This is a genomic window from Chitinophaga sp. S165 (assembly GCF_003182155.1).
Lineage (GTDB): Bacteria > Bacteroidota > Bacteroidia > Chitinophagales > Chitinophagaceae > Chitinophaga.
In genome coordinates this window covers 403,700-461,370 of the sequence record NZ_QGTG01000006.1, presented here as the reverse complement: position 1 = coordinate 461,370, position 57,671 = coordinate 403,700, and the positions used below count along the sequence as shown (strand labels likewise).

General features: G+C 46.0%; 38 protein-coding genes (1 of these 38 cut by a window edge). 14 read left to right on the top strand and 24 right to left on the bottom strand.

From position 1 onward, the window contains the following. Both C7475_RS23205 and C7475_RS23200 read right to left on the bottom strand, forming a co-directional pair. Positions 1 to 1,275: the 5' portion of a serine protease gene (locus tag C7475_RS23205; protein WP_110055788.1), read on the bottom strand. It extends 702 nt beyond the left edge of the window; only the first 1,275 of its 1,977 coding nucleotides appear in the window; the start codon lies at positions 1,273 to 1,275; its stop codon lies beyond the left edge, outside the window. A gap of 13 nt (positions 1,276 to 1,288) precedes the next feature. Then, positions 1,289 to 2,470: a serine protease gene (locus tag C7475_RS23200; protein WP_110055787.1), complete on the bottom strand. Its 1,182-nt coding sequence runs from the start codon at positions 2,468 to 2,470 to the stop codon at positions 1,289 to 1,291. 260 nt (positions 2,471 to 2,730) lie between these two features. Between C7475_RS23200 and C7475_RS23195 the strand changes: the two genes are divergently transcribed. The 4 genes from C7475_RS23195 to C7475_RS23180 all read left to right on the top strand — a co-directional run bounded on the left by C7475_RS23195 (position 2,731) and on the right by C7475_RS23180 (position 9,600). Next, the gene (locus C7475_RS23195; protein WP_110055806.1) at positions 2,731 to 3,582 is read left to right on the top strand and encodes an AraC family transcriptional regulator; all 852 of its coding nucleotides are present in this window, start codon (positions 2,731 to 2,733) and stop codon (positions 3,580 to 3,582) included. 159 nt (positions 3,583 to 3,741) lie between these two features. Then, on the top strand, positions 3,742 to 4,872 hold the full coding sequence (locus tag C7475_RS23190) for an efflux RND transporter periplasmic adaptor subunit (protein WP_110055786.1): 1,131 nt from the start codon (positions 3,742 to 3,744) through the stop codon (positions 4,870 to 4,872). Between the two features lie 119 nt (positions 4,873 to 4,991). Then, positions 4,992 to 8,171, top strand: coding sequence for an efflux RND transporter permease subunit (locus tag C7475_RS23185; RefSeq protein WP_110055785.1), 3,180 nt, complete (start codon positions 4,992 to 4,994; stop codon positions 8,169 to 8,171). Between the two features lie 25 nt (positions 8,172 to 8,196). Next, positions 8,197 to 9,600: a TolC family protein gene (locus tag C7475_RS23180; RefSeq protein ID WP_110055784.1), complete on the top strand. Its 1,404-nt coding sequence runs from the start codon at positions 8,197 to 8,199 to the stop codon at positions 9,598 to 9,600. Between the two features lie 126 nt (positions 9,601 to 9,726). Here the strand turns inward: C7475_RS23180 and C7475_RS23175 are convergent, their stop codons facing one another. After that, a complete protein-coding gene (locus C7475_RS23175; RefSeq protein WP_110055783.1) occupies positions 9,727 to 10,290 on the bottom strand; it encodes a hypothetical protein in 564 nt (187 codons plus the stop codon). A gap of 203 nt (positions 10,291 to 10,493) precedes the next feature. Then, a complete protein-coding gene (locus tag C7475_RS33325; RefSeq protein ID WP_233259937.1) occupies positions 10,494 to 10,592 on the bottom strand; it encodes a RagB/SusD family nutrient uptake outer membrane protein in 99 nt (32 codons plus the stop codon). Positions 10,593 to 10,897: 305 nt separating this feature from the next. On the opposite strand from C7475_RS33325, the gene C7475_RS23165 reads away from it, so the two are divergent. The 4 genes from C7475_RS23165 (at position 10,898) to C7475_RS23150 (ending at position 15,133) form a co-directional block, all read left to right on the top strand. Then, positions 10,898 to 11,365 carry a hypothetical protein gene (locus C7475_RS23165; RefSeq protein WP_110055781.1) on the top strand — a complete coding sequence of 156 codons (468 nt, stop codon included), beginning with the start codon at positions 10,898 to 10,900 and terminating at the stop codon, positions 11,363 to 11,365. Positions 11,366 to 11,593: 228 nt separating this feature from the next. Beyond that, complete coding sequence (locus tag C7475_RS23160) at positions 11,594 to 11,818, top strand: hypothetical protein (RefSeq protein WP_110055780.1); 225 nt, start codon at positions 11,594 to 11,596, stop codon at positions 11,816 to 11,818. A 163-nt stretch (positions 11,819 to 11,981) separates the two neighbouring features. Beyond that, a complete protein-coding gene (locus C7475_RS23155) occupies positions 11,982 to 13,760 on the top strand; it encodes a metallophosphoesterase (protein WP_110055779.1) in 1,779 nt (592 codons plus the stop codon). 362 nt (positions 13,761 to 14,122) lie between these two features. Then, on the top strand, positions 14,123 to 15,133 hold the full coding sequence (locus C7475_RS23150; RefSeq protein WP_110055778.1) for a hypothetical protein: 1,011 nt from the start codon (positions 14,123 to 14,125) through the stop codon (positions 15,131 to 15,133). A gap of 207 nt (positions 15,134 to 15,340) precedes the next feature. On the opposite strand, the gene C7475_RS23145 is transcribed toward C7475_RS23150, so the two are convergent. Further along, entirely contained in the window at positions 15,341 to 17,884 is a 2,544-nt protein-coding gene (locus tag C7475_RS23145; protein ID WP_110055777.1) for an FG-GAP-like repeat-containing protein, read from the bottom strand. 236 nt (positions 17,885 to 18,120) lie between these two features. On the opposite strand from C7475_RS23145, the gene C7475_RS23140 reads away from it, so the two are divergent. Then, a complete protein-coding gene (locus C7475_RS23140) occupies positions 18,121 to 18,387 on the top strand; it encodes a hypothetical protein (protein ID WP_110055776.1) in 267 nt (88 codons plus the stop codon). A gap of 9 nt (positions 18,388 to 18,396) precedes the next feature. Continuing rightward, positions 18,397 to 19,008, top strand: a complete 612-nt coding sequence (locus tag C7475_RS23135) for a class I SAM-dependent methyltransferase (protein WP_110055775.1) — start codon at positions 18,397 to 18,399, stop codon at positions 19,006 to 19,008. Positions 19,009 to 19,071: 63 nt separating this feature from the next. On the opposite strand, the gene C7475_RS23130 is transcribed toward C7475_RS23135, so the two are convergent. The 4 genes from C7475_RS23130 to C7475_RS23115 form a co-directional block, all read right to left on the bottom strand. Beyond that, positions 19,072 to 19,815, bottom strand: coding sequence for a hypothetical protein (locus tag C7475_RS23130; RefSeq protein WP_146217627.1), 744 nt, complete (start codon positions 19,813 to 19,815; stop codon positions 19,072 to 19,074). A 108-nt stretch (positions 19,816 to 19,923) separates the two neighbouring features. Beyond that, positions 19,924 to 20,946, bottom strand: a complete 1,023-nt coding sequence (locus C7475_RS23125) for a putative phage abortive infection protein (protein ID WP_110055773.1) — start codon at positions 20,944 to 20,946, stop codon at positions 19,924 to 19,926. A gap of 181 nt (positions 20,947 to 21,127) precedes the next feature. Next, positions 21,128 to 21,736 (bottom strand): SUKH-4 family immunity protein, encoded by a 609-nt coding sequence (locus C7475_RS23120; RefSeq protein WP_110055772.1) that lies wholly within the window; start codon positions 21,734 to 21,736, stop codon positions 21,128 to 21,130. A gap of 77 nt (positions 21,737 to 21,813) precedes the next feature. Then, the gene (locus C7475_RS23115) at positions 21,814 to 22,698 is read right to left on the bottom strand and encodes a hypothetical protein (RefSeq protein ID WP_146217626.1); all 885 of its coding nucleotides are present in this window, start codon (positions 22,696 to 22,698) and stop codon (positions 21,814 to 21,816) included. A gap of 100 nt (positions 22,699 to 22,798) precedes the next feature. On the opposite strand from C7475_RS23115, the gene C7475_RS23110 reads away from it, so the two are divergent. Beyond that, entirely contained in the window at positions 22,799 to 23,527 is a 729-nt protein-coding gene (locus C7475_RS23110) for a hypothetical protein (protein WP_110055770.1), read from the top strand. Between the two features lie 526 nt (positions 23,528 to 24,053). Here C7475_RS23110 and C7475_RS23105 read toward each other — a convergent pair. Together C7475_RS23105 and C7475_RS23100 are read right to left on the bottom strand one after the other, a co-directional pair. Then, the gene (locus C7475_RS23105) at positions 24,054 to 24,617 is read right to left on the bottom strand and encodes a DUF1016 N-terminal domain-containing protein (RefSeq protein WP_110055769.1); all 564 of its coding nucleotides are present in this window, start codon (positions 24,615 to 24,617) and stop codon (positions 24,054 to 24,056) included. 322 nt (positions 24,618 to 24,939) lie between these two features. Next, positions 24,940 to 27,906 (bottom strand): DUF5060 domain-containing protein, encoded by a 2,967-nt coding sequence (locus C7475_RS23100; protein ID WP_110055768.1) that lies wholly within the window; start codon positions 27,904 to 27,906, stop codon positions 24,940 to 24,942. Between the two features lie 396 nt (positions 27,907 to 28,302). Here C7475_RS23100 and C7475_RS23095 point away from each other — a divergent pair, with 396 nt between their 5' ends. The 3 genes from C7475_RS23095 (at position 28,303) to C7475_RS23085 (ending at position 31,434) form a co-directional block, all read left to right on the top strand. Further along, entirely contained in the window at positions 28,303 to 29,631 is a 1,329-nt protein-coding gene (locus C7475_RS23095; protein ID WP_110055767.1) for a hypothetical protein, read from the top strand. A gap of 311 nt (positions 29,632 to 29,942) precedes the next feature. Further along, entirely contained in the window at positions 29,943 to 30,431 is a 489-nt protein-coding gene (locus C7475_RS23090) for a cupin domain-containing protein (RefSeq protein ID WP_110055766.1), read from the top strand. A 463-nt stretch (positions 30,432 to 30,894) separates the two neighbouring features. Next, on the top strand, positions 30,895 to 31,434 hold the full coding sequence (locus C7475_RS23085) for a hypothetical protein (protein WP_110055765.1): 540 nt from the start codon (positions 30,895 to 30,897) through the stop codon (positions 31,432 to 31,434). 115 nt (positions 31,435 to 31,549) lie between these two features. Here the strand turns inward: C7475_RS23085 and C7475_RS23080 are convergent, their stop codons facing one another. The 13 genes from C7475_RS23080 to C7475_RS23020 all read right to left on the bottom strand — a co-directional run bounded on the left by C7475_RS23080 (position 31,550) and on the right by C7475_RS23020 (position 57,628). Continuing rightward, positions 31,550 to 34,606, bottom strand: a complete 3,057-nt coding sequence (locus C7475_RS23080; RefSeq protein WP_110055764.1) for a TonB-dependent receptor — start codon at positions 34,604 to 34,606, stop codon at positions 31,550 to 31,552. Positions 34,607 to 34,638: 32 nt separating this feature from the next. After that, complete coding sequence (locus C7475_RS23075; RefSeq protein ID WP_110055763.1) at positions 34,639 to 36,345, bottom strand: RagB/SusD family nutrient uptake outer membrane protein; 1,707 nt, start codon at positions 36,343 to 36,345, stop codon at positions 34,639 to 34,641. Positions 36,346 to 36,355: 10 nt separating this feature from the next. Then, positions 36,356 to 39,430 (bottom strand): SusC/RagA family TonB-linked outer membrane protein, encoded by a 3,075-nt coding sequence (locus C7475_RS23070; protein WP_110055762.1) that lies wholly within the window; start codon positions 39,428 to 39,430, stop codon positions 36,356 to 36,358. Positions 39,431 to 39,451: 21 nt separating this feature from the next. Beyond that, positions 39,452 to 40,417, bottom strand: coding sequence for a DUF4961 domain-containing protein (locus C7475_RS23065; protein ID WP_110055761.1), 966 nt, complete (start codon positions 40,415 to 40,417; stop codon positions 39,452 to 39,454). Between the two features lie 21 nt (positions 40,418 to 40,438). Beyond that, entirely contained in the window at positions 40,439 to 40,870 is a 432-nt protein-coding gene (locus tag C7475_RS23060; RefSeq protein WP_110055760.1) for a DUF5004 domain-containing protein, read from the bottom strand. A gap of 11 nt (positions 40,871 to 40,881) precedes the next feature. Beyond that, positions 40,882 to 42,648, bottom strand: a complete 1,767-nt coding sequence (locus tag C7475_RS23055) for a RagB/SusD family nutrient uptake outer membrane protein (RefSeq protein ID WP_233259936.1) — start codon at positions 42,646 to 42,648, stop codon at positions 40,882 to 40,884. A gap of 140 nt (positions 42,649 to 42,788) precedes the next feature. Next, positions 42,789 to 45,476 carry a PQQ-dependent sugar dehydrogenase gene (locus C7475_RS23050; protein ID WP_110055759.1) on the bottom strand — a complete coding sequence of 896 codons (2,688 nt, stop codon included), beginning with the start codon at positions 45,474 to 45,476 and terminating at the stop codon, positions 42,789 to 42,791. 92 nt (positions 45,477 to 45,568) lie between these two features. Further along, the gene (locus tag C7475_RS23045; RefSeq protein ID WP_233259935.1) at positions 45,569 to 47,881 is read right to left on the bottom strand and encodes a GH92 family glycosyl hydrolase; all 2,313 of its coding nucleotides are present in this window, start codon (positions 47,879 to 47,881) and stop codon (positions 45,569 to 45,571) included. Positions 47,882 to 47,886: 5 nt separating this feature from the next. Beyond that, positions 47,887 to 49,257, bottom strand: coding sequence for an SGNH/GDSL hydrolase family protein (locus C7475_RS23040; RefSeq protein WP_110055757.1), 1,371 nt, complete (start codon positions 49,255 to 49,257; stop codon positions 47,887 to 47,889). 13 nt (positions 49,258 to 49,270) lie between these two features. Beyond that, positions 49,271 to 51,766 carry a glycoside hydrolase family 38 C-terminal domain-containing protein gene (locus C7475_RS23035; RefSeq protein ID WP_233259934.1) on the bottom strand — a complete coding sequence of 832 codons (2,496 nt, stop codon included), beginning with the start codon at positions 51,764 to 51,766 and terminating at the stop codon, positions 49,271 to 49,273. 4 nt (positions 51,767 to 51,770) lie between these two features. Further along, on the bottom strand, positions 51,771 to 53,252 hold the full coding sequence (locus C7475_RS23030; protein ID WP_110055755.1) for a RagB/SusD family nutrient uptake outer membrane protein: 1,482 nt from the start codon (positions 53,250 to 53,252) through the stop codon (positions 51,771 to 51,773). 17 nt (positions 53,253 to 53,269) lie between these two features. Next, positions 53,270 to 56,611, bottom strand: coding sequence for a TonB-dependent receptor (locus C7475_RS23025; protein ID WP_110055754.1), 3,342 nt, complete (start codon positions 56,609 to 56,611; stop codon positions 53,270 to 53,272). A gap of 30 nt (positions 56,612 to 56,641) precedes the next feature. After that, positions 56,642 to 57,628, bottom strand: a complete 987-nt coding sequence (locus tag C7475_RS23020) for a FecR family protein (protein WP_110055753.1) — start codon at positions 57,626 to 57,628, stop codon at positions 56,642 to 56,644. Positions 57,629 to 57,671: the final 43 nt, after the last annotated feature.

The following is a 57,671-nucleotide window of genomic DNA, read 5'->3' as shown; positions in this document are numbered from 1 at the left end:
AATGACCGGCGCAAACCCGTGGGATTCATCCAGCTGCCATAACGTAAAATCTGAAGGTTCAGGTTGTGGTAGCTGAATATTCCTGCGTCTGACATCTTCTTTGATACGTTCAATAGGAATCCCTGTATTAACGACTATAGTATCATCATTAGTCATTTTCCATTTCCCCTGATGAATGCCGAATAGCCGGAATTCCTCATTAAAACAAGGGCCTCCTGATGAACCGGGCAGCGAATTAGAAAAATGGAGGAACCTGCACTCCGGTACTACCCCATCAATACGCTCATCGGATATTACATTGGCATCAAAACGCATTGGGAAACCGGCAGGATGTTGAAAAAGGATAATACTTTTCTGCGGCTCTGGCACCTTAACAGTGCTATCCAGGCTTTCAAACGGCCTGTCGAGCGTTACTACCTTTTCCAACCTTATCAGTATATAATCGAGGTGCTCTCTAAGTGTAGAGGGTTCTAAGGGAGCATTATCTACTAACTCAGACACATGACAGCTATTATGTGCAACATTCCAGTCCTTATGCGCTTTATACGTTACGCCTCCCCTGTTACGTATTCCGGCTCCCAGATATATACGCACATCATCGAATACTACTGTAAGCCTGTCGTGGCTGTCTTTTTGCGGGACACCGCTTTGGAGATCAAAAAGTTTCTTAACGACGTGCCATGCTGTAATAACAATATTATGTCCGACCAACAGACATGTACCTTCGGCCTGCTCATCGATGCAAACTTTGCCGGTAGACTTCATGTTTCGTATGATACCTTTGGCAAAAATATCCGGTTCACTAAATCCCTTACGTAAATTAGTCATCGCTTCAAATAAAATCCGTGGCCTGTCAACGGCTACCGGTTCTTTTGCTACCGTCTCGTTTGCTATCTGTTCGTTTGCTGCTGGCCGGGGCGTTACTGCCGCCCCGTTGGCTAATGATCCGTTGGTTGCTGACCCGTTGGTTGCAGGTTTAATTGTTGCCGGTTGGGAAGCTGCTGCCTGTTTACTATTTTCATTAATGTGGTACATCGTCAACGACCCATTTTCTTTCCCCTTTGCGATCAGCATATTCGCAAATCCACGCAGGAACCCTTTGGCGGCAGCGTACATTAACGCCTTCTCAAAGTCCTGCCGATCATTCCCTGTACGTCCGATAACATTAAAGTCTTTCTTCACCGGGACATCTTCGAAGATCTGGATATCCATGAAAAGTTCGGCAAATTCGGAACGTGTGGCCTTGATGGCGTTCAAAATCTCATCTATATTCATGGTCGAGTTTATTTTAACCTAACACAGCCTGTGACGCTTCCAGGCAATCTGCTAATGTTCTCCCTGTGCGGGCGTCTTTGGCAGAAAGAGTCTCTGCCAGTATGTGCGCGTAGTTTTGTCTGGTCGTACCGGATGAACCACCATAATGTAATCCGGCGGCCAATAATCCATCATTTTTGTGTACAACAACAGACCCGGAATTACCGAACAAGGTTGTTGCATCGTGTGCCATTGTCCATTTCTCGCTTACTCCCTTTGCGGGAATAATGAACCCCGGGGCAATACGCTTACAACCGAAAGTTGTCTTGAACAATTTGTCCAACAGCGTAAAGTCATACAATCCTACGGGGGGCTTTCCGGGGTAGCCGATAATAAATACCTGATCCTGCAGGTGCACCCATTGGGCCGATGTATTCACTTTCAAATAATCTCCGGGATAATCGTTGGCGGCAGTGGGTTCTAACTCAATTACCACCAGGTCAAGGAGCCTGTGATCTATGAAATTTCCGATCTCTTTATCGGTAGCAAAAATTACCGACTTGAATTCGCGGGGAGTAATAGACTCCGTCGCCCTGTACTCATGGCCGAAGTCGATATTTACACCGTCTCTGAATTTCCAGGTCCCGTTCCCCTGTTTATCAGCAATTAGCTGTAAGACGTGCCTGTTGGTAATAATTTTATCGGGCGCGATCTGAAAGCCGGTTCCAAGATATCCGGAATCCTCGTAGGTCGCATTGATCCGTCCCACGCACCTGATAGCACGTTCAACCACCGGACTTGCTGCCTGCCAGTAACCAGCATGCCAGGGGCCTGCGGGACTGCTTAACAGATCAGGCTTCCCATCTTTCACCATGAATGAAGGCATAGTACCGTCAAGTTTTACGATCACCTCCAGGCTTTCCAGCATCTGCGAACTTTCTACAAAATTCTTTCCTGCATCCTTTCTTACTAACTCAAGTGCGCTTTTTGCATTGCCGGCAATCTGGCCTGCTATTTCATACAGCTTGTCATCATTATCAAGATAATCTTTGATGATCCGGTCCAATTCCTCATGTATTCCATCAATATGATTGCTGATATTACTGTTAGATAAATCTGAATGGCTTTCCAGGCTGTCTATAGATTCGAGTGACGATCCCGAATGTGCAGCAGTTCTGACAGAACGGAGGATGTTTTTGAGGTTAATATTACTCATAACAGATAGGAGTTAGATGTGTAAAACCGATGAGGGTCTGCCAGTTATTAGCAGCTATTGCAAATTACTATCTTTCAAAAGTGTGGGAAATACCAAGTAGTTTGTATTTTAAGAGATCAACTGATTATACCGGCATCCATGAACTTATGATCGTTAGCGAGGATAAACAGTTAGAACCGGAGACAAAGACAGTTCAAATCATAGAAGGCCACGGCGCTCACACCTGTATAAATCTACCCTCTTTTTTGTATATTTGTACCATGATTAAGCAGCAATTGTACCAGCCATACTCCATTTCAGTGGAGACAATGAGTCAATATCCTTTAAGGGATCTGAAACAGAACACCTTTTTTGAGATCATCTATATCCTCTCAGGTTCGGGCAAACAGCGTATCAATGAAAATAAATTCAGCTATAGCGCCGGAGATGTTTTTCTACTGACACCTGGCGACAAAAGTTGTTTCGACATAGAGACAGAAACAAAGTTCTTCTTCCTTCGCTTTAATAACATTTACCTGAAGGAATCCGGCCTGATGAAGGACAACATACAACGGGTAGAATTCATATTACAAAATGCCAATCACCGTCCCGGATGCATCGTTAAAAACGAAACGGACAAGCCGCTGCTACGTGCGGTTATCGAGGGACTTATGCAGGAACATATTAACCGGGATACCTGCTGGGAGAAGCTATGCATGCAACTGGTCAATACCCTTATTGTTATTGTGGGCCGGAATATAGAAAAATATCTCCCGGAAGAACTTACTGAAGATCAGGAAGAGAAGGCTTACGATCTGCTGCAATACATCCAGGCCAATATATACGATCCATCCAAAATAAAGGCAGAAAATCTCAGCCGTGAATTCCGCATCTCAACGACCTATCTGGGCCGTTATTTCAAGAAACATACGGGTAAAACTCTGCAGGAATATGTTGCCAGCTATAAAATTAAACTGGTAGAGAACAGATTGCTGCATAGCAATATGCGTATATCTGAAATTGTGGATGAGCTGGGATTTTCCGATGAAAGCCACCTCAATAAATTCTTTAAAAAGCAACATGGTATGAACCCTTCTGAATACCGCCGTACGGCAGAAACCATGACAGTTTAATCCATACTCACCTTGACTACAGTGTATATTTTTACATAATTTAGGTAAAATAGTACAGATATTAAGCGTCGTTATTAGTCGAATTTTGTACTTGTAACAGAAGAAGCCACGGTGACCTGTATAGAATGGCCGGCCTGGTTCCTTTTAAAAATTCGAATTATGACTTCAAAATTGTATTTGTACTTAGCCATAATAACTGTGTGGCTGTCTGCCTGTACTTCCAAACACCCGGAAAATACTACAGGCGCCGCTGTCCCCGTATCCATCATTACCGTCAGCGCGAATGATGCTAACATCTACAAAGAATATCCGGCGACAGTAGAGGGAGAAACAGATGTGCAGATCAGGACGCAGGTGAATGGCATCCTGGAGAAAATATATGTAGATGAAGGCGCTTATGTAACAAAAGGGCAGTTGTTATTCAAGGTCAACGACCAGGAATATAAAGAGCAACTGAACAATGCAAGTGCCGAATTGCTGGCAGCCCAAGCGGCCGTATCTAATGCACAACTTGAGGTGGACAAAGTAAGACCTTTGGTGGAAAGCAAGGTAGTAGCACCCATGCAACTGCAAACAGCACGATCTAATTATGATATGGCAGTAGCACGCGAAAAACAGGCGGCAGCACGCGTAGCAGACGCCAATATTAAACTGGCTTATACCAATATCAAAGCGCCCGTAAATGGCTATATCGGAAGGCTTAATAAAAAAGCAGGGACATTGGTAGCACCTGCGGATGCAGATGCATTGACCGGCCTATCGGCCATTGATATGGTACATGTATACTTCTCCATCGGAGAACAGGAATTTGTAGCCTTGAAAAATGCATTGCCAGGCGCAACCCTCACCGAAAAACTCAGGCAAGCGCCACCCGTGTCCCTACAGGTAGCAGGTGATTCCGTTTATCCTCAACAAGGCAAGATAGACATGGTAAATGGCTCATTTGAAAAGAACAGCGGCGCCATTACCTTACGGGCAAGTTTTCCCAATACACAGGGATTATTACGTTCAGGCAACACAGGAAAGATAAAACTTTCATTTGTACAGGAAAGTGTAATTGCTGTACCTCAGACCGCAACGCTGGAAATCCAGGATAAGATATTCGTATATACAGTGAACGATAGCAGTAAAGCTTACAAGAAGTCTATCACCATATCAGGAAAATCCGGCAATAATTATCTCATCCGTGAAGGTCTGCATAGCGGAGAAAAAATAGTGACCACCGGCATGGAACTATTACAGGATGGTACGCTGGTTCAACCCGGCAAATCCGTAGCCCAGAAACAATAGCAAATACCTTTTAACGGCCTGTCAATAACAGGCAGTGGCTGTAAACATATACGTGTGCAGCGCAAGGGCTTTCCATGCCCTTACCGTAGCACAAAGACTTTCATTTTAACAGAATAAAAATGCTTAAGAAATTCATAGAACAGCCGGTATTAGCCACCGTAGTATCCATACTACTGGTAATACTGGGTATCGTGGGCATGACAAGCCTGCCGATAGAAAGGTTCCCAAATATCGCCCCGCCTACGGTGCAGGTGAGGGCGTTTTACCCCGGCGCTAATGCAGAAACCATTTTACGCGCGGTAGCACCACCTTTGGAGGAAGCCATTAACGGTGTAGAAGACATGAGTTACATGAACTCTTCTTCCAACAACGACGGATCTCTGGTAATCACGGTCTACTTTAAGCTGGGTACAAACCCCGACCAGGCGGCAGTCAATGTACAAAACCGCGTTGCTTCTGCTACAGGTTCCTTACCACCCGAAGTAGTGCAGGCGGGTATTGTGACCAAGAAAACACAGAATGGGCTGATCATGGGCATTAACCTGTTCAGTGATGATGCGAAAACTTATGATCGCACTTTCCTCGCCAACTATGCTTCCATCAATATTATGCCGGAGATACAGCGTATAGCTGGCGTAGGCGAAGTAAGGATGTTCGGCAGTAATCGTGATTACTCTATGCGCGTATGGCTGAACCCATCACAGATGGCTGCCTATCATCTCACTCCAGCCGAAGTAATGGCTGCCATACAGGACAAAAACCTTGAAGCTGCGCCCGGCCGTTTTGGCGAAAGCAGTAATGAGGCTTTCGAATATGTGATCAAGTACCAGGGTAAATATAACAGGCCTGCTGATTACGAAGAGATCGTGATCAGGACTAATCCCGACGGGACCTTATTACGTCTAAGAGATGTAGCTAAAGTGGAACTTGGCGCATACACCTATGGCAGTTTCAATACCCTGAATGGTATTGGTGCTGATGTAAAAGATGCACCGGCCGTATCTATTGAGGTGCTTCAATTGCCTAATTCCAATGCGCGGGATATACAAGTCAAAATAGAAGAGTTTATGCTGAAAGCCGCCAAAGATTTTCCGAAAGGCGTACGGCAGCAAACATTGTATTATACCAAAGACATGTTGGACCAGTCTATCAGCCAGGTTACCCATACGTTGATCGAGGCTTTTATACTTGTGTTCCTTGTTGTGTTCCTTTTCCTGCAGGACTTCCGTTCTACGCTTATTCCGGCTATTGCCGTGCCGGTGGCTATTATCGGTACTTTCTTTTTCATGTCGGTATTTGGCTTCTCCATTAACCTGCTCACTTTGTTTGCGTTGGTATTGGCTATCGGTATTGTAGTGGACGATGCTATTGTTGTGGTAGAAGCGGTACATGCCAAGCTGGAACACGGGAACGCGACTGCAAGAAAGGCTACACTCAGTGCCATGCACGAGATAACCGCTCCTATCATATCCATCACACTTGTGATGGCGGCTGTGTTTTTACCTGTAGGTTTCATGCAAGGTTCTGCCGGTGTCTTCTACCGTCAGTTTGCCTTTACCCTGGCCATTGCCATTTTCATCTCTGCTATTAATGCCCTGACGTTAAGTCCTGCGCTTACTGCGCTATTCCTGAAAGGAGTGCATGGGCATGAGGGAGAAACGCCTGCTACCTTTAAACAGCGCTTCTTTGCAGGTTTTAACAGCAGCTTTCACAATATGACCGATCGCTATACAGGCAGCATCAAATGGCTCATTACGCATAAGTGGGTAAGCCTGAGCGGGCTGGCATTAGTGATTATCGCGACTGTAATGATGGTACGCAAAACGTCTACCGGTTTCATTCCTTCGGAAGATATCGGTTTTATTGCTGTAGCCATCAATCTGCCGCCCGGTGCTTCGCAGCAACGTACGGAAGAAGTACTGAAAGAAATGTCTGAAGCTATACGTCCGCTGCCTACGACCCGCATCTTCAATGTGGTGTCCGGCGTCAACATGTTCACTGGGGCGACAAGTCCTTCGGCGGCGGTAGCCTTCTATATTCCTCACAGAGACCCGAAACAGGGAGAAGTAAAAGGTGTAACAGCCGTGATGGACGATATGCGGGCAAAGCTGCAATCAGTAAAGGGTGCAAATTTCATTGTATTCACGCTGCCAACAGTACCAGGTTTCGGTAATGTGGACGGACTTGACCTCGTGCTACAGGATAAAACCGGCGGGGCGCTGGACAAGTTCAGCAGTGTGGCAGGTAAGTTCCTGGAAGAGCTGAACAAGCGGCCTGAAATCGCTATGGCGTTCACTCCTTTCAGATCGGATTATCCGCAATTGCAAATGAATGTGGAGAAGGAGAAGGCGGCACAACTGAATGTAAGTGTAAGGGACATCCTGCAAACGATGCAGGCTTATTTTGGCAGTGCGCAGGTATCCGACTTTAACCGCTTCGGAAAATATTACCGCGTGATGGTGCAGGCCGATAAGGCTTCCCGTACAGACCCTGCTTCCCTGAATGGTGTATACGTTAAGAACGCCCATAACGAGATGGTACCTATTAACACGTTGGTTTCACTGAAACGTGTGTTTGGCCCAGAAACAATTACCAGGTATAACCTGTTCAATTCAATTTCTGTTACTGCCATGCCGAAGCCAGGATTTAGTACCGGAGATGCAATCAAGGCAGTGCAGGAAGTAGCGCAAAAGCATCTCCCATCGGGCTTCTCGTATGAGTTCTCCGGCGTTACCAAAGAAGAGATCTCTTCCAGCGGACAGGCGCTTACCATATTTGTGCTTTCCCTGTTGTTTGTCTATTTCCTGCTGGCGGCACAGTTCAACAGTTATATCATGCCTGTTGCTGTATTACTATCTGTTCCTACGGGCATACTGGGCGTATTCATTGCCATCGGCTTTGCGGGTATCGATAATAATATCTACGTGCAGGTGGCGCTGATCATGCTGATCGGTTTATTAGCAAAGAATGCGATCCTGATCATTGAGTTTGCCGTGCAGCGCAGACATGCAGGACAGACGTTGATATCGTCTGCTATTGAAGCAGCCAGACTGAGGATAAGGCCTATTATTATGACCTCCATTGCTTTTATCGTTGGTATGATACCGATGATGCGTGCTACCGGACCTTCTGCTATGGGTAATCATTCCATTAGCATCGGGGCAGCCGGTGGTATGCTGACAGGGGTAGTACTTGGCCTGTTTATTATTCCGGTACTGTATGTTGTGTTTCAATACCTGCATGAGAAGATATCACCTTTAAGGACTGATGCTGAAGAACTGCACCCCGTGGTAGAATAACCAGTAATCATCAATCATTTTACAAATGACAAAAAGATCGTTTTATATCATCATTTTTATCACCTCCGTACTGTTGAGCAAGCAAGCCCTTGCTCAGCAGCCAGACGGTGTGCCTTTACTTCCAACGGCCTTTCGTGATGCACCTGGCCATGATACCATCAGCATTGCCACCATCCCCTGGAAGCAATTCTTTGCAAATGACGAATTAGCTGTTTTAATAGATACTGCGCTGGCAAATAACAATGATCTCCAAATCGCTATCAGTAATATAGAAATTGCCAATAAATCTTACAGGGCAGCAAAGCTTGGACTGCTGCCGGACATAACGCTGAATGCCGGCGCCAGCATACTTAATCCTTCAGATAATAGTATCAACGGATTGTCGGCCGAGCTGCTCTTACAATCGCATCATATAGAGGATTACAGCCTCGGTATGGGCATATCCTGGGAAGCGGACATATGGGGTAAAGTAAAGAATCAGAAAAAAGAGGCGCTGGCCCGTTACCTGCAAACACAAGAAGCCCGCAAGGCAGTGCAGACGACACTGATTGCCGCCATCGCTAATGGCTATTACAATTTACTGATGCTTGACCGCCAATTGCAGATCGCGAAGCGCAACTTTGATCTTAGTGATAGTACGTTACAAATTCTGAGAGCGCAGTATAATGCGGCGCAGGTTACGTCACTCGCCGTGCAACAGGTAGAAGCACAACAGCTTACTGCTGCACAGCTCATCCCGGCTATCGAACAGGAAATAACAATACAGGAGAATGCACTGAGCGTTTTGTCTGGTGTTAATCCGGCTGGCTTCACAAGGAATAAGTCGCTCGACGACCTGCAATTAACCAGCTTCGCCAGCGGGATACCTTCCGCATTACTGGACAGGAGACCAGATGTAAAATCGGCCGAACTTGAGTTGCTGGCAGCTACAGCAAAAGCGGGTTATACAAAGGCCTATATGTATCCTTCTCTTACTATTTCTGCGCAGGGGGGCCTGAATGCATTCAGAGCCAGTGACTGGTTCAACCTTCCCGCTTCCTTATTTGGCATAGTAGCAGGCGGTATCACACAACCGTTGTTTCAGAAGAAAAAGTTACGTACGCAGTACGAGGTGGCTAAAATACAAAGAAAGCAAGCTGTTATACGTTTCCGTCAGTCTGTATTAAAAGCAGTGGAAGAGGTATCAGATGCCCTGGTGAAAGTACAAAAGCTGCAGGAACAGCAAAGCGTAGCAGCAAGCAAGGTCAGTACAATGCAACAGGCCACCGTTAATGCCGGCCAGCTGTTCGTGAATGGAAGGGCCACTTACCTGGAAGTTCTCACTGCACAAAGCAATGTATTATCCAGTGAACTGCAACTGGCATCACTTAAACAATCGCAATTGTCTGCCGTGGTAGAATTATATAGAAGTCTTGGTGGGGGTTGGTAACCCATCCGTATAATTTGTAGTTTATGTTTTATTGTTAAAAGGGGAAAGGAGCCTTTGATTGTGTGTGCTCCTCTTAGCTGAAGGGACAAGTTATATAGCTTGTCCCCTTTTTTGGGGCTCAATAGACTAATTCATAAAAGAAATTTTCCCACTTAAGTCTCTATGTATGTTATGACATTCCTTCATCAGCGTGGTGAAGTCAAAGTTCTTATCAAATTCATCCTGTCCTGCCCACAAAAAAGTATTCGCAGCTTCATCTTTAAATTGCATAAACAGATCGCTTCTGAAAAGAGCCATCATCCCCTCTTCATTTCTCTGAATAGCAAAATCTTCGATGAGCCCAATTAAAATATACAAGTCATCTAAAAGTGGATGAAGATGATTAAACCCTTCCCGAACGAGCAAGTCGAGATCAAGAAGATTATCGGGTATCGCCTTCCAGCCGGGATGGTTGATCCATTTCTTCAAATTTTCATTATCAAAGAAATAGGTGTCCGCCATTAATAGATTCCGGAGTTCAGTGACATCGCTGATGAACATCATGCGATCCACCTCGTCGACCAACCATTTGTCATTATCATTATCAGTCCGGTCGCTTCCCCATACGGTAAAATAATGTTGCTCTTTATAAACAACTTCAATCAGCCATTTACGGAATTCTTCCGAAATGATGTTCTTTGCCTCCTCCATATTTTAATGTCTATCTTTAAAAAAATCATACCTCTGTCAGCAGCGACGGATGGCTAACCATTCCTACTTTGCATTCAAAGATAATGACTTTGAAAAATTAGACAAAGATGATCAATTTCGATAAGAAAGGGGCTGACACTAAATAGTATCAGCCCCTTTCCATATAGTTATTTAATGAGCATATATCATTAAACGATCAATTATTAGTAACCGTCATTCTGATCCATCTTAGTGTTCAGTTCTTTCTCAGGTTGTGGCACCGGGAACAGGAGATTATGCTTATTGGCTCGTTGTAGTAGCATCCTGTAAGCCGGCTCTTTTTCTCACCTGATTCAAAGGAGTGAGCGCTTCTCCGGATTTACCCTGTTCATTCAACAAGCCTACCTCGGGTCAATGGGCATCCGGTTCAATGCAGGAGACAACTTCAATGGGTTTGCATGTATAATGGAAGTCGATTATTACATAGCACAGCTTTAAGACTGACATTTAAATAGAATTTAAGTACGTATATTTGACCCGCCAAACGCCATATTATACTCTTACAATATCCCTACATGTTAAGCCTTCCGAGTTATAAATATCCCATCCCTTACCTAAAAACAAAATCATGAGAAAGATCGTATTACACACTTTTGTTGCAGTTCTTCTTGCTTCATCAGTAATAGCGTTTTGTCTTTTGTCCAGTACGGGGGGCGCAGCTATATTTGTCCTCTTGTTGCTTCTGCTCTGTGCTCCGTTTCCGACGTTTCTGACAGTTTTAATTTACAATTTTTTAAAGCGAAAAATACTTCCAAACAACAGGGTCTTCACGGTCATATTGAGTACGTTGTTGTTGCTTGCGATCTATCATATTTGCGTAGTACTGTTTATAATCATCTTCGACAGTGGAGTCCGGTCTACCACCATCGATACGATGACCGATGAGTATACTAACGAGTACTTAGTCATTAATATCATAGCGACCCTATTAATCATCTGCATTCCAATAGCGGAGATTGTAATTGAAAAGGTGAAGCGGGATATGAAGGAGGAATTGGAGAAGCTGGAAAAGAAAAATAATACGAACCGGATTTAAAGTAATGGATGAAAAAATGCAGGTAACAGCATACTGATCACAGCAACTGATCTGCCAGGTAATGTTACCAATGCAGAGAAAGTGATCCAGTAATCATTTAAATCTAAAACGCAGCGCCCCGGCCCTTATTCCGGGGCGCTGCTTATGTACCGGATGCTGGGGGAGGCGCACAAACATGCCGACTACAAAATCGGGCATATTATTATAAATTTGCCCTAAACAGACGAAATGGAAGATTTTATAATTGTAGTGAACCGCATTGAAGAGTTGCAGTCAGTTGAGAACCGGCAGGAATTGGAACTGATATTTGATAAAGCGAAAAGAACTATCGTTGGCGGTCAGAACGTAATACTCGTCCGAGATAATGGTAAAGGCAAACAGGAAAAGTTTGAGACGTTCTCCAATGAACAGGATTTTGAAGAATACAGGAAGCGGATCTTCAGGTTTTTATAGGGAGGCTTACTTAAGTCGATTCATTGCTGCTGGCCGTTTCCGGAACTAATTATATACTGCGCCGCCTGCATTTAACTTCACTTATCTAAACACGTATATTCATTTGTGTTAACATTTCGGTAACATTGGTTTCTCAGTTTTACGTCTAAATTTTCTAAAAGTAATGAGACAGAAAGGACGTTCTTACCAAAAGCTTCTTACCCTTTTTTTAGGTGCTGGTGTATTGCTGACATGTGGCGCCGCATTTATGGCACCACAGGTAAATGACGACGAATTTTCTATTGTAGTACTTCCCGATACACAATATTATACGTCTGAAAAGCATGGTGGAAAAAAGGAAATGTTCTATGCGCAGACAGACTGGATCGTGAAGAACGCTGCAAAAGAGAAGATAGCATATGTCGTACATCTTGGTGATATTACTGATGATGGTGAAAAGTTCGCTGACCAATGGACAAATGCAGCCGAGGCAATGTATAGGCTGGATAAACCGCAACCAGGTTATCCGCAGGGAATTCCTTACGGCATGGCGGTGGGAAACCATGATCAGACGAAGAGTCAATATCCGTTAAGCGGGGTTACTGATTCCTATAACAAGTACTTTGGCATTTCTCATTTTAAGGATAAACCATGGTATGGGGGACATTACCTTAATAACAACGATAGCCATTATGATCTGTTCACTGCTGCCGGCGTGAAACTCATCGTGATCTACATGGAGTATGACTCTTATGATGAGGATATTGAGCCGCTGAATAAATGGACAGCACAGGTGCTGGAAAAATATGCTGATCGGAAAGCTATCCTCGTGAGCCACTCCTTTATTCACTTTAACAATACTGCCGGTACCAACGAGAAAGGCTTCCCTAAATTCAGTATGCAGGGACAACACCGCTTTGACAGGCTGAAAAGTTATCCTAACGTGATCATGACCTTATCCGGTCACGTAGGTGATAATGGAGAAGGTTACCGTCAGGATGGTTATGCGGGTAATATTATCAAGTCTTTCCTGTCGGATTACCAGAGCAGGCCTGATGGCGGTCATGGACTGATGCGCCTGATGACCTTCTCGAAATCCAAAGACCTGATCAGTGTACGTACCTTCTCCCCTTACACCGGAGAGGAAGAAACCGATGCTGACAGCAAATTTACCCTTCCGTGGATGCATCATACCAATGTTGCCCGTATCAATGACCTCAATAACGATGGTGTGACAGAGATCATGTTCTTTTCAAAAGGGCAATGGAAGATACAGGGACAGGCGGATATCAATTTCGGCGACGAAGGAGATATTCCTGCTCCGGCTGACTACAATGGCGATGGAAAGGCAGAATTAGCCTATTTCAGACCGTCTGACGGAAAGTTCTACCTGGAAGGTGGTAAATCAATAACCCTCGGCCATACCGGCGATATTCCTGTTTGCGGGGATTATGACGGTGATGGCTTTGCGGAAGTAGCAGTATATCGTCCTTCAGCTTTGACATGGTACTTCAATGGACTGGACAGCATTAAGTTCGGTCATAAAAATGGGATACCGGTTCCTGCGGACTATGATGGCGACGGCAAGCTGGATGTAGGTTTCTTCCGGACAGATAATTCGCTCTGGCAGACTACACTGGGGAATATTCCGCTTCAGGTGCAGCATGTTCCCGGAGATATGCCTGTACCAGCTGACTATGATGGCGATGGACGTGCGGAAATGGCGGTGTACAGACCTTCTACCGGAGAATGGATCATAGACAAAATGAAACAGCCTGTTAAACTTGGCGAGAAAGATGACCTACCAGTACCCGGCAATTATGATAAGAGTGGCAAGACATTGCCGGCAGTTTATCGCAATGGCAAGATCTATCTGCAAAATGGGAAGACATTAGAGGCAAATAAGGGAGCGGTAGCGGAACTGGTTAATCTTCCGATATGTAAAAAGTTTTATGGGAACTAAGCGCTTTTACTGCTACCAGGCATAAAAACAATAATCCGCGCTATGCAATGCCTCCAAAAGTGTCTTACTTCCGGAGGCATTGCACCAAAGCTGATCTATAGAACTTTGTGCAAGGAAGGAAGCCTGTTTGGTTCAAAAGTTACGAAGCGCCTCTGCCGTTCAAATAATTAGTATATTGCTACTGTTAACCAAATTGCCCTTACTTTAAACAAATCCTTATGCGAACCAAGAACAAACCCTTCCTGAAGGCATTTTGTGCCATTGCACTAGCCCTTTATTTTTGTGGGTGTCAAAAAAACACACAACCAACAATAATTGAGTCCTCTATCTCAGACGAAATACCCGATTGGGCGAAAAAAGAAATGCGAAAGCAAAAAGGTGGTTTCACCTATGTGGTCAATAAAAAATCGCCTGTTGTTTATCTGGACCAACAAGGCAATGAACGTAAGTTCGACGCTGGCCGTATAATGAATATTCCTTGCGACCAGGAAGAAGACGATTTCCTGAACAATGAGTTCACACATTTGTACCAATCTATCTGGTATGCCTGCGGAGAGGATTTTAAGGTAGTGGTTGAATATGAATTGTCCACTGCCTTTACGCCCGTGCTTACCAATCCTGCCAATCCATCACAGGTTAGCCGTGGCCGTTTCCGGATCATCGATACCAGTACCAACGCTACGCTCTATACTAACAGTAATATAACACCGGTCACTATTACACATGTAGGCCCTGATCCCAACAACGCGGATAAGCAATTGTATCGCATCAGCTATACGGTTACCGGTTTAACCGAGGCGCAAATGACCACAGGAGGCAGTTTCGAAAACAGGCCAATCATTTATAGTGATTGTCCGGATGTCATCACTACGGCTGGCTCCTGGCAGGGCGCCATTGCCGGAGCACCAGTAGATGCGTGCAGTAAAGTAGACCGTATTAGTATGGTACCCGGCGGTTTTGATCGGGTGGCATTTGTTGGCGGTTGCGATGAGCAGATCAGCACCGTAGGTAGTTGCTATCCACCAAGTCTTGCCAGTGGCCGTCCGCACGAGCATGATGTTGAGTGGCGTAAACCCGGCGATCCTACATACGGCAATTGGCCTGGCGCCTTGCCCAATGAATTAGCCTTTTTAACGATCAATTCATATAATCAGCGGATCGCGTGGCCTTATACGTCAGGACAGGCCTGTACAAGGTACCCCAATAAAAGAGAAAAGCTACAGTTCTTTACAGCCAGAGTTTATCAATTTCCAGTGTCGGGTACTATTGAGGTACGATATCGAAATGCGATGGTTACTACGTTTGGCAATAACTGTTCGGGCACTGCATGTACCAGCCCGGATTGGGTGTATCTTACGATCAATGTGCGGTGATGATCTGATTTTTTACCTGCCCGGAATAAACATATTATTACCGCAGAAGAGGTTATTCGCCTCCTTATCATCCATTTACCAGCTGCAATGGCCTGGCATAATAGAGGCACTCACACCAGACAAACAAAAACAGGTTATATAATAAGATAAAATTGAAAAGGGCGTCTCAAACTTATGAGACGCCCACGTTTTTATATAAATATTAAATTATAGTTTGACAAACCGGATAATCTTTGGCGCTCCGCTTTTCCGTTTTAACACCGCCATATAAAAACCTTTGTTCAATGCAGTTAGATTGATATTCAGACTGGTTTTCCCCACAACATTATAAATAACAGGAGTCTGCGAACCATCCATACTTCTTATCTCCATCGTTACCCATCCATCATTAATGTCAAGATCACTTACTGTCAGCTGATCCGTAACAGGATTGGGATATAATCTTCCGGGAGGTTCATCAGAAGGAGATGTACTTTCAGGTTTAGATACAATCACAGAAATGGTATCACTGACCGCCGTTATTGGACATCCGTTAATACTGTATCCTTCTATTTCTATAAAATATTTTTTTATACCAGCAACACTACTTGTATCACTAATAGTAAAAGTATGACTGGCTGAGTCGATATTACTCAAATACACATAAGGAGCATATGCAGCGCCGTTAGTACTCTGAAACAAGGTAAGCGACGACGTGGGGTAAACACTACTACTGATACGGATAGCAATGACAAACTGCTCATTCACACGTACACTGTCTTTAGCAGTGATAGTTACTACCGGTAATGTAACCCGATATACGTTCATAATGATAACGTTACTCGTATCATTCACGTGCTGAGAACAGGTGGCGGCACCATATACCACTGCGGAGATGCTGTCCCCATCTTCCAATGTGCCGCTAGTGTATTTTAGTCCAATACTATCCGTAGGCAAACCATTGATCAGCCATCGGAACGAAGGCGCATAACCAGCATCTTTATAGGTCGCGGAAAACGCTACGGTCGCACCCGGGCAGACATTGTTCATATCTGTACTGATCGTTATGTCCGGTATTCTCACGGTATCTATCATCAGTGTAAATACCTGCTCATGCTTATCATCTACCAGACAACGATACAGGTAGTTCTGATAAGATAGCGGTACGTTCCGGATGCTCAACCGTACGCTATTACTGCCTGTGTAAACACTATCATCCACGACAGGAACAAACCCTTGTCCCATATCAACCTGCCACTGATATATGTTTCCTGACAATGGAGACGTAAGGGCCGTATCTGTACCCATACATACATGTACATTTGTGTTTGGCTTAATATCATTTTTTAAAATGAAGATCCGGTCACCTGTCTGACAAGCCATCATTTCAGGTTTACCATCGCCATCCAGATCGCCGGTCAGATTCATATAATTATAGCCATAAAAGTTATTGCCGATCTGATATTTTACTGGTGTTGCGAACTGCACTTTATCGCTATCGCTGATATTTTTAAACACCGACATACTGCACTCGAAATAGTTATTGGTCACCAGGTCCTTTTTGCCATCTCCATCCATATCATTGGCTGACACCCAATCAACTGACTCCTCTGTTTTGAAATAAATAGGTGACGCAAAAGCTATTTTTCCCGGCACTGCGCTGTTCAGATGAACGGAAACGCTATTGTAATTTCTATTAGAGGTCAGCAGATCAGTTTTACCATCCTGATCTATGTCTGCACTGAACACATTAAAATCACTAGGTGTAGGACCTCTGTCCGTAATATCAATATTCAACGGATTACGGAACCAATAGCCGAAGTACTCGAAGTTTCTGAATACCTGGAGATATTTACCATATCCACATATAGCCATATCCTTTTTCCCGTCTCCATCATAATCGGCAAATGCCATATTCCATGGAATAATAGCTATATCATTATTGTAAATCGACCAAAGCTGAAAAGACATATGGCCGGGCGTACTATTGTTTTTAAACCGGTATACCTCTTGTAGGCTGCCGCTGCAAAGGAACAGATCGGCCTTCCCTGTATTGTCAACGTCTGATATAAATAAACTTGAGAATTCTGATTCGACCATCAGGGGTATATGAATGGTATCACTCAGATCATCACCGGTGTTGCGAAAAATAACTATATGATCACCAGGATAAGAAACAGAGGCGATATCCGTTTTGCCATCTCCATCCAGATCTGCTGTCCCAATGGAGGATACGTTATCCATTTTATAGACTTCCGGATCAGCAAAACTGATATTCCCAACAGTACTTGTATTACGTGCCAAAGCAAGTCCGTAGGGATCCCTGTACAACAGATCCAATTTACCATCATTGTTAATATCAGCTAATGCAGCAATGGAATTCCCTTTCACTTCTATCTTCGTTTCAAAAGAGGATGGTCTGAACCTTTGGTTGTTCACCGGAAAAGTAAGCGTGATCCTTACATCAGACCATGCGGTGAGATTATTAGCGGTAACCGATACAGGGTCGTTGCCAATACCTGCGGGGATCTTCACTTTTAGCTCCGTACTGCCTGCCGATATCACCTGCGCCTTTATATTCCCGATATAGACGATATTTTCATCAGTCGTAGGTGCGAAGTTATTGCCAGTAATGGTGATGGTGTCTCCCACCGCACCGGTAACCGGGAAAACAGATGATATAGATGTAGGAGACAGCTGCGCCCAAACAGGCAATGAGATAAAAATAAAGAGGATACACAGTAAATGCCTGCTCTTCAAGGATTGGTACATTGATATAGATATAAAGGTAAAGGGATGCTTTAAAATTGTCCAGCTTCAAAAAACACCCAAAGATAGAAGAAGAAAGTATTGCAAAAAATAATATTAAGGATCCGTCACTATCTATTTCAACATAAATGCCTGTCTGCCGGATAACAGATAGCTCAAAAACGTATGATAGTCAACGTTAGCAAAGGATAAATATATTGAAATTAAACTATATTTGTATACTTTTTTAGTATAAAAACATGATTGTAAAATCGTTAGAAACGGGGGATGTACATTTTGTTGCAGGCATGGATGAGGATAGCTATTTCATCTTCTTTGATTGTGGGAAGTATTCGCATCTGCAATGGTGGCTTAAAACTGATTATGAGATCGTCGATCCTACAGACAGTTATTATACACCGCCTGGTGAGTCTTTTCATTCATCGGAACAAGTAACACGATCAACGGTACAGATCTATCTAATCACGATCAGTCAGAAACAACCATCGAACTTCCTAATACGTTAACTTTGACCTATGCAATCAGATATTCAGCAACTTTACGGGAATATAGACATTTACCTGTTTGACCAACTGCTTAAAGGAACATATGGTAAATGTAAAAAAGTGCTAGACGCGGGCTGTGGAGGTGGACGCAACATCGTTTATTTCTTAAGAAACGGTTATGAAGTGTACGGTATTGACCCTAATCCCGATGCGATATCAGCAGTCAGGCAATTATCAGAGACACAGTCTCCTACTAATTCTAAAGAGAACTTTGTCGTTTCCTCTGCTGAAAACCTGCCTTTTGATGATAGCTATTTTGACCTGGTGATCAGCAGCGCAGTATTACACTTTGCTAAAAGTCCTGATCATTTCCATGATATGATCCACTCTATGTGGCGGGTGCTGAAACCTGGCGGGTATTTATTTGCGAGGCTGGCTTCGGATATCGGTATCGAAACGCTGGTACAAGATATGGGGAATGGCCGCTATCTTTTGCCCGATGGCAGCGAACGTTTTTTAGTTAACCAGCAATTACTGCTTCAATATACTGAAAGCCTTAACGCCCGGCTTCATGAACCTATAAAGACCACCAATGTGCAAAACCTGCGATGCATGACTACCTGGTGCTTGCAGAAGGTCTGAAAAGCATGTTTGATCCAAATGTGAGCAATACAAGGTTTAAACTTAATTCCATAAGGCGATAAATTAATAGCTTATCTTCTTATGAATGCTGCCATCTTCATTATAAAAGATAATCTCAGGTTCATCGTTCTCGTTAACGATCGTCTCCAGACGAATGCGTCCCTTCGTGTCGCGTACAAATATACCTGTACGCTGGCCTTGCTGTCCTGCAAACATCCTTGTATATCCGAAGTAACCGGCTGCTTTTAGATTATCTATAACCTTTTGCTGCTCCTCCGGGTCCTTTACATGACTGCGAATAGAATCGAGTGTTGCCATTGCCTTATCGACTGAAAAGTCAGGTCTTTCAAAGATCGTCAGTCCTTTGGTATGATTTCCATTTGCCCGCTGGATATAAGATAGTTGTACCACCTGGTCCTGCTTGTATTTGTCGTAGGTAATGCTCAACTCATTTTCTCCCTTATTATTTTCTCCCTGCCCGGAATAGATCAGCCCACCACATTCTTCTCCTTCTGTATTATAAAACATCAGTCCTGATTCACCTCCACCCTGTCGGGACATTTTCTTACCGTTATAGATTGCAGGAGGCAGATTGTCTTTATTGAACAGGGCAAGTTTGACGGTGCCATCCGGCTCTACTATTTCGATCTTTTCCGCCCGCAGATTTTTGATGATATCGTCCTGTGCGGCTTTTCGAAAGCCGTAGCCAATGAATGCGAGTATTAATACGGAGCTAACGATAGCGTACATCCGGAAAAAGTTCATCTGACGACGAAGTTGCATTATTTCATTATGCAGGTCTTGCATGGGTCCGTAGGTTTGGTGAAAAGTTGAAGTTAGTAAAAGCGCCAAAGTTCTGCAATTACTAATTAATACAGATCTCGCATAACCCTATCTTTAGCAGGTAAACTCATCCTATTGGAATGGCTCTTTAGGATTGATCCCATCATCTCCATCTTCATTATCTATACCATCCTTAATAACAGTATATAAACTGTAGAAATGTTCCAGGCTAGGGGCATCTCTGCGAAAATTTTTCAAAATATTATACTTTTTATCCAACCGCAGAAATTTTGGATAGCCGTAGCCTTCTATCATTAAATTAAACATGATAGCGAGCAGCTCGTTTTGCGATAACTGAGACCGTACAATGGTTGCATAATAAGGCCGGTGCTCATCAAGTATCAGCTTTGATTCGTCGATGTATTTAAAGATATGATACAGGCTCCTGAAGTAGTGGTTCAAAATTTCCTCAAATTCTTGATAGTAGATCCTTTGATAGTATTCAATCATGTGATCTCGGGCCTCTGCCACGGAGCTCACCGGATGTTTAAAAAAATTATCCGGATCGTTGGGATCGTCAGAAATCTCTATTTCGCATATTCGCTCTATAAATTCCTTTGTAATATTAAAAACTGCCCGACCATGCTCTTCAACGGCGGCCGGATCGTTCGGACGGTAGCTTACTTCTTTAAACTTCAATTGTAACACTGTTTGGTTGAACAGGTTCAGCAAGCTAAATAAAGAATATTCAAACTGTTGGATGTGGCTCTGAGCCAATTGCAAGTCAAATTCACGTTTCATTCGCACCTGCTCTTCCTGCGCTCCAACCAAATCCATCGCCTTCTCTTCTTCCGCTCTTATTAGATCCTTTTTATCTTTTGCCCTGGTATAGGTAAATTGGATGATCACCACTAAAAATCCAAGCGCTGTAGCTACAGAACCTAAGGCGTTGGCTATCTCCATCCAGGTATGAGATTTAGCCTCATCCGATGTTCCTGACTTAGTATTTGCGGATTCAGCTGACGTATGCACTGGTCGACTACTATCAGCTTCAATGGTTGGCTTTTTAGGATGTTGACTGGAGGCTTGGGCGCGCGTTATAGAATAAATCAGCAGTAACGGCAGAATACAAACGACAAATTGAGACAATCGCATTGATATTGATTTGGGATTTCTCTAAAATAAGTAATTTTTAAGCCTTTTATAGAAAGCTAACCATATATTATTTTAACCTACTAGTAATAATATTGGTTTCTAAAACATTCGGCTACAGGGCATAAAAAATGATAGAAGCTGTTGTAAGTCCAAAGAAGTGATCCGGGATCATAGATGCCGCCTATGATTGTTCACGAAGATATTCTTTCCGTAATGAGTATTTTATTTCAAGTTGGTCTTTCCAGAAACCATCTTCAGTTAACGCATCCGGATCAACAGTGTTCATCTTAGCTTTAAGTTCCTCAAACTGCTCATCTGTAAAATACCCATTACGGTGTTTCTCCTCTCCGTGTGCAGCAATCACAGCATGTTCAAAATCTCTATAGATAATTAAGAAATCTGCCAATGCCTCTATGGAAACATTAAAATAAGCAGGGGTGAAATGATCTTCGTGATCTAATTCGAAGATCTTATCTCCTTCAGTTGTCTTAATAGCAATAAGATCACCATCCCGGCAGGAGCCAATAACAACATATTTTCCCGGATCATTGCGGTCCCCATCTGTTTCGTCCGTTTCAAAAATATCGACTAAATTATTTATTCCATAAACTTCATCATCAGAATCTTCACTAAATGACAAATAAGGTGCCGCATATGCAGGAAGGCCTGCAAAGGCTAAAAAGATCCTGGTATCATCATGAAGATTAAAAGCGGCCAGACGATTCCCTGAGATCTGACGTAGAGGCTCGGCCGGAGCATTCCAATTTTTCTTAAATTCCTTTGGAGACATAATGTTTGTTTTGGAGTTATAAATTAAAAAATGGCACGTTAATCAGACTAAATAAAGCGCTAACTGTGGCTGCACAATCAATAATCAGAGATCTGATGCAGGCCTTTATTCTTAAGTTGTTCCAGGATATGAGGCGGCAGATCCGGACTGCTTAAAGGAAGATCAACAGAGAGCTTCTCAAAATCGCCTGCAGGTACGCGGTCAAATATTTCGTTCAGCGCTACCGGATCTTCACTGAAACTAACGCACGTGCTTACAAAATTCATCTGGTCCACACTGAAATCTTTTTGCTTCAGCTTACGGGTAGCATCTTTCACACGTCCAATAAAATGCCTCTGACGGATAAACGTAGTGCTGTTCATGATGATGAAAATGTAATCGGCATAGGCGGTGATCTTGCCGTAATACATATGATTATCCTTACCGCTGCGTTCGACGAGGTATTCATCTCCTGACTGATAGATCTCCAGGGCTGAACGCCTTACTCTTTCCTCTTTAGCGCCGGGGCCTGTGAGTGGCAAATTACTATTGTAGCAATACCAGCATCCCGTAAGGTGGTCCAGTAATGCGGTGTTGACCACTCCGAGTGGGATATTGATCTTGAGCTCATGGAAACTAAAAACTGTGGCGGCATTCCTGAGGAAGTCCATATAACTGTCATAGCCCAGTATTCCGGCTATGGTATTCATTTTCCCAAAGTTGGGGCTGCTAATGCCGGCCAATGCCTTTCCCGCCTTTGCAGCCTTCAGCCTTTTAATGATGAGGTGCTCATAAAAATAATTGTCACCCAGGAAAGCCGTCTCTTCCTCCAGCTGCTTACCTTTTTGCATTAACTTATTGAATTCGGCTGAAATGTAAAGCCATTCAGCCTTTGACACATCTTCCCAGCTGCTCTTTTTTATAAAATGGTGGGCAATGTAATTCATTAGCCGTTCGAGGTGCGCCAGCTCGTCTGTTGTCATAATACGATTTTAATACGAAAATAAGTCTCCAAACGATAATTCCAATACGTCCATCTCCGCGAACAAGGCGAGTTTTGTATTAACATGAAAACAAACTATTATGAATCAAACAACAGCATTTACGAGGGAAGAACAGGAATTGCTATGGCAAAGGATCGAATCCTTTCCATTTGATGCACCTGATTCCCGGCTCCCGTTTTCGCGTAGGCTTGCACGGGAGAACAAATGGGACTACAATTTTGGATTGAAAGCCATAGAAGAATACCGGAAGTTTATCTTCCTCTGTTGCATCTCGCCACAGGGAGCATCTCCTTCCAAAGTGATCGATGAGGTATGGCATCTTCACCTGATCTACACACAAAGCTACTGGGAAGAATTTTGCGGAAAAACGTTGAACCGCAATATCCATCACCATCCTTCAGCAGGCGGACCACAGGAAAGGGACAAACATGAAAACTGGCGGATAGATACGCTAGATCTTTACCGCAATACTTTTAACACAGAACCACCGTCTGAATTCTGGGACGACAAACATTCCTCCAATAACTTTCTCTTCCGGTTCTTAAAAAGAATAACCCTCCTTCCTCTCCTACTGACACTCATCTTTCTTACTTCCTGCAATGAAAAGTCTGGCGTAATTCCTATTGTTATCATAGGTTTTATAATAGTCATCTCATTAGTCATAGGTGGTTCAGGAGTAAATAAAACCGGAGAGAAAAGAAAAAATAATGAGAACGACAGTGGTAGTTGCGGAAGTGGTGGTGGAAGCAGTTGCAGCAGTGGATGCGGTGGCGGGTGTGGAGGCGGATGCGGAGGATGTGGTAGTTAAATCAAAAACAAACTTATGATTCAAAGAAATACAGCACCAATAAATAAAGCAGGTTACCTGCTGACCATAGCTGGCTATCTCCTATTACCCTGTTTGTATGGCGGCTTATTCCTGGCCAGCTGGTTCCCATATCAATTAACTGGCAAACAGTTTCTTACCTGGTACATTGTTCATATTGTAAGTGGTCAGTTGCTCCTGTATCTTGCCGGCAGATATAGATTTGTCAAGGCAGATAAGTTGTCATTGATCTTCTTATGTATAACCGCACTAACATCCGTAAGCCGGATGTGCCAGGGTCTTTATCATCATAAACCCATCCTATATTTGTGTATGCTAACCGCGCTTAATGTTCTACTACTACTTTTATGGCGCTTTGGTTCTATTACCAGGCAATAAAGCGGAAGTGCAAGAGAGGATCCTTCCATTTTATTTGCATTAAGTAAAAAGGGGCTTATGATCTTTGAAAATATCACTTTTCTGTGAATCATGGTAAGATGACCGGCTCGGCGTGTATGCCAACTAGTGTTCATCGATCAGGCCCTTCTCCATATTCCTCTAAGTGATATGGGTCTTTTATACTTTCTACTGCCAAATCGGATTGAGGTTTGGGAAGCGTTGTTTTAAAATTATGATCAGCCTTTCCCAACCTTAAATGGTAGTTACTTTTTATATTTGCTTCCAAGGTATCACGCGACCAACCATTTTTATGAGTGGCACCTGCATAAATAATGGCTATGTCTATATCTTTCACTTTGGAAATCAATACCCTTTGATATGACCAAGGCAATTGTGCCACAGGCTGTGGCACAAATTCAAACTGTTGGGAAAAGAACAGGTACCATTGCCGTATTGTATATAAATTCCTACGGGAGAATCCATTTATTTGAGGGAAAGTTGCTTTTAAGTCCGTTGATAGTTGTTGTAGAAAATTATCGCCCCATTTAAACTCGGACTGCCTTGTCACGATTTCTTTCCCTAAATCCCAGTAAAGTTCAATCAGAATAGTATTGAAGTTATTAGAGGCCCGCAACTGTGCCTGCTGAACTTTATATTTAATTTGTGAAAACCATTCTTTATATATCTTATCCATAAACTATTCACGGACTATTTGAATAAATAAATATTTTCAAAAATAGTTTTATGCTGACGTTGGGAGGTTAATTCGTTGTTAATACCTAGAAATATTTCATACTAAATATATGTCAACTAATAACTTTATAATCATAGAGATTATTTAATTTGAAAGGCCTCAATACCAAGCAATAAAGCGTAGAGGCCGGAGAAAATACTTTCCGGCCTTTACGCTTTTCCAGCTCTTGCAGGTTCGTCTGAACCTGCATTTAAGTACACATTTATAACATCTTTTCTCAGGTTCAGTTCAACAGGCATTTCCGTACCAGTTGATATCGTTACTACAAAACGTCGAAGACGAGTGAACCAGTAAGATACCAGTCGCCCCCCCGGTTATCGATCTTAATGTTATGCGTACCCGCAGTAAGGGTAGTTACATATGATAGATCAGGGAATGCTATCTGATCGGTGACAAGCACGTCATCTACATAGATGCTTACCCGCGCACCGTTTTGTGAAACGGTATCTCCTATCGTCAGCTTAAAGTATCCGTTCTGCGGAAGGTTAACATTGATGGTGGCAGGATTGTAGGCCTCCGGATGCGCAGGTTCGCCATAGACATACATGGCAAGGTTGAAAGCATCTGGTGTCAATGTGCCATTGGCATCAAGTGTAAAGGCGTTTACCGGTGCCTTGTTTCCCCAGGGATAGCCAGGTACAACGGTCCTGGCGCCAGCAGTCTGTGTAGGTACCGGAACATCCGCAGTAAGCGATGGTACGAATGCATAATGATCTACCTGCATCCAGTCTCCTCCGGAATTATCAACTTTGATCTCGTGTATACCCGGTGTGATGACAACTGAATAGGATGTATCAATAAAGGCTGGCTGGTCAAGCACCAGCATACCATCTATGTACACTGTTACCTGCGGGAAGCCGGCTGATATGGTAGCGGCGGTATGTATCTCAAAATACCCGGCCTGTGCGTAATTGACCGTGAAGGTTGGCGGATTACGATATTGTGTATTAGCCAGACTTCCATAGATGAACATGCCCAGGTGCGAGGCATCTGGTGTTATGCCGGTGTTATCAACGCTGAAAGTAGCAGCTGTTGGTGCTGCCCAGCCTTGTGCAGGGATCACTGATACGGTTGTAGTGAGCGCGTTAGGCGTGCTGTTGCCCCGGGTAGCAGTAAATGCAAGATCCCATGAGATCTCCGGCAGCACGAACGTAAGGATGCCACTAACCGCATTAGCTGTAAACGTTGTGACAGGCTGCGCCGGGGTGGTCACTGCGGCAGGTGCACAATCGTAGAAATTGACAGTATAGCTGCCGTCGTTCATACCAGGTATGCTGATCACCGCTCCGGCGGCAACGGATGGTGGCGGCGTATTGTTATTATCGAGGAAATATTGATGGTTGTAACGCCTGTTTAGTATGTAGCCAGCTGTCTGCGTACTATCAGCACTCTTAAGGGTATAGAGGTTGTAAGGCCCTACCGCATTAAGGAACTTGTATTGTGCTATCAGTATCCAGTCATCTCCGCGGTTATCCACCTTGATGGTATGTTGTCCTGCACTCACCGATACCTGGTACGATGTGTTTGTCTGCGCTACCTGATCGAGTACGAGTACGTCGTCCACATAGATATTGATACGGGCACCAGCGTTGCTGATCTCGTTCGCTGTTACTACCACGAAGCTACCGCTCTGGAGATAATTCACGTGGAAGGTGGGTGGCCTGCGCAGGTCCATATTGCCGTTGATGCCCCAGATGAATTGAGACAGACGGCTTAACCCAGGCGTCAGTTCACCTTCATTGTCTAATGTGAAATCAAATACGGGTGCGGGATCATCGGGGTCTACAGGCCATACCTCTTCAGGAATGATAGTCAGATCGACAGGAGCAGTGTTTGAGTAAGTGGGAAATGCTTTCTGGTAGTTGCCGCTCACGAAGGGGACCACATCTTTAAATGCTGCCAGCCGTGAGAAATGAGGATAAAGGTTTTGCTCATCTACCCAATGTTCCCACCACGGTGCAGCGCTGCCCATAGCGCCGCTTAGCAGAGTACCCCACATTACATTGTGCATACTGATACCATTGGGGTCAACATTTACTGCCTGATCAGCGTAGACGATCATACCAAACTCGCCATCGTATACAGGTTTTGAGTAGGTATTCAGACGTTGTTGATTGAGGTTCGCCAGCAGACGAGGCATGCGTGGGTCTTGCTTATATTTGTGTACCTGTGTGAAATCTATGTCAGGGCAGCTCCAGGTACCGTCTGCGTAAATCTCATTGCCAAACGATGTGGTGACGAGATGATAAGGATCTATTGATTTCAGGTAAGCGGCCATTTCAACATGCCATTGATCGATAACAGCTGAATTATCATAGGGAACGTGCTCGACTTCACCTTTGTAGTAGTTGGTGTTATCTACTTCGTTGAAGAATTCCCAGCTGTGCAGACTGCCTGCATATCCCCATCTTGCAACGAGATAACGTAAGCGGTTTTTAAAGATCGCTTTTGCGGTGCTGTCAGAAAAAAATGATAGCGGTGTAGCACAGGGACCACCTTGCGCGGTGTTGTAAGGGTTATCCTCCCATTCATCACCTACTACAAACTGGTTGTGGTAATTAATGGCAAGCATGATGGCATAACCGTTTGTTTGTCCGCGGGCAAGCAGGTAATCCAGTTCTTTCGCTGCGCTTTGTTTATACTGTTTCAGCTTATTGAATCCGTTCACGTTCTCTGTGTTCGTCCATTCCAGTGCAACTCCCCAGGTGGCCATCCATATACGGATGAAATTGACGCCTGTCGGCTCCAGCTTACTGAGTTCCTGATTATAGAATGTAATAACATCAGTATTCGGGTACGCGAGGTTTTCACCCACAGGAATGTACTGAGTACCATTGTCCCATTGCAGGTAGCTGGTGTTAGTCTTACGGATGTAGCCCTTGCCGGTTGCAGAAATGCCTGAACAGGTGAAGGAATAAGGACCGCTTGTTGTTGCTGCACCGCCCTGCAGGCTGCCTGAGAGTACATAGGTCCACTGGCCCTGTTCATCTGGCGTAAAGCGCAGATGGAAGCATTTGTCGTAAGGAACGTTAATGCTGGCATCTTCCATCCAGAAAGCGTCTACAGTGCGTTGAACGCCGGTAGGTGAAGTGAAAACGGCCTGAATGGAGATGTCGGCATAGTCGTATGGATTAGTGTAGGTAGCGTCGAGGTCTATCATTGCCTCATACATGTCCCATTTAGCCACAGTTGGCAAGGAAGGGGTAACTCCGTTGAAGGTAATTTGCATAGTGAATGATTAATTAGTGAAACTTGAGGTTTTTCTATGGTTACAGAAGTGCCTGAGTACAGAAAGGTTAAATGGAGGGTTATATAAATCGGAATTGGTTAACGAACAATGAACAGTATGAAGATAGAAAGTTGCCACGCAGCCTTTCTGCGTACACGTCACCTGTGGCAATCGGCAGATAGCGGTCCGGCTTTATTCCATAGAACAACCATTGATGTGATGATATATCCTTTTTTTTTTATGAGCATGTATTAAAGAACGGGAGCTGTTGCTTTTCATACATAAAAATAACAGGTTCCCGGAGCGATATTTATTCTCCCCAAAAGGAGAGGGTTATATTTTAACTTCTGAATTAAATGCAGTAAATTATGGTAGTGTAAACTCATACATTATCCCATGCCACTGACCCAAAAAGCAAACACGCCTATTCCTTCAATTGTCAGCCCCGCCGCAAATAGTCATGGCGCTGGTATTTCGCTCCCCGCAGTAACGAATCTCCACCTGATGGAACAGACAGCACCTTTGCAGAGAAAGTTCCCCTCTACGCAACGGGCAACACAGCAGACGCCTTTAACAGAGGTATCGCAGCCGTTTACGCTGCGGAAGTCCGATACGGGGCAAACATTTCCGGTACAGGAAAAAGCGGCCTTCCGTTTACAACCTGTGTCTGTATCAACTGCAGATACAGGAGCACCGGTGCAGCGGGTGCGGATCAAGTTGACCCAGGATGATGCACCGCTGATGGACAAGCTACGGGAAGTGCCTGTTGCCAATGCAGGCGCACAAGTTGCCGAAAACCCCAACAACCTGGGTAGTCTGGCCCCTATTGGTGCGAGTGAGGACATTATTTTTGAAGGGCACGGCACCGGGTATTTCGGAGTAAGCGGACAAGGATGGTATAAACCATCAGCACTGGCGGATTTCGCAAATAAAGTTCCAAAACCAGAGGACTGGAACGGAAGCATTGTGCTGATGGGATGTCAGACCGGGGCCATTACAGAATCTGTCTCAAAGGAATATTTTAAACTGACCAATAAAACCGTTAGGGCCATCGGGACGGAAAAGAGCATACGGGTGGGGCATCATGCTGATCAGAGCCGTTTCATTGGTTCTGACTGGGAAGAATATCCTGAAAGTCAGCGGCCCCAAGACCTCGCTTTTGTGCGGGCCATTCAGCAGGTGTATGAAGAATTCCATGCAGCCGCATTGCAATTATTAGGTATTATAGACGCCTTTAACGACACCTATTTACCGATGGACCCCAAAGCGGCGCAAGACGATATCGGGCAGAAGGTTAAAGACCTTGATGCAAAAGCAGAGCGTCTGGTAACGATAGATGAGGATTATCCGGAAAGTAAGCGGGCTGGCGTTTCTTATAAAGAACATGAACGCGCGCAGATGGTTGCTTATTTTACCGATGTCTCCCTGATGCTACAGGACGGAGAAGCTGCCTTCCGATCCCAGAAAAAGTCGTCTGCCGCCAGTTCCAACTCTTATGATAATGTCGTTCTGAAATCCCTGTTAGCCGATATGAAGAAATTAGAGGCGGCAAATGGAAATATCTGGCCCGATGTTTCCATGTACCTGCAAGGGCTAACCCTGAAGGAGGTCGACCTGTCCGATCCCCGCCAGTCCGTGCATGCTTCCATGCGCAGAACCGCCACCAGTTTCTGGGGTGATACGTGGAAAGATATGGAAAAGGAGTCGAAGGTGATCCATCTGTAAAAGCAGCACTTATATTTTTCTTGCCTGTCCCTCATGATCTATGTACCTGATAAATTTCAGGTAAACTACCATAGCATGCATGTCATTATTTAGCTCTGCCCATAATTATTTTTCTGTTTCAATTTTTGTAACCCTTTTGCAGATATCCGGAATGACTGGTAAATGGATACGAGCAAAATGGAATGTGATGTAGGTCACGCACCCATCTGCAAAATGGTGCGGAAATTTGTTGTGTGTTCGATACATAGCAAGTCAAAAATTGAAATCATGACCCAGAAAGCAATATTGGCTGGGTAAGAAAAAATATCATCATGAAAAAAACAAACTACCTGTTGCTTGTAATATGCTTCGTTGCTTTTCTACCAGCAACCAAAGTAAAAGCCCAGGGCTTGGCGAATGATAAGTTAGGTGAAATATACCAGGAGAACATCAAATGGTCGTCATTCCCGGCGTTCCCTCCAGGCGCACAAATTGCTGTATTGGTGGGTGATCCTAAAAAAGCCGGGCCTTATATGGCGAGGGTGCATGTTCCCGCAGGCACGGTGCTTATGCCACATACGCACCCTGAGAATCGTGTTTATACTGTGATATCAGGGGTATTCTACATTGGCATAGGTAGTGAATTTGATACTACAAAATTAAAGGCATACCCTCCGGGAAGTGTTTTTGTCCTTCCGGGTAATACTCCTCATTTCCACTGGGCTAAATCCGGTGATTATACAACCCAGGTTACTGGGTATGGGCCATTGGGATTAAACTATATAGACCCGGGGGATGATCCGAGGAATAAGAAGAAGTAGGCGGGTCGGAAAGTTATCTGAAAATGAGAAAACGCTGAATACAGATAAAGGGGGTGAAATATAACCGGATATTCTTCCGATAGGAAAAAAATAAATAGCAGATAAGATCTGTGGGGAAATATTTATAAATCGGGCAGTAAACGGCTCTGAATATAGCTTAAAGTTAGTTTAGGGGCCGGTCCGGAAGTCAATGAGGCTTTCAGACCGGCCCTGGTTTTTACATATTATTGGTTCAGACACCTTCAGTATCGTTAATCCTTCTACAGTGTTCAGATAGGCTTTCTATCGGCTTAATATAAGCTTACTACAATGTCACCAAAAGGGTATTTAAAGGTCATTTATATATCGAATCGATATTGAAGTGACCTTTTAGTGATCTTTTAATGACATTTTAGTAAGCTTTTACGTACCTTAGAAAACAGATATAGTAACCTTGTAATTATAACCTCAAAACGACCTTTTTATGGCCATTGTTAAAGACAATATCCTCATGCAACTTGTACGGGGAACCCTCGGCAAGCAAATCACCATCTACGAAAGGAATGGGCAGATCATTATGGCGAAGAAACGCGGCCCTTCAAAGAAAAAGCCTACACAAAAGCAGCTGGAGGCAAGGCATAAGATGACCGTCGCTTCAATGCGTGCGCAGATAATGCTGGAAGATCCACAGATCAAGGCTTATTATCAGTCGCTGGCAGGACCGGGACAAAACGCCTATAATATAGCGGTGAAGGATGCTTACCGCAGTCCTGAAGTTCAAAATATCAGGTTAGAAAAAGAGGAAGTGGTAGTGACTGCCCAAAATGAGTTCCGGGTAGCAGAAGTGGAGGTAAAGATAGTAGACACTGAGGGTATTATTACAGAAAGCGGACGGGCATTTTTGGGCCGGAATGGAGTAGATTGGTATTATAAAGCCACTGCGCTGCCTGCAGGCGGTAAAGTCATCGTGGTAGCGAAAAATTTGCCGGGCAATCGAACAATAAAGGAATTGTTGCTTACATAAAAACGTCTTCACTGTTTACGAATGGCTTCTTTTATCTTCCCTGTCACTGTACAATACAGAAACAGGGAAGACAATAAATTTCAACAATTGAGTCAGATCCAGGTGGTATAATCAACTATTTCAACCCGATCTGAATACCCAAATTCACTACACGCTGATTAATATAAGCATCCCCTGCTGAGTTGCTTGACACTTCCGGGTCCTGTTGATACTTATCATAGTTCGTCCAGGTTAAGAGATTATACGCACTTAAGTAGATACGAGCATTGTTAAGTCTCTGTCCTAACCAGCGACTAGGCAACTGATAACCCAGATCTATCGTTTTGAGACGAACGTAACGGGCGTCTATCAACCAGAAGTCGGACATATAAGTACGGGCGCTATTGACGGTAGTCGGGTTGCTGGTAAGACGTGGGAATTGTGCGTTGTCCGCATTCTCAGGCGTCCACCTTTCCTGGTGTATAGGCTGGAACTGGCTCTGGAAAGTTTCGATGCCCGTGCCTACCACACTGAAGCTGTAGCCGAAAGAACCCTGGAACAGGACATTAATACTAAAGCCTTTATAGTTAGCTCCCAACGTGAGGCCGAGTACTGTATTGGCGAGATTAGGACGGCCAATAGGGCCACGGTCGTTGTTGTCGATCACACCATCGCCGTTGATGTCCCTATATTTGAGATCACCGGCCTGGATAGGATACTCGCTGAGAGGAACTGCTGGCTTGTCGTGGGTATTGTCCTGGATTTTCCGGACGTCTTCAGGTGTGTAATAACCGATGAAGGTGTATCCGAAAGGCTGGTCAATTGGCAGGCCTGTTTCACGGAGCCAGGGATAAGCTGGCTGCGCTTCATCCCTGAAGAGGACTTTGTTCTTGAAGTATTGGAATACGAGACTTGTGTTGAAGTTTACACGCTGGATGTTACCGCGATAGTTGATCTGGCCGTCGAAACCTTTGTTGCTCGTCTTGGCGACGTTGGTCGGGCTGTAACCGATACCTATCATCGTTGGTACGGAACCTTTGCGTACTAACTGGTCGTAGCGAATATCATGGAAATAATCTACAGTGATAGACAACTTATCTTTGAAGAGGTTCATGTCAATACCGACATCCGCTTTACGGGCTTTCTCCCAGGATACGTCCATGTTACCAAGCTCCCCTTCATAGATAGATGATTGTTGCGTTTCGTTCTCTCCGAAGGAATAGTTGCCGCCATAGAAATACTCCTGGCGATAGAGATAACGGTTACCTGATGTAACGTCAGATCCTACGATACCGTAAGAGCCACGGATCTTTAATAAGCTGATGGAACGCTTGCGACTGGCGAAGAAAGGTTCCTGGGAGATGTTCCAACCCACTCCCACTGCCGGGAAAAAGCCATTCCTTTTCTTAGCCTGGAAACGGTCGGAGCCATTGTAAGCACCGTTGAAATCCAGGAGGTACTTTTGTTTGTAGTTATAACCTGCCTTGAATGAAAGGCCGCGGAAGTTATTAGGGATGTCAGATTTAAAAGCATAGCTCTGCCTGTTGTATAATACTAATCCGTTGAAGGCGTGTGCTCCAAAGGTGTGATCATAACTGAGGAAAGCCTGGCTGTTGATGTTCCGGCTGTATAGATCAGTGTTGCCAGTTACACGGTATGCCTGTAAACGGTAGTTACCACGTGGGTCCAGGGTATAAGAACCATCCGCAGGATTATAGTGATAGGATGGCGGCTCCTCGGGACGGAACAGGTTCCTCGAATATTGCTCGATGCCTGCGTAAGCTACTCGCGCTGTGAATGAGAGCCCTTTTGCAAGCATATCCAGCTGCTGCGTAGCGCCGAACAATGCGTTGAAGTCTGTCCGTTTGCTACGGGTATAACCACCGTTAGCCAAACGAGCATTGATCGTAGGCAGCTTGTCTTTGGTATCTGCGGCGAAGGCGTAGCTGCCGTCAGGGTTCATCAGTGGCGCTGAGTATGGGTGTATCTTTTCAAAGTTATATACTTCAGATACGACGTTCGCATCGTGAGGTTCGTTGATATCACCGAAACGGGCCGTGAGATCGAGACGGAGGGTCAGCGTTTTGTTTGCCCGCATATCGAGGTTGGACCGGAAGTTATAACGGCGGAAGAAATAGTTTGTATTCACTTCGTTGCGGGGATCGGAAAAGTCTTTTACGAGACCGTTCTGAGTAAGAAATCCTCCGGAGATGAAATACTTCACAGCTTCCGTACCGCCTGATATGTCGATGTTCGTATTAGCTTGTTGAGCGAATTTTTTAAATACCGTTTCATACCAATTAATGTTTGGATGCCCGTAAGGGTCTTTACCATTCCGGAACAACTCCAGATCATCCGCCGTAAATAAAGGCGTTATTCCGTCGTTTTTATAGGCTTCATTTACCAATGTGGCAGTTTGGTAGGCATCCAGCAGTCTAGGCGTTTTTACGGGCGCCTGAAGGCCAGATTCGGCACGTACGTTCACCTGTGGTCTGCCGCTTTTACCGCGACGGGTTGCCACTACCAGTACACCATTTGCACCTTTGATACCGTATATAGCAGTCGTAGAAGCATCCTTCAGGATAGAAATGCTCTCAATCTCGTTAACGTTGATCTGCTGTAGCTGGTCGTAGGAGTATTCAATATCATCCACAATGATCAGCGGCTTGTTACCTTCGCTGTTCAGCGAGCTGACGCCACGGATAAAGAAATCCGAAGCATCCCTTCCCGGCTGACCAGAACGCTGCTGCGATACAAAACCGGGCAGTTTACCCATCAGGGTGTTCTGTACGTTCGCGGTAGGTACGTTCCTGATCTCCGATCCGGTAATACCGCTTACGGCACCCGTATTCGTGATACGTTTAACCTGGTTAAAGCCGACGACCACTACTTCATCAAGACCCTGTGTAGAAGGCTGCAGGACTACATCGATAGATGACTGACCAGCGATGTTGATCTCCTGTCCGGTGAAGCCCATCAGTTTTACGTTCACCACGTTAGAGCGTCCTTTCAGTGTGAGCTTAAACCTGCCGTCTGCATCGGTGATCACACCGTTAGTAGGTACGCCCTTCTCCGAAACAGCCGCTCCGGGGAGTACGCCGTTCAGGTCCTTCACCGTACCTGTTATGCTTTTCTGCTGTGCCATCAATGGCAGGAACATGGCTGACAGCAAGAACATCAGAATATATTTCATTTTAATCAGTTGATTTCATACAGGAATAAAACTTACCATCCAGGGTTCTGGCGCATGTTATCGTTCTTTACCACCTCGTCATATGGAATAGGATATAAGTACATCCTCGGGGCAGTAAAGACAGGCTTAAACACTTCCACCACATCGTAGGTGAGATCAGGTCCGTTCTTAATGATGCTCATGCCATGCAAGCCTCTGTTATATACCTGCTCTGCGATCTTCCAGCGACGGATGTCCCAGAAACGGTGTTCTTCGAAGGCCAGTTCTATTCTTCTTTCATTGCGGATCACTTCACGCATTTCATCCGGTGAAAGGCCTTCCTTCAGACCGTACATGCCGTTATCGCCCGCAGTTATACCTGCACGGGCGCGCAGGTCTTTCAATACCTGGTACACCTCCCCTGTCGGTCCGTTATATTCATTTTCTGCTTCTGCAAAATTGAGCAGCACTTCTGTGTAGCGCAGGTAGATCCAGTCGTGAGGAACGCTGCTGTATTGGGTAGCGTTCTCAAAGTTGCCCATGAACTTGCGCATGTAATAGCCGGTTTTAGTTCCAGGATCTGCACCACCAGGCCTGTGCTGCCCGCCTTCGAACGTTTGAATTTCGGTGTTCAGCCAGCGGGCACCATTATAGAGTATGCTCATGGTCAGGCGGGGGTCGCGATGTGTATAGGGATCGATAGGATTGTAACCGGAAGCGGGGTCGGTAATGGATAGGCCGGCATCAGTCGGGAAAGCATCTACCAGCTCCTGTGTCGGATTCGTACGGCCACGGGCCACTTTTGCAAATCCAACGGGGCCATTCGTGTTTTCAATTTCATCACTGTTACCGTTCTGCCGGAAGAAAATAATCTCACTGTTGTTCTGTGTGATGAATATGTTTTTAAAGTTCGGCAGTAATGCGAATGATCTTTCTTCTATGAGCGTACGGGCTGCATCTGCCGCGAGTTTCCAACGTTCTTTGTCATAGTTGGCATATCCTGTGAGCGTATTGCTTTCATCAATGTTTTGTCCGTTGAATAAAGGACTGGCTGCGTATAATAATACGCGTGCCTTTAATGCCAGTGCCGCCCCTCTGGTTGCGCGATGACTGTTCAACTCGGGCGCCGCAATCGGATTAGGACGCAGACTATCCTTTATTGCATCACATTCATTAACGATGTACTTCACACAATCAGCAAAGGAACTGCGTGGTACCTGTACATCATCGCCAAGCGCTCTTACAGTATCACCCATCAGAGGAATGCCACCATAACGTTTTAGTAGTTCGAAGTAAAACAAGGCCCTGATGAACCGCGCTTCTGCCTTCCAGGCGTAACGTATTGAATAACCGTTGGGCAATGTTTCCTTTACCGGCGATATATTGATGTTAGAGACAAAAATGCTTGCTGCCCTGATAGCGGCATAAGCGCTGCCCCAGGGCGTTTCTTCATTGATAAGGGCATAAGGGGTAAAAGCTCCCGTAGCCAGTTGCGATACGGCGGTAGTACCTGTGAAGCCTGATATAGCATCGTCTGATGCGGCATCCAGCAGATCGCCGGCAACACGGTTGTAGCCCCCAGGCAATTTTGAATAGATACTGTTGAGGAATTTGTTTGCGTATGTGCCAAGTGAATCATCCTTGTCAAATACATATTCGATCGTCACTTTTTCAAGCGGGATCTTTTCATAATCCTTACTACAGGCCACCAGGACCAAAAGGAAGCCTGCTAAGAGATATATAACGCGGAATTGCTTCATGATACTCTGTTTAAAACTTTATGTTAACACCTGTATTCAACACCCGCTGGATAGGATATGCACCTACTCCTACTTCAGGATCTACAAAGTCGTAGGCCGCATGTGTAAAGAGGTTTAATCCGTTTGCGAATACTTTCACGCCACCTAGTTTCGCTCTTCTTACCCATTCGTACGGCAGGTTGTAGGCGATGTTTACGTTCTTCAACCGGAAGTAATTACCGTTGCGCATCCAGAAAGTAGAACTGGCTTTATTGTAATTGTAATTGGCATCAGCAGTGAGACGTGGATAGGTTGCGGTAGTAGCTGTTTCAGGCGTCCAGCGACCAGTGATCTGTTCGTAAGCCTGACCGTAGGTGAAGTTCTGGAACTGGAAGCCCATCTCTGTAGCGAAGTTGGCTACATAGTTTTTTCTGTTGGTAACACCCTGTAAGAGTGCGCTTATCTCTATTCCCTTCCAGGAAATACCCATGTTCGCTCCATAGTAAATACGTGGCTTGAATGTACCGATGGGCGATTCGTCAAACTGGTTGATAACTCCATCGTTATTCAGGTCTTTATATTTTATATCTCCGGGGAGTGGTTTATATCCTGCAATGGTAGCATTACCTGCCGCTTCTTCAGCGGACTGCAAGAAACCGTCTGCAATATATCCGAAGGGCATACCTACCGGCCTTCCTGTTCTTTTGTTCCAGTCGTATTCCCGGCGCTGTTCATCCATGTACAGTACTTTACTCTGTTCGATGCTACCGTTGGCACTGATGAAGTAATGGAAATTATTTACCTGGTGCTGATAGGTCAGTGTCAGCTCTCCGCCAGTGTAGCGGTTTACACCAATGTTCTCAGGAGGATAGGCTGAACCTGATAACTGGATGCTTTTACCCCTTATCTGAAGTAAGTCGGAGTAACGGTCATTGTAGTAATCGCCGGTCAGCTGGAGCTGGTTGTTGAACATTGAGATGTCTATACCGATATCAATCTTACGGGCGCTTTCCCAGGAGATGTTCACATTGGCCAGTCCGTTTTCCTGGAAACCAGATGCAGGTGAACGCGCAGTACCCTGTTCGTAGATACCTCCACCAATGCCGTTGTTCTCACTGAAGTCTTGTCGCCAGATGTAATAGCCTGAGTTATCGATGCCGTTGCCTGTATGTGCATAGGCACCTCTCAGCTTCAACTGATTTAACCATGTTACGTTGTTCCTGATGAAGCTTTCCTGTGCAATGTCCCATCCAATACCACCAGCATAGAAGGTACCGTACTGCTTACCAGGCATATAGCGGTTGTAGCCGCTTCTGTTGATCGCTCCTTCCAGGAAATATCTGTTTGCATAGTTGTATGTTACCTTACCTGATATGTTCGTTGCCTTACCAGGAAGGTCGTAGTTGAAGATGGTCTGCCTTCTGTCAGCCAGCGCGATCACACTAAGGCCATGTGCGCCGAACTGCCGGTCGTAGTTCAATGCCAACTGACCGAAGAAATACTGCGCGTTAAATACAGAAATGAAATCGTTACGCTGGGTAACTGCTGAACCGTATCTGGCGTATGTTGTATCGTCTTGTGTGACGTTCATTCTGTATACCAGGTCCTGTTTGCTACGGTTAATAGCGTTAGCTGATTGTATGGACAGGTTGCCTTTCCCTTTGATAGAGAGACCCGGCAGTAAGCTGCCCAGATCATAACGGAGGTCCACATTCGCCATTACGTCCTTGCTGTTGTCCTGGATGTAACCGCTGTTGAGCGTTGATGATAACAGGTTGGTGGTCAGGTTACCGGTACCGCCCCAGCTGCCATTGAGATTATGCACAGGGTAAGCGACATTGGATGTTCCCAAAAGATCTGACAGTACTTTACCTGCACCGGCACCTGGCTGATTTCCTTCCTGCAGGCGACCGAAGAGCTGCATGCCTACATTCAGGTTATGTGTTACGTCGATGTTCACATCAGTGTTGATCAGGTATCGTTTCAGACCGGCATTCGTGTTATAACTGTTATCTGAATTGGTTCTGAATAAGCCTTGTTGACCAGTGTAGTTCAGTGATACGGAGTAACGGGCTACGTCTCCACCACCGTTCACGTTCAGGTTATATCGTGACATCGGTGCATTGCTTCGTAGGATCTCGTCATACCAGTTGACGTCAGGATGTGTATAAGGGCTTGTGTGATCACGGAAGGCGACGATGTCGGATTCTTTGTATAATGGTTGTTTGCCATCGTTCTGCAGGGCTTCGTTCAGCAGATAGGCGTACTGCCATGCAGGCAATGGCTTCGGCATACGTAACGATTGCTGTATGGCGGTTTGTGCTGTGAAGGATACACGAGGTTTACCTGCACGTGCGCGTTTGGTAGTTACCAGTAACACACCGCGTGAACTGCGCTGGCCGAGTAAGATAGTAGATAATCCATCCTTCAGCACAGAAATGGATTCTATGTTCTCCGGGTCGATGGAGAACACATCACGTTGTATACCGTCTACAATTGTAACAGGGACCTGACCACGCAGCCATAAGCCTATTTCGGTGTTATCGTTCGGTTCCAGTGCTCCGGGTCTTGGTATGTTACCAACGAATATGTCAACGTCGAAGTTGTTGCCAGTACCCGGACTACGGAAGCCGCTATTCTGTTGAGAGTATAGACCGGCAATACGTCCCGGCAATGCATAGGCATATAATGTAGCCGGTGTAGTGGACAACTGGTTTGTATATACGGTTGCGACAGACCCTACGATGCTGTTACGGGATGCATCACCGTATAAGACAGGAACTGACTTCGGTGAAGGAATGAATGAATCTTCCATTCTCAGTAACATGGTAGTGCCCTGTACCTTTTGTTCTATGGTATGATATCCGGGATACTTTATTACGAGTGTATTGTTAGCGCCTGCCTGAATACTGAAGTTACCTGTGGCATCGGTGGTGGTACTATCGCCCCTACCCTTAATAAAAACAGTTGCTTTTGCCAGCGGCTGACCATAGGGGTCCAGTAGCCGGCCTGATACCACCTGTTGCTGGGCCTGCACTTTCATACAGGCAAGGATCACGAGGCAGGTGAGTAAAGATATATATCGTTTGATGTTGCTATGCACCATTGTATAAATTTTATGGGACGGTTATTGGCATTTGAACGTGTATACAAATGGGTTGGCAGTATTGCTATAGCCTACCTGTACTGTGCCTGTAGCATCTGTAAAGAAGTATTCGATCTTCTCCAGCTCCTCTCCTTCCTGCATGTTGAAGTAACCGCGTGGCCAGAAAGTGATAGCGGATTTCTTACCGGTATATGGCTTCAGTTTAGACTGATCTGTTTGTATACAGGCTTCATATACTTTTCCGCCAGGTGTATATCCTCTTGCACAGAGGTAGATATTTTCTGCTCCACTGAGGGCAGTCTGTACTACGTCTGGATCGAAAGAGACGGTGAGCAGATCATTGTCTGTCGCCACTCCCGGCGTTACCGCTGCTATCTGCGGATTACAGAAGTCGATCAGATCGCCCTCACCGTTTGAAACCGTGAAGCAGTCTTTGAACTGGCACTTGTAAACATTGTTAGAACCAAATACGTCGCTCAGTCCTTCGGAGCTGGTACCCAGGAAGTAACCGGTTTTAAACTGTACATTGTCCGGGCCAGGTTTCGTTACGATGGTGATGTCAATGTTCTCTTTTACGCCCTGTGGTACGTTATAGTCCTGCTCTGTCCAGAACACCACCCATTCAAGGTTGTCGGCCATGAAGTTGCCACCCATACCAAAACGGGTTTTCAGTGCAGCGGGCCAGTTCTCACCATTTGTCGCTATTACACTGGAAGGCACGGGTACCATTTTACCGTTACCGTATGTTGTTGTAGTAAATGTGATGGATGTATTTGCTGTAGCCTGCCAGTCCTTTGGCGCCAGGAAGCCGATGATCAGCCTTGTACCTGAACGGCCACCGTCTGCTACGTCGATGCGGGTATGCATGACGATCGTCATGTCTTCGCCTGGTTTTGGATTGGTTGGTTGATCCACTCCTTCAAGGAATACGCAACCTGCCAGTAGTAACAAAAACAGGCCGATGATGCCCCATAAGTATCTTTTCATATCGTGCTGTATTGGATTGGATTAGGGTGCTACTTTTTCTAATGTATACAGGTATGTGTTGGAAGTACACCCCGGACTGAATGTAAATACCAGGTTACGCTTGCCAGCTACTACCGGATACGCAAAGCTGCTGCTGACCGGCGCATCTGTACCTGTTTGTGAGAAGGTGATGCGTAAGGGATACTTCGGATCATCCAGTGCATAGCTACCGTTTTTATTCACTACAAAAGGTAGTGGGTGCTCGATGCTGTATTGATTTTCTTTGTTGAAGCTTAGTCTGAACTGTGTAAAGTCGGTCAGTGTAGTAATGTCGACACCATTTCGAACAGCTTTGACAATGCGCCATTCTCCCGAAAGATCTTTTACCTGCTCGGGCACAGCTATTTCCTGTTGTTTGCATGCGCTGATGATCATCAACAGTATCAGTACGCATATCGGGAATTTTGATCTCATTGGGAATGTTTTTACCAGAGTGGATTTTGCTTTAGTTCAGGCGACTTCGCTGTTTCGCTTTGTGGAATTGCCCACAGGTACATAGCGTTGCGGAAGTTATGCTTGCGTACAGGGAAGACGGTATAGGTGACGTTACTACCATTCCGGATGACCTTCATGCCGTTCATTGTCTTGTTCTGTGTCTGCTCCGCGATCTTCCATCTTCTTACGTCCCAGAAACGGTGACCTTCGAAAGCCAGTTCCACTCTCCTTTCTGTTTGGATCGCCGTACGCATCTGATCGCGGGAAAGGCCGTCAGGCAGTTCATACGGCGATAATCCGGCGCGCCTGCGTACAAGTTCTACGGCGTCGTATACAGCTTGTGTAGGGCCATCATATTCATTTGTAGCTTCTGCAAAGTTGAGCAGCACTTCTGCATAACGCATCAATGGGAAGCAGCGCTGAGAGCCGTGGATAAAGTTGGCGGCGATATTCTCGTCCAGCATCTTGTTGGTATAGTAACCGGTAGGCGTACCTGCGAGTACAGCGTCCTGGCTGGCGCCGGCACCATTGGCATTGAGAAAGATATTCACCGGTTCTTTGAGTCCGTTGTTTTGTATTAACGGCGTCTGGTCACGGATGATGGAATATGCGAGCCGAGGGTCACGATCTTTGTATGGATCGTTCGGTTGATAGCCAGACGCAGGGTCCGTGATCGGCATACCGTTAGCCATGCTGAAAGCGTCTACAAAATCCTGGTAAGGAAAGCCACCCTGCCCACCTCCACGGGACGGCGGCTGCCAGGCAGTTTCCAGCTCACGGTTCCCCCCCTGCATCTTTGCCAATATGTATTCGGGGTTCACGCGCAGGGTAAATAACTTATAGAAGCCATAACCTGGCGCTGTCGCGTTGTCTTCATTCAAAGAATATCCGCCGGTGGACATTACAGCGGCGGCGGCATCGGCGGCCAGCTTCCAACGTTCCTGAACATTGTCCGTATAACCGGTCACTGCATTCTGCGGATCGATATTACCGCCGTTGAAGAGCGGACTGGCAGCATACAGCAATACACGTGCTTTGAGGGCCATTGCAGCACCTCCGCTGGCACGGCCGTAGTCTTCACGGATACGTTCCAATGGCAGTGCACCTGCGGCGGCATCACATTCTGAAACGATGTAGTCCACACAGTCTTTGTAAGTGTTACGGACTGCAGGAATCTTATCGGTTACGTTGAATACGGAATCGCCTAACAGTGGAATGCCTCCGTAGTGTTTCAGCAGGGAAGCATAGTACCATGCCCGAAGGAAACGGGCTTCGGCCGCCATTGCGTTACGGATATAGGAAGGTATAGGCGCTCCCGGCAGATGTTTCAGGAGCTGGTTCACACGCCGGATATTCGTGTAACAGGTATTCCAGGCATCGGCGCTGATAATGGAAGGATTGACAGTACCTGTAGCGAATTGCACGGAGGTGGTGATAGAAGCCGACTTCTGTGGCTCCGCCTCATCACAGGCAGCGTCCAGTCCGCCGTTACCGAAACGGGTAGCGCCTTCGGCAAAGCCGATGTCAAGGTAAATGTTGGTAAGGAAATTTACTGTCCGGGCACTGTCGGTAAAGACAGCTTTTTCGTCCAGGTTGGATGTCTCCGTCTGATCCAGGAAGTTTTTCTTGCCACAGGAAACCAGGGCAACCATTCCTATACACAGGCAAAGGGGTGCTGCGAACATGAAGGTCAGTTTCATAACGTCAATACGTGGTAGCGTTCTGTTTTTGGTGATAAAATCTGCTAATGAGGACATAAGCGTCCCTGTCCCTATTCATAAAGACACCTCAAAAAGTCCCTACCGCCATACCGGCCATTTATTTTCCGGAAATAAAAAAAGCCAGGCATTGCTGCCCGGCTTTCTGCGAAAAGTATGTATAAGTATTTGTTTGTGTGCTACTTATTCTTAACTGTAATTGAAGTGATCTTACCTCCTGCTTCATTGAAGACAATGAATACATCATGTTTACCGGTCGTTCCGGACAGTTGTGCAGTCAGTGAATTATCCTCAGTAGCTGAAGTACCAGATTTAACAACAGGGGCCGCGTCCATCTTATCAAGCCTCACCTCAAAGGCGCCACATCCGCCTCTCTTTGTACCGGATACGGTCAGGCCTTTCAGTTCGCTGAGATCGACTTGTTTTAACAGTATATAACCACCTTTTTCTTTCACGGTAGCCACGGACCTGTTTCCATTGAAGTCAATACCCTGGGAATCATCGGCGTCGGCGATAAGGATATTAGGATTGCGTAATTCCACAATGCTTTCGCCTTGCTGTGCAGGCGCCAGTGCAGTGCCTTTGTCTTTATATGCCGCTCTGAAAATGAATGATCCTTTGTTGGTTTGTCCGGCCTGCTCGTTGGTAGTGTAAGTACCGGTAACAGGCAGGTTTTTAGGTGCTTCTTTTTTCTCGCTTAAGCTTAAGATATATTTTACGATAGAGCCTACTTCAGCATTGCTCATGGAAGAGTGGGCAGGCATCATTGCGTCTCCCCAAACACCAGCGCCGCCGGTGATCACCTTTTTGGTCAGCTTAGCCTGTGCTGTTTTATCGTCTTTGTATTTCATGGCCACCTTTGTGAAAGATGGGCCTAAAGAAGCTGTATTCAGTGCATGACAGGCGTTACAGTCGCTCTTTTTGATCAGGGCTTTGGCACCTGCGTGAGCGGCTGAAGCGTCGAACCTGTTCTGGTTTTGGGCTACTACCGTCATATCATAACCTTCTGACAGGTAGTTGATAGATACCGATACCTGTGAAGGCAGGATACGTTTATTTGCCAGGCTACCGTCTTCCTTGTCGGATACGCTTACGGCGTATTTGACAGTGCTACCAGGGAAGAAGAAACTGGAGTTGCCCTGTGTAAATTTGAAATCTACTTCTGGTACAGCGTTACCGGCGGAGATCTCGACAGACTTGCTGTTTTTTGCTCCGGCGGGATCGGTTACGGTCAATGTAGCCTTGTACACACCGGCTGTGGTGAGTTGCAGTTCAGGATCGGCGGTTTTGTAAGTTGTTACAGGTGCTCCGTTCCGGGTGATCTTCCAGCTGTAGCTCAATGAATCGCCGTCAGCATCTGAGGTACCGGCTGACGATAATTGCACTTTTAAGGGCAATGGGCCGGCTGTTTTGCTCGCGGCGACCTGCACCACCGGTTTACGGTTACCGCCGTTATATTCGATCTTAATGAGCTCTGCTTCGGGATTGTCTTTGAAGTAACCGTTGCCGTATTCCAGGACATAGAGGGCACCGTCAGGACCGAACTTCATGTCGATAGGTCCACGCAGGGTCAGGTCGGGCAGGAAACGTTCCATAGAAACGAACTTGCCCTGATCGTCCAGTGTTACTGACAATATCCAGCCGCGTACCCAGTCGGTTACCAGCCATTTGCCTTCGTAGTATGTCGGAAAAAGGCTTTTGGCAGTTTTACTGAAGTCGGACTGGTAGAAGATCGGTCCGCCGACAGCACTTCTGCCGCCACTGCCTGTCAGCGGGAAGTCTTCGCTGGCAGCATAAGGATACCAGATCAGCGGATTCTCCACAGGAGGCAATGTATTCAGGCCTGTATTGTTTGGTGAGTTGTTAACGGGTTTTGCAGGGTCCCACCATTCGCCGGATTCTTTTGTAGCGAAGTTGTAATCGCGGTAGGCTTCCTTACCGATGAAGTAAGGCCATCCAAAGTTACCCGCCTTTTTAGCTACGTTGAACTCGTCGTATGACTTTGGTCCGCGCAAGTCGGAGGAATTGGAGCCATCCGGTCCTACTTCACCCCAGAATAACCAGCCTGTTTTACTGTCGATGGTGAGCCTCCAGGGATTACGGTTACCCATGGTGTAGATCTCAGGGCGCGTTTTGGCTGTACCCTGCGGGAAGAGGTTCCCTTCGGGAATGCTGTAAGAGCCATCGGCCTTTGGACGGATACGCAGGATCTTACCTCTGAGGTCGTTGGTATTGCCTGATGATTTCTGTGCGTCTCTCGGGCTTTCGCCGGGACGTTCATCGATGGGCGTGAAACCGTCGGATGAACGAGAGAAGGTATTGTCGCCCGTACTGAGGTACAGGTTACCTGTTTTATCGAACACCATACCACCGCCTACGTGACAACATTCTTCACGTTGAACGGCTACGTCCAGCATTACCTTTTCCGTACGCCTGTCTAATTTTCCTCCTGCCCAGGTAAAACGTGACAAGCGGTTTACTGAGACTTCTTTGGGAGAATAGTATACATAGATCCAATGGTTCTTTGCATAGTTCTGGTCCAGGATAACGCCCTGTAAACCGTCTTCCCCTTCAGAGTGCTCGCCTTTTTTGCTTACGTACTCACGGCTTACGTTGAATTCTGCTATTACCTCCATTTTGTTGGTGGCAGGATTGTACAGTTTCAGTTTGCCTTTACGTTCGGCGTATAATACTTTTCCGTCATTGAGTACCTGGAATTGCATAGGCTCCTCCAGCTTCTGCTGCAGGACCACTTTAGTGAACCTGTTATCTTCAGGTTTCGTGGCATTCTGACCTTTCGCTATCGTTCCTGAAGCAAGTATCACTGTCCACATCGTCAACCGCATCAAGGGATTTAATCTGATCATGTTGGTAATAGGTTATTAACATTTTTCGTGCGTACACACGCGTGACAGCTTAAAGAAAGCAAAATTTTATTTATCGATAGTCAGATTATGTACTAACGGAGTCCCCAGCTTTTATTCGGTTCCTTGCCCATTTCCAGGACCAGCTTTCCACCGGCGATTATATCTGCATGATCGATATGTGAAAGATCATACGGTTTATCATTCAGCCATGCACGCTGGATATAGCGGTTCCGGGAACTGTTGTTACGGGCAACAATTGTGAACTGTTTACCTTTGGCGTACACCGGGTCCAGTTTAAGTGTAATGGAATCGAACACGGGACTGGTAATCTCATAACGAGAACTACCCGGGCATACGGGATGCAGACCGCTTGCCGCCAGTACGTACCATGCAGACATCTGGCCAACGTCTTCATTACCTACCAGGCCTTCTACTGAATTATGATAGGCACGTGCACAGATCTCGCGCGTCCATTTCTGTGTGAGCCACGGTGCGCCGAGATAGTTGAACAGGAAAGGTACATGATGCACTGGCTCGTTGGCATGATTATAATAATCATTCCACATCATGTTAGCCGGTACCTTGTCAAAGAAACTGGTCAGATCGGCCAGTGCCTTTTCTTTTCCTCCCATGAGGGCGATCATTCCCGGAACATCCTGCGGTACAAACCAGCCCTGTTGATATGGGCTGCTTTCAATGGTACCATAGCCCTGCTTCATACGCCCTTCTTCCGGCCATGCAGCCCAACTGCCATCGTCGTTGCGCGGGCGAAACCAGGCTTTGGAGCTGTCGAATACATTACGATAGTTGAGACCTTTTGCGGTGTATATCTTTTCGTCTTCCTTTTTGTTCAGCATACCAGCGAACTGACCAAAACACCAGTCGGAATAGGCGTACTCCAAAGTCAGTGATACGCTCAAGCCACCTGTGGAATATCCTTTGTCACCATTACCGAATTTGTCTACTGTGTTCTTTGCGAAGGTATAGGCTTTCTTTGTATCAAAGTTACGTATGCCTTTTGCATAGGCATCTGTAATTACGGATACTGCGGGATTGCCTATCATACAACCGCTGTAGGCATTGAGGATTTCCCAGCGTTCCAGATAGCCGCTATCACTTTCTTCCGCCAGTTTTACCAGTGAGTTGATCTCATCGTTTACAACACGGGGGTTGATGATAGTTTGTAAAGGCATCTGACTGCGGAATACGTCCCAGCCGCTGAAGATCGTACGTCTGCTGAAGCTTTTATTCTTATGTACCTTTTTATCGCCGCCAAAATATTTACCGTCTACATCCGAGCATTCACGGGGATCAATCATTGTGTGATACAGGGCTGTGTAGAACACCTTCTTTTCTTCTTCTGTGCCGCCTTTAACATCTATTTTACCGAGTGCATTATTCCAGAGGTCTTTTGCTCTCTGGCGTACGCCATCGAAATCCCAGTCTTTGATCTCTGCCTGCAGGTTAGCTTTTGCTCCGGCAACACTGACGAAGGATATACCAGCTTTCATCAGCACCACTTCCTGTTCGGTCGTAGCAAACTCGGTGTAGAATCCATGGTGCCTGCCTAACAGCGCCTTGACTCCCGGACCTGGTATTACCGTCGCCTTCGCGATCTGTTGCTGATAGCGATCACTTTCTACGTCTTCACGTTTGCGCGGGTTACTAACGTTCGCCATCCAGTATCCATGTTTAAACAGGGGCTTACTAAACTGTGCATAGAAATATACTGTATAGTTAGCCTTACCATCGCCGTTGCCCCAGCCGCCGCCATCGGGTGTACAGCGCATGTAGCCGGAGATAGTGTGGTTATCTACCACTTTCACTTCCTGCCAGGTGGACGTCCCTCCCACTCTGCGTGCCAGGTCGATCTGTATACGTGATTGCTGGTTGGCCGGGAAAGTGAAACGGAGTATGCCGCTATGTGGCGCAGCTGTCATTTCGGCTTTAATATTGTGCTCTGTGAGTTGCACTGAGTAATAACCTGCGCTTGCTTTTTCCGATTCCTTTGAGTAAGTTGAACGATAGCCTTCTTCCGGATGATCCGCCCTGCCGGCAGCTGTCTGTAACTTACCAGTCGTTGGCATTACGAGGAAGTTACCAAGATCGCCATACCAGCCGATACCACTCATCTGTGTAAAAGCAAACCCTTCGATGGTCTTATGTTCATAACTGTAGCCGGAACCATTATCACCACCGGTAATGGTGTTAGGGCTCACCTGCACCATTCCAAACGGCGTTGCGGCACCGGGGAAGGTTTTCCCGAGGCCGTGGTAAGTACCTGCAGCATCCGTGCTGGTACTTGCGCCGATGAATGGATTGACATAGTCAGCAGGTTGCTGTGCATAACTGATACATGGAATGGCAATAACAGTGGCTGTCAGTAGCTTAACAATAGTCTTCAAAATAATCAGATTTTAACGATCTCAATTTTATGCGCAACAGGTTTATTCAGGCGATAAACCAGGTTGATGATGGTGTCAATTTCTGCCTGCCAGGCTGCACGCATCTCTTTGAACATGGCAGTTTCATAATTCCCCTCATGGAAACGGAGAAAGCCGTCCGTTCTTGAATGTATGCGGGCGCTATCTATTGCCGCAGCATTGTCCTGCATTAACATATTCCTTTTTTCGAAGAAGTTACTCTGCACCCAGTAGTAACTACGAAAACGTGATTCAGTTTCTGCGCGGCGGAGATTGAGCTGCATAATTGAATATGCCTGTTTAAACTGCGGCGTTTCCGGCTGTGTTGCCAGATTGATCCCGTTGGCAAAGTCGCTGGCAGACCATTTACCAATGTTATGTCCGTCTATCAGCAGATTATAATCGCCTGACTGTAAGCCTGCTACCTTCAACATTTCACGGTTAAACTCTTCTGTAAAAGGTATCCAGTTCAGGGCATCGGATTGTTTCTGATCATTCCCCCAGATACGTGCAACGGTATCAACAGGAAATGGCAGTGCGCCTGCAAGATAGTCAAAACTTACTTTGCTGGTAGTCGCTGTGAGGCCGCTAATTTTACAGTTTGTAGCCTGTTGTACTTTACCCGCGTTAATACGCACATCGGCAATGGGTTGTCCGCTCAATCCCTGGCTTTTCAGGAAGATAGACGCCATTACCAGGTGTCCTGCGTTACCCGGGTGGATCCTGTCCGGACCGATCATCGTAAAAGTGGAATCTTTCTGCTGGAGGCGGCTATTGATTGCTGTCATAGGACGCAGAAGGTCTACAAAAGGCCAGTGGTTCTTCTGTGCGGCAGCCTCCTGGAAGGCAGCTACTTCCAGCAAGGCTTTTGATTTGCCTGGGAACAGGTTGCCTTTGATCTTTGCAGTTTCGTCGTAGGGCGGTGAGGACATCAGTATTTTATGAACAGCCGGCAGCTGCAGCAAGCGCTTTTCTATCATCTCGTAGCCTTTTTTAGAAGCCGCGATACGTTCACGTGCGGTCTTCTCCGCATCGGTGCCATTGAACTCGAAGTAGCCGGTATCATTCATACCGAATGTAAGCACTATTGTATTGGGCTTTTTCGCAAGGATGTCATAGTCTAATCTTCTGTAAATATCGGATGCCTTGTCGCCACCGACACCGCCATTCATGATAATGATCTTCCTGTCGGGGAAGTGTGTCATGTAATATAGATAGACATAGGACACATAAGCGCCTGCTTCTGTGATACTGTTACCTACGAAAACCACGCGGTCGTTTTGCTGGAAGGGCTTCACCTGTGCAGCAGCGGATAGCGATGCCAGGCAAATGCAAATAGAGCTAAAAATGTTTCTCATATCGTGCTGTTTATTATTGAACTTTTATGTTTTTTAAACGGATTGTGCGGATACCAAAGCGCGGTATTGCCAGGCGAATGGCTGTTTTACTTGCTTGTTGTCTCATCGTCAGATTGCCGAGGGGCTGACCGTTCAGTTGTTCAAGCATAGCATTATCAGCTATTCCGGAGATGTACAGCGTGCGTTCCCGGTCATCGCCTGCGGCGTTGTAGATCCTGATGAGCAGGTCATTGCCGTCCATCATCAGGGCGGGTACCTCCCAACGGTTATCTTCAAGTGACAACAAAGAGTACGATTTATTGTCTTTGACTGTTGCTATCAGCAATGGTTCACACCATTGTGCTGCTTCGTTACTGACGCCGCCGGTGGCCCAATTGCCGGTATGAGGTACAATGGCATACTGCACATCCGTAGGCCCGTCCACACGATAGTTACGTCCCCACAATGCCGTGCCTGCGTATTGCAAGGTGAAGCCCAGGGGGTATTGTTTACCGTGTACGTAGCTGGTGGTATGATCCGTTAAAAGAGCCAGACCGTTCTTACCATCTGTCACATCAGCCCAATGCAGGATCACGTTGTTTTTGATGCTATCCCAGGTATTGAAGAACGTGTTAGAAAGCTGGCTTTCTGTTACGTCGTAAGGAGCGTCTTTACTGAGTTGTTGTTCTGACAGATTGAGCGGGAACAATACCTGCAACTTGAAGCTATCATTATAAAATGACTTATAGCGGTCTTCCGGTTTAAAGTGAGCTACCTGTGGTGCACCGATGCCTGGTTCTCCCTGCCAGTCGATCTTCACCCGCATGTCTATTCTTTTGTTTCCATTGGTCATTGTGATCCATTGTGTGAAAGGATGACCTCCGATAGCACCTTTGATCTCCACTACTGTCTGCGCCTGATTGTCTTCCGTTATATTGACGGTAGCGGCGTTATCCATGCTTGAACGCCAGACGGCGTCTTTATAGAAGTATCCTCTCAATTCATTAAAGCCACGGGGATGTTTTATGTCTACCAGCTCCTTGTTCTTCATCTTTTTAGCACGCAGGCTGGTGATGGCGCCACCTCTGGCAGGATCGATCTCCATGCGGTATAGATCTGTTTCAATGCGGTAACGGCCATTGGTCAGCTTTCTATCTGTCTTTGAGTGAGCGATATCTTTTGTTGTTTCTTCAACGCTATAGCTGGAGTATCCCATTGACGGGACACTAGCTTTGAAGATGAGCGAGCTGTCTTGTTGGCGGTATACCGGCACCTGCCTTCCTTTGCTATCTGTCAGCTTTAATAACGGACCTTTATAACCGGGGATGACAATCCATTCATTACGGGGATATGCGGTCGTATTGAGTACCCTTAACTGCTTACCCGGTGTTCCCTGCTGGTGTAGCAGAAGATCGCTTACCTTAAGCGTCATATCCGTCCAGCGTTTGACTTTACTGATCCAGGTATCTCCTGTATGATCGTTATTGTAAGGCACAATCCAGCAGTCATGATGTTGCGACAGCAACAGCGATTTCCAGGCAGTATCCAATGCGTGTTGAGGCCATGACTGTTGATGAAGCAAGGTATTGATAGCCGCGTACTTTTCAGCAGCTGCCAGTTTGTTTTCTGCTTTCCTCACCTGTTGTGCGATGCGTTGCAATACCTGCGATCCCCAGACAAGGCTTACCTGGATATCTTCCTGACTTAGCTTCCATACAGTAGTATGTTGCGAGTCGGCAACGTGGCCTATGTAGTTACGCCATGTTTCATATCGTCCGCGTTCTTTCAACCAGGGACCAACACGCCATCCGGCATCCTGTAAGCACATACCCACCGGCTGTTTAATACCGGCTGCCAGTGCAGACTGTATATATTCCGGACTGTTATTCCACGCGGTTGTTTGCCAGGTAGACTTTTCCAGTAAGGCCTCTGACTTGTACCTCGTTACTGCTGGCAGGCGGCTACCATCGGGGCCTTGCCACGCGACTAATTCTCCGCCGAAGGCGCGGGTATATCCACCCCAACAGGTATTGGGATTTTTTAGTGATGCATATTTGAATCCGAATGACAACAACACCTGTGGCAATGCACTGGTAAAACAAGGTTCTTCACTGGAATAAGTGGTGAACACTGCTTCAGGGAAATGTTCTTTTACTTTTTGGATACCATAGCTGAGTTGTCTGATCATGCTTTCACCGGAGCTGGTATACAGATAGCTTTGGCCGTAACCGGGATTGACGTATTCGATACGGCCGGCATCCGACTGGTTGGCAAAGATCTTTTTCAGTGCAGCATAGGCCTGCGGCTCTTCGACACGGGCAACGTCCCAGGTTTCCGGTTCAATTTCCAGATTGATCTTCCAGAAAGGATTGAGCTGCAGCTGTTCGACTATATAACCTGTATAACCTGCCGGATAATGCCCATATTTTCCGCCGTGATAACCATCTATGAAATAATGCTGCTGGGCAAAGGACTCTCGTACCACAACGGTGAGTAACACCGCGAGGCAAATAATAGTATGTCTCATCATCTGATTAAAGTGCTAAGTCTGGGTTTTTCTGGACTTCAGCTAATGGCAAGGGCAGCTGAAGGTCCGTGTTATCAAATGCGCGAAGATGATTGGGCGCTTTATATCCTATCAGGCTGGTCATGCGGCCATTGGCCACATCAAAAGCCTTACGTGTGCGTAACATATCGTACCAGGTGTGAAATTCGAAGCACAATTCCCAGTAACGTTCTTTCAACACATCATCGGTACTTAAAGATGCTGGTTTGTCTGCCGCCGGAAATGCACGATGTCTCACGGTATACCAGGCATCGATAGCAGCTGCATCTGTTGTAGTGCCTCCGTCCAGTTGCGCCTTCGCTTCTGCGCATAACAGCAATACTTCAGCGTAACGTATGAGCGGAAAGTTAGCACCTGAGCGACCTGTCTTTTCTGCATCAGCATCCCAGAATTTGAAGATGTAAGGCGCAGGAAAAGATACTGTGTCAGCAGGCTTGTCGTACCTGGGATACTTTGTATAAAAGAAAGCCTGTTCCTGTTTACGGCCATCACTGTTATCGTAAGCATCATAGAATGCTTGTGTCGGCGCCATTGCTCCACCATATGCAGGCTGTATAGAGATGGGCAATTCCGGATAAGGCAGATATGCTCCATGAATATTACTTTCTGCCAGTGTGGGATGCCGCTGCCACATGAAGATATGTTCCCGTGTATTTTGTAAAGCGTGATTACGCAGATCACTGTATTGATCGAATAGTGAGAACTGCCTGCTATTAATCACTTCCAGGGCCTTGTCATATGCTTTCTCATAATACGTGATCCCTTTCTGCATCGGATATCCTGCCATTGTGATGTATACCTTTGACAGGAGCGTCTTCACTGCTCCCAGGCTTATATGTCCTGTAGGATCGATCCAGGGCAGACCACTATTTTCGGCCTTCACAAGATCTTTCACGATCTGTTCGTATACAGCCTCTTTAGGTGAACGACGGATCTTTACATCGTTCGGATCTTTTGTTGTAGTTAGTTTCAACGGGATATCTCCGAAGAGCTGCACTGCCTGGAAATAATACCACGCGCGCAGGAAGTAGGCCTGGCCGAGGTATCGTTGTTTTGTTGCTTCGTCTACCAGTGTTGTGATGCTTACATTTTCGATCACACTGTTACAGTTTTCCACCGGATAATAAGTTGCATTCCACCAGGCCTGCAAGCGTGAGTTGGCTGCATCCATTTTAACAAGGCGCAGAAACTGATCATCTTCAAAGCCCGAAGGTCTTGGTCTGTAGCTGTACCCGGTGATATATTCCAGCGAGTAAGCGGGGCTTACTGCTATACCGATATCTTCAATGAACGGAAGGGAAAGTCCCTCGTAAGTACCATTCACCGCAGCCTTGATCTGTTCTGCCGTTTTGTAATAATCCTCCAGTCCCAGCGAGCCGGATGGCTGCTCATCAAGGAAATTGACGCAGGATGTGAGGAGTATCAACGGCAACAGCAACAATCGTTTCATATCTCAAATTCTTTTACTCAAAATGTAACGTTCAGTGAGAAAGCCAGTGTTTTGGCTTTCGGATACTGATAGAGATCTACGCCCTGGTTAAAGTCACCATCAAACGAGGAAGCCTCCGGATCGTATCCTTTATATTTTGTGAACAGAAAATAATTCTCTGCACTGACGCCCAGTGCTGCCGATTTTACGTGGCAACGCTTCAGCAAGCTCTCTGGCAGTCGGTATCCCAGCGAGATATTACGAACGCGCAGGAACGAGCCTTTTTCTATCGTGTAACTATCTATCTCATTATCGATGCCGTCACCAGGCAAACGCAGGGCAGCGTTGACTGCATCCTGATGTTCCGGTGTCCAGGCATCCAGCACACTCTTATAGCTATTGAATGAAGGCGCCGCGTTCTCCATGATGACCCGGGTCAGATTAGCGAGACTATGACCGTAGATCACCTGCAGGTCGAGTGCCAGTGAGAAGTTGCGATAGTTGAACGTATTCACCAGGCTTGCTTCGAAATTGGGCATACCGTTACCCAGCACTGTGCGGTCGCCCGCATCTTTCACCTTGTTGTTATTAAGGTCGGCGTACTTCAGGTCACCTGGTTTCTTTCCAAATACAGCGGCTTCGGCAACTTCGTCTGTGCTCCATGTGCCCAGACGCTGGTAACCGAAAAACTCGTTCAGCGGACGGCCTTCCATAATACGGCCTGCCCAGGGATACATAATGTCTCCGTTCAGTTCCAATACCCGCGAGCGGTTCATGGAATAGATCAAGGAGGTATTCCAGAGGAAGTGTTTACGCCGGATATTATCCGAAGCGATGGACAACTCAACTCCTTTGTTACGGATAGAACCGATATTGTCAAATACGCCCTGGTAACCCGATGTAGCCGGTAACAACTTGAAGTATAACAAGTCTTTCGTTACCCGGTTATACAGATCAGCAGTAAACTGGATCCTTCTATCCCACAATGACGCGTCCAGGCCGAAGTTCAGCTGGTGCGCCCTCTCCCATTTCAGATTGCTGTTCCCAAGACTACCCAAAGTGGCAGATGGTTCTACTTGTCCGCCGAAAGGGGCCTGTCCGCTGTTAACCCTACTCTGTGTTACGTAATCTCCAATGTCTGAATTACCTACAATACCATAACTGGCACGCAGTTTCAGATCGTTGACAATCTGTACGTCTTTCATGAACGGTTCTGATGATAAACGCCATGCTGCTGAAAAGCTGGGAAAATATCCGTAGCGGTTATTAGCCCCAAAGCGTGATGATCCATCTGCACGGAATGACATGCCGAACAGGTAGCGATTATCATAGTCATAGTTAAACCGCATGTAAAATGAGTTCATGGCAGTCTCACTTTGTCCGGACGTTGGCCGTTGCGGCACCAGGCCGGTTTGCAGACTGTTATATGAAAAGAAGTCGTCAAAGAACCCTTCACTGCCGGCCTGTGTATTCATGTTGGCAAAGTAGTACCAGCTGGCCCCGGCCACGCCGGTGAGCTGATGTTTTCCAAAGCGGTCTTTCCAGGTAAGGTAATCTTCCGATGTCCAGGAAGCAGAATTACCATGCCCGCGAGTAGCTACTCCGCGCTGGATATCGGAGTATCCAACGATATCCCTGCCTGAAAAATACAAGCTATAGTTAGCGCCTGTTTGTCCGCTGATACCGGCTGTCAACTGCAGTTTGCTGCTCAGATAAAAAGTAGCCAGCAGGTTGCCCATGGTATAGGTACGCCCTGCAACTGACTGTACTTCGTTCATCAGTCTTACCGGATTTTCGGAATTCTCTGCACCTGGATAGTCCCCTTTCCTTGTGTATGTGCCATCCGGATATCTCACCGGAAAGAAAGGCAGGAACTCATAGATCTGCCGTACTGCGTTGAGACCGAATGTATTAATGTCTACGTTATTCTGTTTAAATGACCCGCTGTTGATCACTGACTGGATATGCAGCCACTTCTTCACATTCCATCCGACGTTGATGAAGCCATTCAGCTGGCGGGAATAGCTATTGATCAGAATACCCTGCTGGTCGTTGTACGAGAGGCTTGTCAGTACTGATATATCATCTTTGCCTAAAGAAAAAGCCAGTGCATGTTCGTGTGATATAGCCAGTCTGCTCGCTTCTTTCTGCCAGTTGGTATTGTATTTAGGCGTACCATCGCTGTTGAACAAGTCGTTCTTACGTGAGAACTGACGATCCGGATCAAGATGCGGTGCAATGCGGCCTGGGCTGTATTCGTATTCACGTTTGAACATTTCCAGTGCTTCATCAGCATTCATCAGGTCTATCTCCCGAGCCAGGGTAGCAAAGCTGGCGGTATTGCGGAATGAGATAGCCGGACTGTTCTTCGTTCCTTTTTTAGTCGTTACCACGATCACGCCATTAGCACCTCTTGAGCCATATATAGCGGAAGCGGCGGCATCTTTCAAAACATCCACCGAACCAACTATATTCGGATCGATGCTCATAGGGTCTGCACCAACGATACCATCGATCACGTACAGCGGACCGTTATAAGCGTTGATAGAACCTGTGCCTCTTATCTTTACGATCGGATTGCCGCCCGGTTTACCGGAGTTCAGCATCACACTTACACCAGCTACTTTCCCTGCCAGTCCCTGGGCGAGATTTAATGTCGTAGCACGTTCGTCAAGCTGCTCACCGTTTACGGTCCCTACTGCAGTGGTCAGGTTGTCTTTATTGGTCGAACCGTAACCGATCACTACTACTTCGCGGAGCGCGGAGGTACCGGGTTGCAACATGATATTCAGCGATGCTGTTGATGATACTGCCAATCTTAAGTTATGGAAGCCCATCAGGTTGAAGCAGAGCGTATCTCCGGCTGCTGCATCAATACGGAATGCGCCATCCTGGTCGGTGATGCTGCGGTGAGTAGTACCTTTTACGGTAACATTGACACCGGGAAGGGCCGTACCTTCTGCATCTGAAACGTGACCAAAGCGAGCCTGTATGAGCGGCTGTTCAACAGTTTGCTTCTTATCCTGCATAACGAGGATGCTTCTACCTCTCATTTCATATTGCAAAGGTGCGGGCAATAGCTTCAGCACCTGTTCGACCGAAATATTCTTTTTACTGATCGTTATCTTACCACTGCGTGTTACTTCAGATGGATTGAAAATAAACCGGAATGGTGTATTTGCTTCGATCTGCTCAAATACTTTATCGAAGGTCTGGTTGACTACTTCGATATTTACCAATGTCTGTTTTAGTTCATTAGTTGATACAACCTGGGCGGATACACGTAAATCTCCTCCGAAACAGCATAGCATTATCATGAAGGCTATGTACATAGCCTTTACATGCAGGCGTCCCGCTGTTTTTCTTTCATAACTTCCCATTATCTTCCTTCTCCGGAAAATCAGATCCGGTTACTGATGTGGTTGATCATCATATATCAGGTATTCGTTGGTACCTGGTTGCTGACGGTAGTTGAAACCATAAATATCACATAACATGCGCAGAATGTCCTTCAGCGGCTGCTCTCTGCCAAAGCTGGCGGAAAGCTGTGCGCTGGCAGTACGGTTGCCGTCAAACCGGATTCTCACGTCATAGCGGCGTTCCAGTTTACGGCCTATACTCCGGAAGCTGGCATTTTTAAATACAAGGAGCCCTTGTCGCCAGGCGCTGGCATCAGTTGCGCCTGTATCGTATTTTTCTATCCTGTCGGCAGCTGCCTGATAAACTGCCAGCTGATTCGCGGTCAGCGTAACCGCTTCACTCTTCTCATGGCTCACGGCAACCTTACCACTGGCTACAGTAACCATTACAGAATCTGCCGGAGCGTATGCGTCGATATTGAAGCTGGTACCCAGTACCTGTACATCCAGTTTTCCGGAATGCACGAGAAACTGTTTCTCTGCCTGCGGAGCGATCTCAAAATATCCTTCTCCTTCGAGCCATACTTCACGGTCATTCTGTTGTGCGTAACGCAGCTGACTTTCGTAATTCAGCCATATAGTGCTGCCATCGGGCAAAACGATCTTTTTAATGTTGCCTTTCTCCGCCTTTTCCGTCACCATGGCGTATTGTGCTTCGGGTGCCGGGCGCTTGTTCAAGGCGAAGTAAATACCGCCGGCGGCAAGCAATACGGCGATACCTGCAGCAGCCCACCAGATACGGAAGGGGGCCTTCACCACCTTTGCGGTTGGCTGGTCCAGTCCTGCCTGGCGACTGATACGCAGGAAGAGCAGCTGTTCCAGGGCGGTACGTTGGTTGGGGTTTAACTGTTCTGTCAAACCTTTATGTGCGTCGAATGACTTATACCAATTGTTCACCTCCCCGATCTCTTCTTCAGAGGCAGTGCCTTCCAGATATTTATCCAGTAATTCTCTTAACCTGGTATTGCTTATGTCCATAGTTTCTCTAACATTAGACACCTGAAAAGTGGCTTACCGCCAC

Coding starts and splice junctions, on each gene's coding strand:
- C7475_RS23175 (WP_110055783.1), bottom strand. CDS start 10,290: ATGGAGGAGGCAAAGAACATCATTTCGGAAGAATTCCGTAAATGGCTG.
- C7475_RS23200 (WP_110055787.1), bottom strand. CDS start 2,470: ATGAGTAATATTAACCTCAAAAACATCCTCCGTTCTGTCAGAACTGCT.
- C7475_RS33325 (WP_233259937.1), bottom strand. CDS start 10,592: ATGCTACTACAACGAGCCAATAAGCATAATCTCCTGTTCCCGGTGCCA.
- C7475_RS23190 (WP_110055786.1), top strand. CDS start 3,742: ATGACTTCAAAATTGTATTTGTACTTAGCCATAATAACTGTGTGGCTG.
- C7475_RS23025 (WP_110055754.1), bottom strand. CDS start 56,611: ATGGGAAGTTATGAAAGAAAAACAGCGGGACGCCTGCATGTAAAGGCT.
- C7475_RS23105 (WP_110055769.1), bottom strand. CDS start 24,617: ATGGATAAGATATATAAAGAATGGTTTTCACAAATTAAATATAAAGTT.
- C7475_RS23185 (WP_110055785.1), top strand. CDS start 4,992: ATGCTTAAGAAATTCATAGAACAGCCGGTATTAGCCACCGTAGTATCC.
- C7475_RS23040 (WP_110055757.1), bottom strand. CDS start 49,257: ATGAGAAACATTTTTAGCTCTATTTGCATTTGCCTGGCATCGCTATCC.
- C7475_RS23100 (WP_110055768.1), bottom strand. CDS start 27,906: ATGCAAATTACCTTCAACGGAGTTACCCCTTCCTTGCCAACTGTGGCT.
- C7475_RS23050 (WP_110055759.1), bottom strand. CDS start 45,476: ATGATCAGATTAAATCCCTTGATGCGGTTGACGATGTGGACAGTGATA.
- C7475_RS23090 (WP_110055766.1), top strand. CDS start 29,943: ATGAAAAAAACAAACTACCTGTTGCTTGTAATATGCTTCGTTGCTTTT.
- C7475_RS23110 (WP_110055770.1), top strand. CDS start 22,799: ATGAATCAAACAACAGCATTTACGAGGGAAGAACAGGAATTGCTATGG.
- C7475_RS23145 (WP_110055777.1), bottom strand. CDS start 17,884: ATGTACCAATCCTTGAAGAGCAGGCATTTACTGTGTATCCTCTTTATT.
- C7475_RS23060 (WP_110055760.1), bottom strand. CDS start 40,870: ATGAGATCAAAATTCCCGATATGCGTACTGATACTGTTGATGATCATC.
- C7475_RS23140 (WP_110055776.1), top strand. CDS start 18,121: ATGATTGTAAAATCGTTAGAAACGGGGGATGTACATTTTGTTGCAGGC.
- C7475_RS23150 (WP_110055778.1), top strand. CDS start 14,123: ATGCGAAAGCAAAAAGGTGGTTTCACCTATGTGGTCAATAAAAAATCG.
- C7475_RS23195 (WP_110055806.1), top strand. CDS start 2,731: ATGATTAAGCAGCAATTGTACCAGCCATACTCCATTTCAGTGGAGACA.
- C7475_RS23075 (WP_110055763.1), bottom strand. CDS start 36,345: ATGAAGCAATTCCGCGTTATATATCTCTTAGCAGGCTTCCTTTTGGTC.
- C7475_RS23065 (WP_110055761.1), bottom strand. CDS start 40,417: ATGAAAAGATACTTATGGGGCATCATCGGCCTGTTTTTGTTACTACTG.
- C7475_RS23115 (WP_146217626.1), bottom strand. CDS start 22,698: ATGACAACAGACGAGCTGGCGCACCTCGAACGGCTAATGAATTACATT.
- C7475_RS23120 (WP_110055772.1), bottom strand. CDS start 21,736: ATGTCTCCAAAGGAATTTAAGAAAAATTGGAATGCTCCGGCCGAGCCT.
- C7475_RS23030 (WP_110055755.1), bottom strand. CDS start 53,252: ATGAAACGATTGTTGCTGTTGCCGTTGATACTCCTCACATCCTGCGTC.
- C7475_RS23155 (WP_110055779.1), top strand. CDS start 11,982: ATGAGACAGAAAGGACGTTCTTACCAAAAGCTTCTTACCCTTTTTTTA.
- C7475_RS23180 (WP_110055784.1), top strand. CDS start 8,197: ATGACAAAAAGATCGTTTTATATCATCATTTTTATCACCTCCGTACTG.
- C7475_RS23125 (WP_110055773.1), bottom strand. CDS start 20,946: ATGCGATTGTCTCAATTTGTCGTTTGTATTCTGCCGTTACTGCTGATT.
- C7475_RS23020 (WP_110055753.1), bottom strand. CDS start 57,628: ATGGACATAAGCAATACCAGGTTAAGAGAATTACTGGATAAATATCTG.
- C7475_RS23035 (WP_233259934.1), bottom strand. CDS start 51,766: ATGATGAGACATACTATTATTTGCCTCGCGGTGTTACTCACCGTTGTG.
- C7475_RS23095 (WP_110055767.1), top strand. CDS start 28,303: ATGCCACTGACCCAAAAAGCAAACACGCCTATTCCTTCAATTGTCAGC.
- C7475_RS23160 (WP_110055780.1), top strand. CDS start 11,594: ATGGAAGATTTTATAATTGTAGTGAACCGCATTGAAGAGTTGCAGTCA.
- C7475_RS23135 (WP_110055775.1), top strand. CDS start 18,397: ATGCAATCAGATATTCAGCAACTTTACGGGAATATAGACATTTACCTG.
- C7475_RS23070 (WP_110055762.1), bottom strand. CDS start 39,430: ATGGTGCATAGCAACATCAAACGATATATATCTTTACTCACCTGCCTC.
- C7475_RS23085 (WP_110055765.1), top strand. CDS start 30,895: ATGGCCATTGTTAAAGACAATATCCTCATGCAACTTGTACGGGGAACC.
- C7475_RS23080 (WP_110055764.1), bottom strand. CDS start 34,606: ATGAAATATATTCTGATGTTCTTGCTGTCAGCCATGTTCCTGCCATTG.
- C7475_RS23055 (WP_233259936.1), bottom strand. CDS start 42,648: ATGTCCTCATTAGCAGATTTTATCACCAAAAACAGAACGCTACCACGT.
- C7475_RS23130 (WP_146217627.1), bottom strand. CDS start 19,815: ATGCAAGACCTGCATAATGAAATAATGCAACTTCGTCGTCAGATGAAC.
- C7475_RS23165 (WP_110055781.1), top strand. CDS start 10,898: ATGAGAAAGATCGTATTACACACTTTTGTTGCAGTTCTTCTTGCTTCA.